Genomic DNA, 57671 nt, shown 5'->3' with positions numbered 1-57671 from the left:
CGCGCTCGCCCGGCTCGTGCTGCAGCGTTACGACGAGGCCCGCACGGCCCTGTATGCGCCGACCGACCCGCGCCGGCTGGTCACCGTCTGAGCCACGCCGTTGCCGCGCCCGCGGAGTCCGAGGCGTCCGTGAGGTGGCCCGGGGAGTCCGGGCGGCCGTGGAGTCCCGGGGCCCGGGAGCCCCTCGGCTTGCGCGGGCCCGCCGACCTGCTTCACCCGGCGCGCACCCGCCGCGTCGTCGGGCTCGGGGTCGGCTCGGCGACGTCCGGGCAGGCCCGGCGAGGCCGGCTCCCCGGGGTGCGGCGGCACACCCGCCCTCCGCGCGTCCCGCCCTCCGCACACCCGCCCTCCGCACACCCGCCCTCCGCGCGTCCCGCCCTCCGGGCGGACGGCACCGCCTGCGGACTCGGGCCGGGCGACTGCCGATACCGTCGTGGGCATGGAAGGCACCACGGGCGACCGCACCGATCACCGCGCACATCCCTGCGACCCCTGCGAGTACGACGACGCGGCCACCGCGCGCTGGGCCCCCGAGCCCGACAAGCGCCCGGGCCGCACGGCCTTCCAGCGTGACCGCGCGCGGGTGCTGCACTCCGCGGCGCTGCGCCGGCTCGCGGGCAAGACCCAGGTGGTCACACCCGGCTCGCGCAGCGCGGCCTGGGACCCCAGCCCCCGCACCCGCCTCACCCACTCCCTGGAGTGCGCCCAGGTCGGCCGGGAGCTGGGCGCGGCCCTCGGCTGCGACCCGGACCTGGTCGAGGCCGCCTGCCTCGCCCACGACCTGGGACACCCGCCCTTCGGGCACAACGGCGAGCAGGCCCTCAACGAGGTCGCCGAGGACTGCGGCGGCTTCGAGGGCAACGCCCAGTCGCTGCGGCTGCTCACCAGAATCGAGCCGAAACGGTTCGTCCGCTCCGGCGCGGTCACCTCCGCCGCCCCCGAGTCGGGCGGCGAGCTGATCAGCGTCGGGCTGAACCTCACCCGGGCCGCGCTCGACGCGGCCACCAAGTACCCCTGGTCCCGGGGCGGTCACCCCACCGACCCCGGCTCGCCGAAGTTCGGCGTGTACGAGGACGACCTGCCGGTCTTCGCCTGGGTGCGCGAGGGCGCCCCGGTGTACCGCACATGCTTCGAGGCCCAGGTCATGGACTGGTCCGACGACGTGGCCTACTCCGTGCACGACTTCGAGGACGGGCTGCACGCCGGCCACATCGACCCGAACGTGCTGCTGTCCGAGACCGAGCGCGCGGAGATCTGGGCGGTCGCCGTCGGCCGCTACGTCCCCGAGGAGACCGATCCGCAAGCCCTCGCGGAAGCACTCGACCGCCTCGTCGACCAGGAGTGGTGGCCGCACGGCTACGACGGCTCGGCCGTCGCCCAGGCCCGGCTCAAGGACGCCACCAGCCAGCTCATCGGCCGGTTCTGCCTGGCCGCCGAGGGCGCCACCCGTCACGCGTACGGCACCGGCAGGCTCACCCGGTACGAGGCCGAGCTGGTCGTCCCGGAGGAGGCCCGCCTGGAGTGCGCGGTCCTCAAGGCGGTCGCCGACCGCTATGTGATGCAGCGCGCGGAACAGGAGGCCCTGCGCGCGGACCAGCGCGTCGTCGTCGCCGAACTGGCCGAGGCTCTGGCCGCCCGGGCCCCCGAGGGCCTGGACCCGCAGTTCCGCGCGATGTTCGACGGCGCTCCGGACGACCGTGCCCGCAAGCGGGTGATCGTCGACCAGATCGCCTCCCTCACCGATGCCACCGCCCGTGCACTGCACCACCGTCTGCGCCCGCACGCCCGGTGACCCGCGGCGTCCGTTCGGCGTGAGCCGTCAAGCCGCGTGCCCGTCCGCATGTCCTGCCGCACACCGGGTGATCCGCGGCGGCCTTCCGGCGTGATCCCGCCGTCGGTCCGCCGCACGCCCGCCCGGTCCCGTGCGGCCGCCCCGCGCCGTCCCGGCCCGCCGCACGCCCGCCCGACCCGGCGGTCACGGGGTCCGCAACCAGCCGTTCCGGTTCGCCCACCGGAGCGCCCCCTCTTCCGCCATCACGCTCTGTGCGGGACGCTCGCAGGAAGGCGGCGTAGCGTGCTGTGTCGTCCCGGAGGACACCTCCGGGAACCCCGGCCGTGAACAGGGAGGCAACAAGTGGTCGACGCACATCGGACTTTCGTCATCGTGGGCGGGGGGCTCGCCGGGGCCAAGGCGGCTGAGACCCTCCGTGCCGAGGGCTTCACCGGCCGAGTGATCATCATCGGTGACGAACGCGACCACCCCTACGAGCGACCGCCCCTCTCCAAGGGCTACCTCACCGGGAAGGAGGAGCGCGAGGCCGTCTTCGTCCACGAGCCCGCCTGGTACGCCCGGCACGACGTCGAGCTGCATCTCGGCCAGTCCGTCACCGCCGTCGACCGGGAGGGCCGCTCCGTGCTCCTCGGCGACGGCACGACGGTCCACTACGACAAGCTGCTCCTGGCCACCGGCTCCGAGCCCCGCCGCCTCGAGGTGCCGGGCACGGATCTGGCCGGCGTCCACCATCTGCGCAGGCTGGCCCACGCCGACCGGCTCCGCCAGGTTCTGGCCGCTCTCGGCCGTGACAACGGCCACCTGGTGATCGCAGGGGCGGGCTGGATCGGCCTGGAGGCCGCGGCCGCCGCCCGCGGCTACGGTGCCGAGGTCACCGTCGTCGAGCCCGAGCCCACGCCGCTGCACCAGGTCATCGGCCCGGAGCTGGGGCAGCTCTTCGCCGATCTGCACCGTGAGCGCGGCGTCCGCTTCCACTTCGGCAGCCGGCTCACCGAGATCGTCGGGCAGGACGGCATGGTGCTCGCCGCCCGTACCGAGGACGGCGACGAGCACCCCGCCCACAGTGTGCTCGCGGCGATCGGAGCCGCCCCGCGCACCGGCCTCGCCGAGGCCGCCGGGCTGGCGCTCGTCGACCGGGCGCACGGCGGCGGCGTCGCCGTGGACGCGTCCCTGCGCACCTCCGACCCGGACATCTACGCCGCGGGCGACATCGCGGCCGTGCACCATCCGCTGCTCGGCCTCCGGCTGCGCGTGGAGCACTGGGCCAACGCGCTGAACGGCGGCCCCGCCGCCGCCCGCGCCATGCTCGGCCGCGAGGTCTCCTACGACCGGATCCCGTACTTCTTCTCCGACCAGTACGACCTCGGCATGGAGTACTCCGGCTGGGCCCCGCCCGGCACGTACGACCAGGTCGTGCTGCGCGGCGACGCCGGGAAGCGCGAGTTCGTCGCCTTCTGGCTGAAGGACCGGAAGGTCCTCGCCGGGATGAACGTGAACGTGTGGGACGTCACCGAGGGCGTCCAGGGCCTGATCCGCTCCGGCCGCGCCGTGGACACGGACGCCCTCGCCGACCCGGGCACTCCGCTCAGCGCTGTCGCACCCGCCCCTTAAGATTTACGCGTGGCGGGAAGGATCAATGACGACGACGTGAAGGCGGTGCGGGACGCGGTCCCCATCGACTCCGTGGTGTCCGAGTACCTCCAGCTGCGCAACGCGGGCGGTGGCAACCTCAAGGGCCTGTGCCCGTTCCACGACGAGAAGTCCCCCTCCTTCCAGGTCAGTCCGAGCAAGGGCCTCTTCCACTGCTTCGGCTGCCAGGAGGGCGGGGACACCATCACCTTCGTGATGAAGGTGGACCATCTGTCGTTCTCCGAGGCGGTCGAGCGCCTCGCCGCCCAGGCCGGCATCACCCTGCGCTACGAGGAGGGCGGGTACAACCCGGCCCACCAGCGCGGTGAGCGCATCCGGCTGGTGGAGGCCCACCGGATCGCGGCCCAGTTCTACGTGGAGCAGCTCGACGGCGCGGAGGCCGAGATCGGCCGCAAGTTCCTCGCGGAGCGCGGCTTCGACCAGGCGGCCGCGCAGCACTTCGGCGTGGGCTACAGCCCGGCCGGCTGGGACCATCTCACCCGCTTCCTGCGCGGCAGGGGATTCTCCGACAAGGAGCTGCTGCTCTCCGGGCTCTCCCAGGAGGGCCGCCGCGGCCCCATCGACCGTTTCCGCGGCCGGCTGATGTGGCCGATCCGGGACATCTCCGGTGATGTCGTAGGTTTCGGTGCACGCAAACTCCGCGACGACGACAACGGCCCGAAGTACCTGAACACCCCGGAGACCGCGATCTACCGGAAGTCCCAGGTGCTCTACGGCATCGACCTGGCGAAGAAGGAGATCGCCAAGTCCAGCCGCGCCGTGGTCGTCGAGGGGTACACGGACGTGATGGCCTGCCATCTCGCGGGCGTCACGACGGCGATCGCGACCTGCGGCACCGCCTTCGGCGGCGACCACATCAAGATCCTCCGCCGGCTGCTGATGGACAACGGCAGCGCCAAGGTGATCTTCACCTTCGACGGTGACGCGGCGGGCCAGAAGGCCGCGCTCCGGGCCTTCGAGGACGACCAGAAGTTCGCCGCCGAGACCTTCATCGCCGTCGCCCCGGACGGCATGGACCCGTGCGACCTGCGCCTCGCCAAGGGTGACGAGGCCGTGCGGGAGCTGGCCGAGCCGCGCAACCAGCTGTTCGAGTTCGCGATCCGGCAGATCGTGAAGACCTACGACCTGGAGACCCCGGTCGGCCGTGCCGCCGCCCTCGACGAGGCGGCACCCATCGTCGCGCGAATCAAGAACAGCGCCTCCCAGCACGAGGTGGCCGTCCAGCTCGCCGGCCTGCTCGGCATCCTCGACACCCAGTTCGTGGTCCGCCGGGTCGCCCAGCTCGCCCGATGGGCGCGGGAGCGGGGGAGCGGCGGGGGCCCGGGCCCGGCCCCGGCGCGCCACACGCAGGCGTACGACACCGCGCGCCCCTCGCCACGGCCCAGCGGCCCCGCGCTCAATCTGCGCAGCCCGGCCCACCGCACCGAGCGCGAGCTGCTGAAGCTCGCGCTCCAGCACCCGGAGCTGGTCTCGCCGGCCTTCGACGCCTACGGTGCCGACGAGTTCACGGCCCCGCCGTACGCCGCCGTGCGCCAGGCGATCGCCGACGCGGGCGGCGCCGAGTTCGGCGTCCCCGATCCGCCCGCCTACCTGGCCCGCGTCCGGGAGGCCGCGCCCGACGACTCCGTCCGCGCGATGGTCACCGAACTCGCGGTCGAGGCCGTCCACTCCAGGACCGTCGACGAGAACTACGCGGGCGTCCAGCTCGTCCAGGTCCGGCTGCGGGCCGTCGACCGCCGCATCCGCGACGTCCAGGGCACCCTGGCGCGCCTCGGCGCCCACGCCGACCCCGGACAGGCCGCCGCCGTGCAGAACGAGCTGTGGGTGCTCCAGCAGTACGGGCAGTCGCTCCGCAACCGCGGCGCGGACGCGCTGTAGCCAGGGCGCCGCAGGCCGGACCGGCCCCCGGGGCGCGGGGACGAAGGCCCGTGCGGGTCCGCGCGGCCTCCGCGGCACCCCTCCGCCGCCGGGCCGCCCGCGCAGCCCCTCCCTCGCACCGTCCCGCTCACCGGTAACCGCGCGGTCACGGACCGGACGCAAAAAGTCACCGCACGCCCCTCGTGGCGGTGATGTGTCGTACCCCACACTGGGGTGCGGTGCCTGAGTCCCCGGAGCGCGGCCGGTCCACGACAGATGGGCCATTCAACCCCGCGGATCCGCTCATCGTGTACGGGACGGACAGCGGCCCGGCCGCCGTCCCCGTCCCGCTGCCGCCTGCCCCCCAACCGGCAGCACCCAGCCTGGAGGTCGCTCCCGTGCAGACCCGGACCCTGACCGAAGCCGATCCGGTCGCGGCGGTCCCGCCGCAGAGCCGGGCAGCGCACCACCCCGAGAACGATCCCCCGCCGGTGCCGGACGTCGTGGCGGTCGAGGACGGCCCGGGGCCGGCGGAACCGCCCGAGCCTCCCGCGTCGCTCGACACCACCGGGACTCATGAGCCGCCCGGGCCGCCCGGGCCCGAGGCCCGCACGGGCACCGCCGCGGCCGGCCCCTCGTCCGACCTGTTCCGGCAGTACCTCCGGGAGATCGGGCGCATCCCCCTGCTCAGCGCCGCCGAGGAGGTGGAACTCGCCCGCCGGGTCGAGGCGGGCCTCTTCGCCGAGGAGAAGCTCAGGCGCACCCCCGACCTGGACTCCCAGCTCGCCCTCGACCTCGACAGGCTCGTCGTCATGGGCCGGATGGCCAAGCGCCGGCTGATCGAGGCCAATCTGCGGCTCGTGGTCTCCGTGGCCAAGCGGTACGTGGGCCGTGGTCTGACGATGCTCGACCTCGTCCAGGAGGGCAACCTCGGACTGATCCGCGCGGTGGAGAAGTTCGACTACGCGCGCGGCTACAAGTTCTCCACGTACGCGACGTGGTGGATCCGCCAGGCCATGTCACGGGCCCTCGCCGACCAGGCACGGACCATCCGCGTGCCCGTGCACGTCGTGGAACTGATCAACCGCGTCGTACGGGTCCAGCGCCGCATGCTCCAGGAACGCGGCTACGAGCCCACCTCCGAGGAGGTCGCCGCCCAGCTCGACCTCACGCCCGAACGCGTCGGCGAGGTGCTGCGGCTCGCCCAGGAACCGGTGTCGCTGCACGCGCCCGTCGGCGAGGAGGACGACGTCTCCCTCGGCGACCTCATCGAGGACGGCGACGCCGCGTCTCCCGTGGAGTCGGCCGCGTTCCTGCTGCTCCGGGAGCACCTCGAAGCCGTTCTCTCCACGCTCGGCGAGCGTGAGCGCAAGGTCGTCCAGCTGCGCTACGGACTGGATGACGGCCGGCCCCGCACCCTGGAGGAGATCGGCCGGATCTTCGGCGTCACCCGGGAACGCATCCGCCAGATCGAGTCCAAGACGCTCGGCAAGCTGCGCGACCACGCCTACGCCGACCAGCTGCGCGGCTATCTGGACTGAGCGTCGCCGTCGGAGGGCCCCTCGGCGGACCGCGCCCTGCGCGCGTCGATGCCCGCGCCGACGGCGACGCCGAGGCCCATGCCCAGCCCGATGCCCAGCCCCAGGTTGTCGAAGGCGAACCCGATCGCGACCCCGATGGCCATGCCCAGCGAGATCCCGAGCGCCACCCCCGTGCCTTACTTCTTCCCCGTCCGGTCTCCCCGTTCCCCGTCGATCCCCGCCATTCGCGTCCTTCCCCGTCGTTCCCGCGTACTCCGCGTACTCCGCGACTCCGCGACTCCGCGTACCCCGTGGGCCCCGCCGGCCGTCGTGCCTCAGTCGACCTCGGCGACGGCCTGCGCGAACTGCGCCGCGTACAGCCGAGCGTAAGCGCCGCCCGCCGTCAGCAGCTCGTCGTGCGTGCCCTGTTCGACGATGGACCCGTTCTCCATCACCAGGATCACGTCCGCGTCCCTGACGGTGGACAGCCGGTGCGCGATCACGAAGGACGTACGCCCGTCGGCGAGCCGGGACATCGCCTTCTGGATCAGCACCTCGGTGCGGGTGTCCACCGAGCTCGTGGCCTCGTCCAGCACCAGGATCACCGGGTCGGACAGGAACGCCCGGGCGATGGTGATCAGCTGCATCTCCCCGGCGCTCACGCCGGAACCCTCGTCGTCGATGACGGTGTCGTAGCCGTCGGGAAGGGTGCGGACGAAGCGGTCGGCGTGGGCCGCCCGCGCCGCCTCCTCGATCTCCTCCCGGGTGACCTCGCGTGCCGTGCCATAGGCGATGTTCTCCGCGATCGTGCCGCCGAACAGCCAGGTGTCCTGCAGCACCATCCCGATCCCGGCCCGCAGGTCGTCCCGGGACATCGTGGCCGCGTCGACGCCGTCCAGGGTGATCCGGCCGCCCGTCACCTCGTAGAAGCGCATCAGCAGATTGACCAGCGTGGTCTTGCCCGCCCCTGTGGGGCCGACGATCGCGACCGTCTGACCGGGCTCCACCGTCAGCGACAGATCCTCGATGAGCGGCTTCTGCGGGTCGTAGCGGAAGGACACCTTCTCCAGCGCGACCGCGCCCCGCCGTTCCCCGGGACGAGCCCCGCGGATCGGGTCGGGAGCCTGCTCCTCGGCGTCCAGCAGCTCGAAGACGCGCTCGGCCGAGGCCACCCCGGACTGCACCAGGTTGGCCATCGACGCCACCTGTGTCAGCGGCATCGAGAACTGGCGCGAGTACTGGATGAACGCCTGGACGTCGCCGATCGACAGGGTGCCGGACGCGACCCGCAGCCCGCCGACTACCGCCACCAGCACGTAGTTCAGGTTGGAGACGAAGAACATCAGCGGCTGCATGATCCCGCTGTTGAACTGTGCCCGGAACCCGGCCTCGTACAGCGCCTCGTTGTGCTCGGCGAAGTCCTCGGCCGATTCCCCCTGGCGCCCGAAGACCTTCACCAGTGTGTGGCCCGTGTACATCTCCTCGACGTGCGCGTTGAGCCGGCCCGTGGACTGCCACTGCCGGACGAACTGCGGCTGCGAACGCTTGCCGACCTTCGCGGCCACTACCACCGAGAGCGGCACGGTCACCAGCGCGACCAGGGCCAGCAGCGGCGAGATCCAGAACATCATCACCAGCACGCCGACGATCGTCAGCAGGGAGTTGATGAGCTGGCCCATCGACTGCTGCATCGTCTGCGAGATGTTGTCGATGTCGTTCGTCGCCCGGCTCAGCACCTCACCGCGCTTGGCCCTGTCGAAGTACGACAGCGGCAGCCGCGCCAGTTTCGCCTGCACGTCCTCGCGCATCCGGTACACGGTCCGGTTGATGACCCGGATCGACGCCCGCGTCGACACCAGCATCAGCAGCCCCGCGACCGCGAACACGGCGAGCGCCACGAGCAGCACCTCGCCGACGGCCGTGAAGTCGATGCCCCGGCCGGGCGTGAAGTCCACCCCCGACAGCATGTCCGCCAAGCCGCCGTCACCGCGCTCGCGCAGCGACTCGACGGCCTGGTCCCGGGACAGTCCGGCCGGCAACTCCCGGCCCACGACGCCGGCGAAGACGAGATCGGTCGCCTTGCCGAGAATCCACGGCCCGACCACCGACAGCCCCACGCTCAGCACACCGGCCGTGATCATCACCCACAGGGCCCGCCGCTCCGGCAGCAGCTGCCGCAGCAACCGCTGCCCCGAGCCCTTGAAGTCCATGGACCGCTCGCCGGACTGGCCCATCGTCATGCGTCCGCCAGGACCGGCCATCAGGAAGCCTCCGCCTCGGTCAGCTGGGAGAGGACGATCTCCCGGTACGTCTCGTTCCCCGCCATCAGCTCGTGGTGGCGGCCCGTGCCGACGACCCGGCCCTCGTCGAGGACCACGATCCGGTCGGCGTCGCGGATGGTCGACACCCGCTGTGCGACGATCAACACCGTCGACTCGGCCGTCTCCAGCGCCAGCGCGGCGCGCAGCGCCGCGTCGGTCGCGTAGTCCAGCGCGGAGAAGGAGTCGTCGAACAGATAGATCTCCGGCCGCTGCACCAGCGTCCGAGCGATCGCGAGGCGCTGCCGCTGACCGCCCGACACGTTCGTGCCGCCCTGGGCGACGGGGGCGTCGAGCCCGCCGTCGAGCCCGCGCACGAAGTCGGCGGCCTGCGCGACCTCCAGCGCCTGCCACAGCTCCTCGTCGGTCGCCCCGGGATTCCCGTAGCGGAGGTTCGTGGCCACCGTCCCGGAGAAGAGGTACGGCTTCTGCGGTACGAGCCCGACGGTCCGAGCCATCAGCGCCGGGTCCAGCTCCCGCACGTCCACCCCGCCGACGAGGACCTCGCCGTCGGTGACGTCGAACAGCCGCGGAACCAGCCCCAGCAGGGTCGACTTGCCGCTGCCCGTCGAGCCGATGATCGCGGTCGTCTCACCGGGCCGGGCCACCAGGTCCACCCCGCGCAGCACGGGTTCCTCCGCGCCCGGGTAGCGGAAGCCGGCGCCGCGGACCTCGAGATGGCCGTGGCGCGCCGTCCGGCGCACGGGCGCGAGCGGCGGCACGACGCTCGACCCGGTCGCCAGGACCTCCTCGATGCGCTCGGCGCAGACCTCGGCGCGGGGCACCATCATGAACATGAAGGTGGCCATCATCACGGCCATGACGATCTGCATCAGATAAGCGAGGAAGGCGGTGAGAGCGCCGATCTGCATCCCGCCGCTGTCGATGCGGTGGGCGCCGAACCAGACGACGGCGACGCTCGACACGTTCACGACGGTCATCACGATCGGGAACATCAGCGCCAACAGGCGGCCGGTCGCCATCGAGACGTCCGTCAGCTCCGTGTTCGACCCGCGGAAACGCTCCTCCTCGTAGCCGTCCTTCACGAACGCCCTGATCACGCGGTTGCCGGAGATCTGTTCCCGCAGCACGCGGTTCACGGTGTCGAGCCGCTCCTGCATGGTCCGGAACAGCGGCCGCATCCTCCTGACGATCAGCGAAACCGAGATGCCGAGGACCGGGACGACCGCGAGCAGCACCGCCGACAGCGGAACGTCGAGGGAGAGGGCCAGCACGATGCCACCGACGCACATGATCGGCGCGGACACCATCAGCGTGAACGCCAGCAGCACCAGCATCTGGACCTGCTGGACGTCGTTGGTCGTACGGGTGATCAGCGACGGGGCGCCGAAGTGACCCACCTCGCGCGCCGAGAACGACTGGACCCGGTCGAACACGGCGGCCCGCACGTCCCGTCCGAGCGCGGCCGCTGTCCGCGCGCCGTAGTACACGGCCCCGACGTTGCACACGACCTGGACGACGCTGACGGCGATCATCAGCGCGCCGAACGTCAGGATGTACCCGGTGTCGCCCCGGACGACACCGTTGTCGATGATGTCCGCGTTCAGTGTGGGCAGATAGAGGGTGGCGCCGGTCTGCAGCAGTTGCAGCGCCACCAGCAGGCCGATCGCCTGTCGGTGGGGACGCAGGAACGTCCGGAGGAGTCGTATGAGCACGCGCGGCTGTCTCTCGGTTCGGCGGCATTCGTGGAGTCGCCCCCATACTCCGGCACCGGACCACCGGGTGCCCAAGGGTTTTGTCCAAGGCCCGGTCAAGAAGGCGCCCGTGGACGACGGCCCGCGCCGGCGTCCGGACGCGCTCCGCCCGATCGGACGCCCCACTCGGACCGGCCCGCCACCTGGCCGCCCGGTGACGGCGAGCCGTCCCGCAGGACCTGCCCGGCCCCGTGCGGCACCGCCGGTGGGGGCGCGGCGGGTCCTGCCACGCGGAGCACGCCGTCAGCCCGGTCCGCCGTGGCGGCGACGAGCTCGGCGTCCGCCGCGGCGGACCGGGCCGACGGGGCCCGCGACCACCGGACCGGCCGCGTACGGGCCGATCAACGCCCCGGGCGATGTCGATCGGCGGCCGCCGGCCCTGGCGCTCCGGCACCGGCGCGGTCCGGGCCTCCGGCGGTCCGAGGGCCGCGCCACCGGTCAGGGGTTGAACGCTCCCGGGTGGATCTGCTCGCGCGTCGCGGCGTACTGCTGGCGCACCGCCTGGCCGACTGCGAGCTCGTCCCCCGCCTCGAAGACCTGTGCGGCCGCGCCCTGCCAGGAGGGAGGGGTGTGCGGGGCGAGCGTCCCCTGTGCCGTACCGAGCGCCCACGCCGCCTGCCGTGCCGCGCCCAGCGCCGCGTAGTCGGCGGGCTGAGGCACGACGACCTGCGCGGCGAAGATCGCGGGGGCGGCCGCCTGGACCGCCGGCAGCTCCGCCGCCTGCCCCAGCAGGAACACCCTGCGCACCACGACTCCGCGTCCGCGCAGTACGTCGAGCGCGTCGGCCAGCGAGCAGAGCATGCCCTCGAACGCGGCACGCGCCAGATGCTCGGGCTTCATCGACTCGCGCCGCAGCCCGGTCAGGGTGCCCGCGGTGTGCGGCAGGTGCGGGGTGCGCTCGCCCTCCAGATACGGGAGCAGTACCAGGCCGGAGGCGCCCGGGGTGGACTTCACGGCCAGCGCCGACAGCTCGCCGAGATCCTCGACGCCGAGCATCTCGGCGGTGCCGCGCAGCGCGCGCACGGCATTGAGCGTATGCACCACCGGAAGATGCATGCCGGTCGCGTCGGCGAACGAAGTGATCATCCCGGACGGGTCGGCGAGCGCCTCGTGGTGGATCGCCATCACGGAACCGGTGGCGCCGAGGGACACCACCGCGTCGCCGGTGCCGAGCCCCAGTCCGAACGCGGCCGCCATGGTCTCGCCGGTGCCGGCCGAGATCAGCAGCCCCTCAGGAGTCGTCCCGGCGGCGTCGGACGGGCCCAGCACCTCGGGCAGCGCCGCCTGATGCCCGAGCGCGAGCTCGACGAGATCGGGGCGGTAGGAGCCGGTGCCCGCGGACCAGTACCCGGTCGCGGACGCCGCACCGCGGTCCGTCGTCCTCCGCGCCGGCCTGCCGAGCAGCTGCCACACCAGCCAGTCGTGGGGCTGGAGCACCAGCGTGGTGCGCCGGGCGGCGTCCGGCTCGGTCCGTGCCAGCCAGCGCAGTTTCGAGACGGGCAGCCCCGACTGGGGTACGCAGCCGACGGCCTCGGCCCACGCCTGCCGTCCGCCGAACCCCTCGACCAGATCGGCCGCCGCGGCCTGGGCCCGCTTGTCGTTCCCCACCATGGCGGGCCGTACCGGCGCCCCGGACGAATCCAGCGCTATCAGCCCGTGCTGCTGCGCGGACACACCGATGGCCTGCACGCCTTCGAGCAGCCCCCCGGCCGCGGCCTCGCCCAGCGAGAGCAGCCACGCCTGCGGATCGACGTCGGTGGCCTTGGCCTCGACGGGATGCGGTGCGTAACCCTGGCGCAGTACGGCGCCCGTGTCCGTGTCGCAGACGACGATGCGAGTGAATGCGGACGAACTGTCCAGCCCGGCGACTATCCCCATGCCCTCAGATTCTGCCGCACTCGCGCCACTCGCACGGCCGAGGGCCACGCAACGGGGACGGGCGGCGCCTGCCGTGACCGTCGGCGGCGCCATCCCTTCCCCGCGGCAGAGCCCCGCGCCGGAGGGCACGGGGCTCTGCCGCGACCGGGGCGGGACCGGCGCGGGAGGCGGGCTACGTATTGCTCGTGCCCCAGTCGTCCTCGCCGCCGTGGCTGCGTTCCCGGAGCGACCGCACCCGCTCGGCCACCGCGTCGGGCATCCGGTCGCCGACCTTGTCGCTCACCGCGTGCAGGGCCTTGCCCGCCACCTCGCGGCTCGTCTGCGCGGCGGACTCCGCCGCGTTCCGCACGGCGGGGTTCCGCGCGAACTCCCGCGCCGACTTCTTCATCTGCTCGTAGCGCTCCTGCCCGGCCCGCGCGCCGAGCACGTATCCCACACCGAGTCCGGCCATGAACGTGAGCCGGTAGCGCATGGCTGCCACCCTTCGCAGGCGTCGTCGCCGACGCCGATTCGATACGGACCGTGAGCTTGTGGTGCTCGCCTACCCGCGGGGCCCCGAGATCACCCCGTGATCACCCCGGCGTCTGCCCGGAGCTCACCGCGTGGTCACCGGGGGGAACCGATTGGCGGAGCACCCCCCTGCTTGCGCTAATGTATGTGTCGCAGCGAGCGAGCGCCGCCCGGGAACGCCCGGGGTGGGTACGTTCGGTGCACACGCGGCAATCCCCTGTAGCTCAATTGGCAGAGCAGCCGGCTGTTAACCGGCAGGTTACTGGTTCGAGTCCAGTCGGGGGAGCGCGATCCCCTGTAGCTCAATTGGCAGAGCATTCGGCTGTTAACCGGAGGGTTGCTGGTTCGAGTCCAGCCGGGGGAGCACGGAAGGAAGAGGGCTCCTCGGGGGGCCCTCTTTCGCTTTGTCGTCCCGGCGCGGAACCGCGCGGGCGGCAGCACGGTCCTCATGATCGTGGTCTTGCCGACCATCCGAAGCAGGAGATCGTATGAGCGGCTATGCTGCGGCAGACGGCGCGCACAAATGTGCGCGACGCGCCGTTGGGGGCGGTAGCTCAGCCGGTTAGAGCAGCGGACTCATAATCCGTCGGCCGTGGGTTCGAGTCCCACCCGCCCCACCGTAAGCCGTAGGTGAAGAAACGTTTTCACCTGCGGCTTTGGTGTTTCCGGGGCTTGTTGTGCCATCAGGGGAGCCGAGCTCAAGCCGTTGGCTGGGAACGATCTGGGAGCCGTCGGGCAGCTCGCCGCCGCTTCGACCAAGCTGTGGCCACCCTCGTCGACGCACTCGACAACGAGAAGGGCCAGGCCCGCGTGCAGGCCGCCCGTGTGCTGCTCGACGCCGTACTCGCCCTGCGCGAGTCCCTCGACCTCGAACAGTGCCTCGCTGCCCTCGAAGCAGCCGGGGGTGACGCGCGCTGATGGCCCGCAGGAAGAACAAGCTCGCTGACCGCCTCGCCCGCCTCGAAGACGCGTCTCGCGAGGGCATGTGGCAGCTCACCCTCGAAGACGGCACCACCGCCGCTCTGCCTGTGCTCACCGTCATGGACGCGCTCGCCGAGCTCTTCGGCTTCCCCGCCGACGGTGATCAGGGCAATGCCGAGCGGTCGCCAGGACCGCCCCGACTGACGTTGACCCACGAGATACGGCTGCTCGCTCGCGTGGTCGAGGGCTCAGAGACGTCGATGCTCGGCCGTACTGTCGTGGCGCTTGCCAAGGAGGCAGTTCGGGAGGGCGGCGCATGAACGTCCACGACCGTTCCCAGAGCGTTCCCCTCGCGACCTGCGTCGATGATGCCGGTAGCGGATACCGAATCCGTCGGTCCGATGGCTCGGATCGGGCGCGACCGGGCAGTTCCCGGCCCGATGGATCGGTGATCGTGCCACCCGCGCTCGCGAGTGAGGTCGTCCGCATCCTCTCGGGTCACCTTGACTCACGGGTGCGTACAGATGGCGGCGAGCTCTCCGTAGAAGCGCGGCGCCTCCTTGTCGCACTCCAAGCCGGCGCCGAGCACGCGACCACGGAGCCTGCACGGCCCGCCGCTACCGGAAGCCCCACGGCGGACTCTGGCACGGTCGAGGTGACCGTGACCGAGGCGGTGGCGCTCATGGAGTGTTCGCCGCGCTGGATTCGGTCCCTGATCGAAGACGGGCGCCTGACTGCCCGGCGGGTCGGTGAGCGTCTGTGGCTCGTCGACCGAGGAGCTCTCGACCACTACCGCCAAGGAGGATCCGCCCTATGACCACCGCCGACGTCGACCGCTCCCAGTGGGAGGACGCCACGCCTGACGACCGCAAGATCCCTTGGAAGAGGATCACGGCCGCGGAAGCCCGCTCGGGCCCCGTCAGTGCGCGCCCCGTCATGGCAGACCGGGGCTTCGTCCACACCGCGCCGCGGTGGGTCGACGGCACCCTCTACACGGACAACGCCCGCTGGTTCGGGCACGTCCGCGAGCAGGCGCAGCAGAGCGGGCAGCAGATCGTCGTCGAGGAAGCCCCGGACGGTGTACCGGCCGAGCACCGCACCCAGGTCGAGGCCGTGCGCCGATACGCAGAGCTGCACACACTGCGGCCGGCCCGCACCCTGCCCCGCGACGAGCAGGGGCAGCCCCTGCTCGTCCGCTTCTACTGACCAGCCCCCGCCGTCGAAGGACCCCACACCATGACCAGCCTCACCGGCCCCAGCATCATCGACGCACAGCTCTCCCTCGCCACCGTTCGCCGTGCCCGCGAAGCGGACCTTGCCGGACTGCGTCGGCGTCTCGACGACGGGCTCAGTCAGGCGTGACCGTACGACGCGGCCAGGGCTACACCCTGCGCGTCTGCGCCATCCCCGCGGTCCACCGCCAACTCCTCATCCGCTGCCGGCCCCTCGACGGTGCCCAGGGTGCCCCGGCCATCCCGGCCCAGCGCAAGGCTCGCCGCGAGTACGAGAACCGCGTTAATGCCATCCCGGCTCCGACCGTACTCGCACCGGCGTCGGCCCCTTCGGCCCGTACGACGCGGGCACCGCCGACGACGCCCACGAGGACGGGGAACCGGACGACCCCGGCCAGGGCGAGGAACATCCGGCCGGAAACCGGCGCTTAAGTTGCGACACGGGTTGGCAGTACGTACAGACGCCGCGGCGCGAGGGCGCCGCGGGGACGGTCGAAGGGCTGTACGAGGGGTCGGCGACCCACGTCGGAACCGTTGGGAGTCCGCCACGGCATGCTGGAGCATGGACTCCTCGATGCGTTCCCTGTTCGCCCTTCCGCTGTTTCGTCAGCCGGGCGACATGCCCCGTTCGACGTCGACGTAGGTGGCCCTGCGGGATTCGGTCTTGGACACGATCATGTCCGGGCAGGCGTGGCGCAGCGCCGTGATGAGTGGTTGCATCGCGGCTGTCGTGTAGGGGGTGTTGTACGTGGTGTACTCGACGCCGTCGACGTTCAGCCGCAGCACCAGTTCGTCCTTCTCCGTGTAATCGTCGTGCTGTCCAGGTGCGACGAGGGCATAGGAGATGCTGCCGATCTGGAGCGGGCGCAGGCTGGTGACGGCGCTCAGCGGGTAGGTTCGGGTACGCCCGTACCGCTGCCGCAACAGCAGCCGCCCGTGGTCTCCTGAACCCACCCGTATCTCGACCACCGACCGCCACACGGGGATCCAGTACCGCGCCGAGTAGGCGATCCACCAGAGGCTCAATGCGCCGATCGTGACCGCCCAGGGCACCGAGAAGAAGGCGAGTACGACGGCCAGCGGCGCGAGCACCAGGACGGGAAATCCCCCGCATTCGAGGAACCAGTGCTCCGGCCAGGCTCTCCAGCGGAACGCCGACGGGTCCTGTGCGTCCCTGTCCTGAGCGTCTTCAGTCATGAACCCATCATCAGTGTCGGACAAGGAACCGACCAGACCTTCGCGGCCGGAGGGTGCGGTTCGATTGCGCATCGGACCCATTTCGGTGAACCGGGCACCTGCGCCGACCGGTTCACCAGTTACGGAACGTCACAGCTCAGCGGTTCCGTTGAGCTTCTTGGGGCGGGATCGCAGTGGTCAACGCTCCCCAAGCGGCATCGTGTTGGGCCCCTGGCACGGTGAGCCGTCGTCGACAAGCCGGAACCACCGCCGGAGTCGGCATGGATCCGCCGGATGTGCTCGGTCGGCTCCGCGTCCCGGCGGCGCCGTTCGCACGGCTCCTTCTCCGGCCGGCACCACCGGGAGTACGTCGAGGGGGAGACAGGTTGGTGTCCTGCACGTTGTGGGGTGTCGAGCGGCGGTCGTCCTCGTCAGGAGGAGTACGTCATTCGTTACGCATTCTTCGGGATAGTCGACCAAGATGATCGTCGTTGCTGCCGAGATCTCAGGCATGCGTATCCGATCACTGACCGCCGCCCTGGCCGGCTCCCTTGCCTTCGCCGCCCTCGCCGTCCCGTCCGCCTACGCCGCCGCAGACGGCGACATCGTGATCACGGATGTCGCCGTCAGCGGCGGCGGTGACTTCGCCATCGGCGGGTCCACGACCTTCAATGTATCCGTCACCGCCCAGGACGACTCCGGTATTCAGACGATGGGGCTGCACATAAGGGTTCCGGGCACTGTCTACAAGGCCCCCGACCAAGGGCTGACCTGCACCGGCACCACCACCAGGACGTGCACCGGCACCAGCACCTACAGCACCGTCAAGACCGTCAAGTCGACCTCCACGGGTGCCCTCAGGACCACCGCCAAGGCCACCGCCGACGGCTATTGGCGCTGGACCTACGCGGGTGACGCCGTCACTTCGGGAGCCAAGGCCACAGGCGACTACGTCGACGTGAATTAGACGCGCCCTCCCATGCCGGCACCCTTGAGAAGTCGCGCCGACAGGTGCGGTCGGGACACGGCAACACAACGGGCACACGTCTCAGTGATCACGGAGCCGCGAAGCTCTGTGATCACTGGGGAGACCTGTGCCTGCGCTGCCATCACGACCTCAACGCCGCCCGGTGGAAGGTGAGTTGGCCTGGTTGATCAGCTCCCAGGGCGGCGCCACCCCAGTGACGGCAGAGCCAGACGGAGAAATCGATAGCTCAGGGACTGCGAGTCGCGTCCTTGCCCCTGGCCGAGAGCTGCGCTGATGCGGCGTGGTCGCTATCCCGACAGCGCACGGCTGGCTGCTGCCAGGTGCATCGGGGACAGTGCGAAATGGTTGGCCGGGTTGCGGTAGCTGTGTGAGCCATCGCAGATCCAGATGCCTTCGGACTCGTGCCAGTTCGCGAGTGACCACTGGCCTTGCTTGAGTAGGAGTAGGCGGGCCAGCTCGGCAGGGTCCTCGACGATGGTGAGGGCGCGCAGTGCGGCCGTGAGGCGGGGCAGTGCGGTTTCGGACACGTCGCTGTCCCCGAGCATGGGGAAGAGCAGGACTAGCCGGGCATTCGAGTCTGTGACGCCTGCGCTGGTCTGCTGGTCAGCCGCGGATTCGAGTTCGCGCCATGACAGGCCGGGGCCCATGAAGTGGCCGTCGTCGACCGCGAGGGTGATGGCTTCTTGCCACTCGGGATGGAACAGCAGGTAGTCGATGCCGTGCTCGCCCTCCAGGTTGCGATGAACGACGTAAAGGATGTGCCCGGCATGCAGGTGCACGGTGAAGACCGGCCACTCGTCCGAGGCCGACACCCTCCTGTAGAGGTCTTGAGCGTCGTCCCAGTCCGGGCCGAAGGCCACCGCTTGGGCTTCCTGGCCAAGGAGGCTTGAGCCGAGGTGGCAAGGCCAGAAGAGCGGTAGGTCAAGGAACCTCGAACCGTCGCCCAGCGGGCCGTCTTCGTAACCTGCGATCTCCAGCATGGGCAGATGATCGCATGATCGGTCGCCGACCCTTGAAGGGCGGCTACGTGCCTGCGAGTTGCGCCGCCGCGGAGCTGAGCCGGCGCCACTCCGTGCCTGCTCAGCGGCGCATCCGCCTCGCAGGGAGTTGTGAACCCGGTGGGAACGGACGCGCCGGAATGAGGCGGCATGGGGTGCCACGGCGCCGGGGAGGGACGCCGCCGGCGGCAGGCCGGTCGGTAGGGCCCAGCCTTCGACGGTCGGGGACTCGGAGCGGGCGACCGTGAAGCGCGTGAGCGAGAAGTCGGCCCGCTGCTCCTCGGGTGGCGGTCGTTGAGGTTCTCCACACACACCAGCTCCAGGCCGCTCGCGGAGCAGTGATCACGCACCCACCTCACCGCTGCATCGGCCTCGCCGTCCTGACCCCGGACTGCTTCGCGCGGAAGGCGGCGAGGTTGTCCCCGCACTCCAAGCTCAGGGACAGGGTGCGAACGCCGTTTGCCTTCGGAGCTTCTCCGTACAGCTCGTACGCCACCTCGACCCAGAGGGAAAGGCACGTCCCTCGCCGCCTGGCACGCGCACCGCTCGAGCGGGGGGCGTGCGACGGCTGTCGCGAGGCGTGGCAATCAGTCACGCACAGGCCGAATGCACGAGGTACGGGTACGGGATACAGAGGTACGGCGGGTGTGAGGTCAGCCCGGGCTGTGTGCGCCGCGTCGCGGACATGGGCGCGGAGTACCGGATCAGGCATGCCGGGAAAAGAATCCCGTCCCGGGTACGGCATGATTCCTCCGCAACCACCGCGTTCCCGGGGAGAACATGCGCCACCGCCACACCGTCACTGCCATAGCGATCACCGCGCTCGCACTTACCGCCTGCTCCAGCAACGACGAGCCCGACCGCCTCACCGCCGAAGAAGTCGCGGCCGAACTTGCCGACGCAATCGGCGTCGTCGACCTCGGCGACCAGACCGACAACACCAAGTTGTGCTCCAACGAGGCTGCCGGCAAAGAGCCGCACAAGAACGACTGCGTCCAGCTCATTGCCACCTACACCGTCTCGATCTACGAGTACGAGACGCCGGCAGTCGCCGCGAACTGGGTCAAGGAAATGAAGAAGGCCGGCAGCGACTGGCGGCAGGTCGACCGGTTCGCGCTCGCCTGGACGGCGCAGGAGCAGAAGAACACGTCCGACCAGCGGCGCACCGAGCTGGTCGCCGCGCTGGAGAAGCTGACAGCGGGCGAGGACTGACCGACTGCCGCTGTCTGGCCCGGCCGCAACGCCACCACGACGGCCGGGCTTGGTACTCGTGCAGGGCGGTGGCCCATGGCCAACCAGAACATGGACCCGGCCAGCGACGAACGGACCCGGTCACCGACGAGGAGAGGGAAGAGATCCGCCGTCTCCGCGCTGCGGCCCACGGCCGCAACCCCATCGGCGACCAGTGATCAAAAACCCGGTTCAGCCTGCGGACTCGGCCGCATGGGCGGCGGGGGTTGCGCGGCCGTCCGGGCCGCAGCTCGCGCCGTCTGCGTCGAGTGTCGGCACGGACGGGCGGGTCTCGTCCCAGACCTTGCGCAGGACGTCGAGCAGAGCAGAGTGTCGCTGTCCTGTGCCCCCGGGACGGCGTAGCGGCGGTCGAAGACGATGACGGTGCGCCGGTGGCCCCGAGTCGCCGGCCCTCCTGTTGCCCCCTCCCGGACGATTCTCGCCCAGGGCGGTGGCGTGGGCGCGGTGCCGTTCGGCGAAGAACTGCCGGGCGCGGCCTGCAGCATCATCTCGGCGACGTCCGAGGGCTGCAGGAGCAGGTCGAGCCCCGGCGCCGGCCGCTCCGCCGTGGCCCTGACGAAGTCGCCGGGCGGGCGGCGGGGTGTGCACGCGGCGTGCGCGACGACGTCGGCGTCGGAGAGCCACCTTCTACCGGAAGGGCCAGGACAAGCAGTGGGACGGCGCCACCCGGATCGACTGGGGCCTGGAGGTCGGCCCGTACGACCCGCTCGGCACCCCCGACGAGGCGATGAGCCTGTACGGCACGAAGCACTGGGCCAAGCTCACCGACAAGGCGCGGAGGCGCTGGACCGGGAGCGGTTCGCCGTCGAGGAGCAGGAGCGCGTGGCGGAGGTGGCGGAGGCGATCGCGGAGGGCGGGGCCGTCTCGTAGCCGGAGCGCGGTCTCGTGGCCGTACGTGAAATGGGGTGAGCCCCCGGCGCCGAGTGGCGCCGGGGGCTCGGTGTCGTCAGCGGGCGGCCGGGATCAGCCGAACGCCTTGACAGTGCTCCAGTCGGTGGACAGGACCGTCTTGACCGGGGCGTTGGTGTCGGTGGTGGACGGGTTGTACAGCTTCATGGCGCCGGTGGCGCCTTCGCGGGCCCACATGTCCGGGACGCCGTCCTTGTTGACGTCCGGGATACCGATCACGGCCGTGATGTTGGTCGCGGTCCAGTTCGTGCCGAACCGGACGTCGCCGTTGACCGAGTTGGCCGCCAGCTTGATCGACTCGAGGTCCACGCTGCCGGCGACCGCGCCGGGCTTGCCGTGGCGGACGTACATGTTGCCGTTGGACACGTTCCGCCACAGCAGGTCGGGCGTGTTGTCCTTGTTCATGTCCGCGATGTTGACGATGTCGCGATCGGTGGTGGCCCAGGCGGTGCCCTCCATGAGCGTGGCGGACTGGAAGGTGCCGCCGGTGTAGCCGGAGAGGATCCAGAACGCGGTGCCCGCGCGCAGGGCGATGTCCGGGTGCTTGTCACCCGTGATGTCGCCGATCGCCTTCATCTGCGTCCACGTGGACGGGGCCGGGGCGTTGGACGGCAGCCGGATCTTCATGCGCTGGTCGACGTTGAAGGTGCCGTAGCCGTCGCCCGGGTAGAGCCAGAACTGCTTGTCCGGGGTGACGGCGAACAGGTCGGTCGCCCCGTCGCCCGGGTAGACGTCGTTGTAGTGCGCGATCAGCGACGGCGTGCCCGCGGTGTTGATCCAGTGGTTCACCGGGTCGACCTTCTTGCCGGCGGTGACATACGAGCCGGACAGGCAGGTGTAGAGCTCACCGCCGGTGCCTGGGACGGTCGGGTCGGCGGGGGCGCCGGCGCAGTTCCGCAGCCTGCCGTCCGCGTAGAGGACGAGCAGGTCGGGGATGTTGTCGCCACCCGTGTCCATCGGTCCGTCGGCGGTGTCACGCGGGGGCAGGTAGAACGTGTAGTCGCCGCGAAGGCTCTGGTTGCCGTTGACGTCGTAGGCGTAGACGTTGATCGTCACCGGTCCCGCGTGTGGCGGGGTGACGTTCGTGAGGGTGACCTTGCCGTTGACCGGGGTCGGCGCGTCGACGTAGCCGTTGCCCTCGAAGGCGTACCGGAACTTGGAGGCGCCGGCGGCGGTGAAGGTGAAGTCACCGGGCTTGCCGAAGTTCACCGTCGCCCACGTCTTGCCGTCGTCGGTGGCCTCGGTGAACACCGTGCTGGTGATGTCCGGTTGCGGCGGGGCGATCGGGTCGACGGTGATCTGGCACGGCTCGCTGCCGTTCGGGAAGTAGGACGAGGTGGAGCCCGCGTTCGGGTACGTCGAGTCCTCGGACCGTACGTCCCACTTGAACAGCGTGTTCGCCGTGAGGCCCGTCAGCAGCGGATCGGTGGCCTCGATGACCATCTGGCCGTAGCCCGTGGAGGTCGGGGTGGCGACATACTCCTTCTTGGTGGTGCTGCCGTCCTTCCAGAATCGGAAGCGCAGCTTCGGCGGAGCGCCGTCCGGGTCGGAGCCCTTGGCCTTCAGCGTGATGGTCGTACGGCCGATCAGCGTGCTGGCGGTCGGGCCCGGCACGCACGCACCGCCCGGCGAGGACGTGCCGGAGGTCGGCTGGTTCGGCGGGCGGTTGAACTCGCCTTCGATCCGGGCACCGGTCGCGGCGAACTTGCGCCAGGTCTGGGTGTCGGTCTCGGACGTGGCCCGCATGCCGAGGGTGATGTTCGACCAGCCCTTGTCCGCGGCCTCCTGGGCCGCCGAGGTCACGGTGAACGACTCCCACGCGTCCGGGCAGGACGAGGACCAGCCGTGCGCGAAGGACTTCTTGTGCAGCACCCTCGACCAGCTCGGCTGCGCGTTCCACGTCGTACCCGAGGAGATGCCGCCCGTCAGCCAGAACTCCATCTGACGGGCGGTGCAGGACCAGGAGTGGTTGTTCACGATCTTGAACGTGGCCCAGTCGAACTTGGCGCCCTCGTAGCTGGTGGAGAACCTCATCCGCCAGAAGGAGCGGGCCAGACCGCCGGTGTCGCTCTCGTAGCCCACGCGGGCGTCGGAGGTGCCGGAGGAGAAGTTCGTACCGTTCCAGAAGCTGGAGTTCGGGTACTTCTTGTACGCCACGGTCCAGGCGAGCCAGTCGCTGTTGAGCGGCGGGTCGATGAAGACCGGGAACTTCGTGTCCTTGTCGGTGAGCAGGCCCGTGGCCGCGACGTCCAGGTTCAGCGTCGCGGAGCCGGTGCCGTCACCCTCGAGGACGATGGGGAGCTGGGCGGACTTCGCGCCCGGCTCGATGCCCGTCAGGCCCGACAGCTTCAGCACGTCGGCTGTGGTGGCCACGGAGGTGCGCTGCGGCGTGCCCGGGGGCAGCTCGGGGTCGCGGCCGGCCGAGTCCCAGGCGAACGGGGTCGGGATGCTGCCGGCCTCCTTGCCGTCCTTGCCGAGGACCTGGATCCGGTTGGCCTTCGTGTCCTGCCGGAACACGGCCGTCTTCGAGCGCAGCCCGTACGAGACGGTCGCGAGGTCCTTGTTCTGCGCGGCCTGCTCGTCCTTGACGATGAGGAGCTGGCCGAAGCCGCCCTCGGCGCGCACGACCAGCAGCAGGTCGACACCCGGGAACACCTCGGGGTAGAGGGCGCGCGGGCCGTCGAGCACCGGCTCGTGCAGGGTGCCCGGCCAGGTGTACGCGACGGTGTGGCCGTTCAGGTCGACCTCGGCGAGGACGGTCTCGCCGGCCAGCGGGGCGCGGACGTACGAACGGTCGGCGCGGTCCGCGGACCGGGTACCGCCGGCGAAGCGCACCGGCACGACCGCGTTCACCGGACGGATGCTCAGCGAACCGGCACCCTTCGTCCGGCGCAGCGTGGTGTCGATCGGCGCCCACTTGCCCTGGGCGTTCTTCGCACGCTGCGGCTGGGCGTCGATCTGGGTGCGCATCTTGCCGTTCGGCAGTGCCCAGATGAGCTGGTTCGCGGTGGTCGCCGTGTCGACGAGCACCTTCTTACGGGTACGCCGGGCTTCCGCTGCTGCGGCGGCCTCGTCGCGCGGGCCGACCTTCGCCGGTCTCGCGTCGGCCGTCCCGCTCCCTTGCGCGGTTGGCGGGACATCGGGCTGCCACCAGGGCAGCAGGGCTGTGGTGAGTGCGGCCAGGACGAGGCCGAGAGTGAGACTCAGCCTGGTGCGTGTGCGCACGAATGGGCTGAGGAAACGAGGCGGCGCGGGCACGGCGGTCTACTCCCGTGTGGACCAGGCGGACAGGACAGCACAGGCAGCCCCGGACGGCAGGCCGCGGGACACAAGGCGCGCACACGATCACACGATCAACATGATCCGTCTACATGTAAGAGTGTTGTAAACATGTTATGCGGAGTGGGCGAGTGTCTGATGCTCAGTCACCAGCGTTGTATCTGCGGCTTTTGATCACCTGTTATGGCATGGATGAAGGGAATGCCGCCGCTTGATCTGAGAGATCATCTGATCCGCTGATCTGTGCGGTTATATCGCGTGAGGCAACTCATGAGAACGACGGTCCGCGCCCCTGTCCCGATCTTGAAGCATGTGGCGCTCATGACAGAGAGTGCGCACGCACGCGCCTGATGCAGACGCGTGCTCTTTGGTGTTTCCGCACCTCCGTTGTCTTGTTCGTCTGGGTGGGAGTCGACGCGCATGCGTGCTTCAGGTCCACTGTCATGGCTGGGGCGGGGACGCCTGGCCATGACGGAGTCACAACGACGGCGCCGTCGGCGAAGCCGCACGGCGACCGTCCTTCTGTTGTCATCGATATTGACGGTGACGAGTCTGGGCTCGCAGGCCCTGGCGGTGCCCGGCGACGGGATGTCCCGTGAGGAGACGACCTCTGAGGTCGACCTCCCCGACATTCCGCCGAGCACCACGCTCGCCGACAACGCGCAGGCTCCGAAGACGCTGAGCACGGCGCCGGAGAACCCGATCACGGCCTACGCACCGGTCGCCACGGACCCCTGGGCGGCGGATGCCGGCCAGGCGAACCCGTCGACAGCCACGCCGGGCACCACGGTCCAGGTCAAGAACACGACCACCCAGGCGCTCCTGCCGGTCGGCGTCGGTGTGCCAGTGGGTCAGGACCCGGCGACCATCGCCGGTGACTGGCAGGTCGCCGTCAAGGCGACGACCACGTCCGAGGACACCGGCGTGCCCGGCGTGATCATGGAGATCGTGCCGCCGGTGACGGCGGACCCGACGGCGCAGGTGCTCGTCGACGTCGACACGACCGCCTTCGAGGACCGCTACGGTCAGCTTGCCGCCGAGCGCTTCGGTCTCGTCCTGCTGCCCAGCTGCGTCATCGACTCCCCGGAGACCGGCGACTGTGCGCCGGACACGGGTGTCCAGACCATGTCGGCCGGGGACGAGCCGGACGTCGAGGTCGAGCGGCTGCGCAGCACCGTCAAGGAGGTGCCGGCGGCCAAGACCAAGCTGAAGGCGACGTCCGGCAAGACCAAGAACGCCGCGACCCGCCAGATCCTCTCCGGCACGGTTCCGGTCGCGAACCTGCTGCCGGACGAGGACGCCCCGTCGACGGCCTCGGGCGCCTCCGCGCGCAAGGCCGCCTTCTCGTCGAACGTGGGCGCCTCGGGCCGCCAGGTCGTCGGCGCGATGGACACCGGCTCCTCGGCGTCCGGTGACTTCACCGCCTCGCCGCTGCTGTCCTCCGGCTCCTGGGCGGCGGGTTCGTCGAACGGTGCCTTCACCTACTCGTACCAGGTGCAGGTCCCGGAGACCGCCGGCGGTCTGATGCCGAAGGTCGCCCTGTCGTACAACTCGCAGACGGTCGACGGCCGCACCTCGGCGTCGAACAACCAGGCCTCCTGGATCGGCGACGGCTGGGACTACAACGCGGGCTCGATCACCCGGTCGTACAACAACTGCCGCCAGGACTCCAAGCGGGCCGGGGCGAACAACACCGACCACAAGACCGCCGACCTGTGCTGGGGCTCGGAGAACGCCACCCTCTCACTGGGCGGCATGACCACCGAGCTGGTCTGGGACAAGGACAAGGGCCCGCTCGGCACCGACGGGAAGCCCGTCGGCCAGTGGTTCACCGCCAACGGTGACGGCTCGAAGATCGAGCGGCTCAAGGACACGTCCAAGGACCCGCGTTCGGGCGTGCTGAAGGACGCGGACGGCGAGTACTGGGTCGTCACGACCAGGGACGGCACCCGCTACCACTTCGGTCTGAACAAGCTCCCGGGCTGGTCGGACAACGGCACCGCCACCGACGACCCGTACACCGACTCCGTCCTCTCGGTGCCGGTGTACGGCAACCACTCGGGGGAGCCCTGCTACGCGGGCGCGGGGACCACCAACTGGAAGAGCTCCTCCTGCCTCCAGGCCTGGCGGTGGAACCTCGACTACGTCGAGGACATCCACGGCAACGCCATGTCCCTCTTCTGGGAGCGCGAGGAGAACTACTACGCGAAGAACTTCTACTTCAAGGGCCCGGTCAAGTACCACCGCGGCGGCTACCTGTCGCACATCTACTACGGCCAGCGCAAGGAATCGATCTTCTCCGCGACGGCCCCGGCCCGCGTCGGCTTCACCGTCGCCGAGCGCTGCTACCCCGAGGCCGGTCTGACCTGCTCGGAAGCGGAGTTCACGGACAAGGACCCGGGCAAGTACCGCATCTGGTACGACACCCCGGCCGACCTGAACTGCAAGGCCGTCACCTCGACGTACACCCGCAAGTGCTGGAACGCCGGCCCGACGTTCTGGACCCGCAAGCGCCTGGACAAGATCACCACCTCGGCGCAGCGTCGTACCGACACCACCGCGCGCCAGGTCGTCGACGAGTACCAGCTCAAGCAGAGCTTCCCGGTCCTGAAGACCGGCGCCAACACCGCGCTCTGGCTGGAGTCGATCCAGCGCACCGGCTACGCCCGCAAAGGTTCCACCGACGCCTCGGTGAAGCTGAACGCGGTGCGGTTCGAGTCGAACTCCGACGACATGCCCAACCGCGTCTACCGCGGCAGCGCCGCGACGGATCCGCGACCCGGCTTCTCGCGTCTGCGCATCGCGCGTGTCGTCAACGAGTACGGCGGCGAGACGATCGTCACCTACAAGCCCCGCGAGACCGCGTGCCAGGACAGCACGAACCTGCCGGGCAAGACCGAGACCGCCGCGCTGAAGTCCAACACCCGTCTCTGCTACCCGGTGTTCTGGCACCCGGACGCCGAGATCGAGGACATCGACTGGTTCAACAAGTACGTCGTCGACACGATCGAGGAGCTGCCGAACGTCGACGGCTCGTACTCGACGCTGACCGGGTACGACTACAAGAACGCCGGCTGGAAGCTAGCCGAGGCCGAGTTCACGAAGAAGTCCACCCGGACCTACTCGCAGTTCGCCGGCTTCGAGCAGACCACGGTCACCACGGGCGAGCGCAAGGCCACGGCCGACAGCGGTGAGGGCACCAGCCCCGCCGAGGAGATCCCCGGCGTCGACGGCCCGAAGACCAAGGCCGTCACCCGCTTCTACCGCGGCATGGGCGACACCGTCCCCATGAAGGACGTCCACGGCAACACGATCACGTACAACGGCCAGCCCGTGTACGACCGTGACGCCTTCGCCGGCCGCATCGCCGAGGAGCTCTCCTACTCCAACGCGACGGACGCGGACACCAACTGGCTGACCCGCAGCATCACCATCCCCGAGGCGACCGAGCTCGCCAGCCGCGACCTCGGCGACGGGCTCAAGCCGCTGAAGGCCTGGCGGGTCACGGAGCCCGAGGAGATCGCGTACACGAAGTCCTCGGGAACGGGTGACGACACGCGCACGCTGCGGACGGTCAAGAGCCACACGACGTACGAGTCGACGTATGGTCTGCCGACCCTGGTGGAGTCCCTCGGTGACGCCGATCCCACCAAGACCGGCGACGAGTCCTGCACCAAGCTCGAGTACCTGCACCGCACGGACAAGAACCTGATTGGTCTGTCGAAGCAGGTCCTGGTGTCACCGACGACGTGTGCGAACGCCGTCTGGGCGAACGTCGGTTCGCTGAGCAGCGCCACCCGCACCGCCTACGACGGCACCAATTACGGCGACGCGCTCGGCGCGTCGACCCGGGGTCTGGCCACCCAGTCGTGGACGCTCAACAACGCCGGTACCGACTTCCAGACCACCGGCGTCAAGGAGTTCGACGCCGTCGGCCGCATGGTCAAGGAGACCCCGACGGAGCAGCTGACCAAGCTGACTCCGAAGTTCTCCACGATCAGCTACCAACCCATCGGACCGGCCACGGGCCAGGTCTTCAAGGTCACGACGACCAACCTGCTCGGTCACAGCCAGGTACAGGAGCTGGAGCCGGGCCGCTCGGTCACCGTGAAGACGACCGACGTCAACGACCTCGTCAGCGAGGCCGTGTACGACCCGCTGGGCCGTCTGGCCGAGGCCTGGGCCCCGGGGCGCACCCCGGCCGCGGGCGCCGTGCCGGACTTCAGGGCCGAGTACACGATCCCGCAGGAGGAGCCCGACCCGAACGACCCCAACGGCGGCAAGGTCCGCAAGCCTCCGTACGTCACCACCTACACGCGTGGTTACGAGGACCGGGTCGAGAAGTCCGTCACGATCTACGACGGTCTGGGCCGGGAGCGCCAGTCCCAGGAGCAGGCGGACGGCGGCGGCCGTCTGATCACCGACACGCTGTACAACCGCGCCGGTGAGATCTACCAGACCAACAACGCCTACCTGAACCAGGACGCCCCGAGCGGCGACCTGTTCACCCCGCAGGCGGACACCACCGTCCCGAACATCACCCGTTACAAGTACGACGGTCTCGGCCGCGTGCTCGAGGAGATGCCGGTCCTCAAGGTCAAGCTCACGGGCACGACCGAGGCCATCTCGCAGGAGGTCCCGGAGAAGGCCGTCCGCTACGAGTACGGCCCGGACTGGTCGAAGGTCATCCAGCCGCAGGGCGACTCGGCCTACCGCGTCTGGACCGACGCGACCGGCCGCACCGTCCGTACGGACACCTTCAATCCGGCGGCGCCCGAGTACACCACGCCGACGGGCGCCAAGGAGCGCTACACGTCGACGCGCTACGAGTACGACGCGCACGGCTCCCTCGCGAAGGCGATCGCCTCGGCCGACCCGACGCACCCGTGGTCGTGGACGTACAACCACAACGGCCAGGTGGAGACGGCGACCGACCCCGACGCGGGCACGTCCACCACGACCTACGACGCCTTCGGCCGGGTCGAGACGATCCTGAACGCCCGCGGCAAGGTCTGGAACGGCTACGACGAGTTGTCGCGGCCGACGGAGGTACGTGAGAACAGCGCCGCTGGCAAGCCGCTGTCCTCGTTCACGTACGACACGGTCCCGGGCGGCAAGGGCATGCCCGCCACCGCCACCCGCTACACCGACGACGAGGCGTACACGCAGACGGTCAATGGCTACACGAAGGACTACCAGCCGACCTCGACCACGCTGTCCCTGCCGCCGTCCATCGTGAGCACCTGGGGTCTGAACAAGGACTACAGGTACGACTACACGTACAACGACCACGGCATGCTGGACGAGACCACCCTTCCGGCGGTGGGCAGGTTCGCCTCCGAGAAGCTGGTCGTCCGCTACAACAAGGACGGCAAGCCGGTCACGATCTCCGGCAAGGACTGGTACGGCTCGGAGACGGTCTACTCCCCGTACGGCCAGGTCATGCGCTCCACCCTCGGTTCCCTTCCGTACCGGGTGTGGACGCAGAACTCCTTCGACGAGTCCACCGGTGAGCTCACGGAGAACTCGGTCTACCGCGAGAAGGGCGGCCCCAACGACACCACCGCCGACCGGACCGTCGTCCCCGGCAACCTCGTCTCGAACCGGGCGTACGGCTACGACCCGGCCGGCAACGTCACCTCCATCCAGGAGAAGTCCACCGGGATCGCGGAGCGCCAGTGCTTCGTCTACGACCCGCTGGGCCAGCTGAAGTCGGCCTGGACCTCCAAGGACCAGGACACCTGCGTCAACCCGAGGAACCCGGACGGCACGCTCAACAAGAACGCCGACGGTACCCTCCGGGTCGCCGCGGGCGCGGACAACTCCGGCTACTGGCAGGAGTACGAGTACGACCTGCTCGGCAACCGCACGCAGCTGATCGAGAACGACCTCAGCGGCGACACCAACAAGAACGCGGTCACCACGTACGCGTACGGCAAGAACGCCGCCAAGGACCAGCCGCACACGCTGACCAAGGTGTCGAAGACCTACAAGACCCCCGCAGGGGCCCAGATCTCGGCCGAGGCCACGCGTCTGTACGAGCTGACCGGTGAGACCAGGACGATCACGTCGGTCGGGAGCGGCGACAAGCAGGAGCTGACCTGGACCTACGACGGCCAGGTCGACCGGATCACCGGTGCGGGCACCAGCGGCAAGACCCCCTACGTGGGTCTCGGCCAGAAGTGCCTGGACCTGAAGTCGGGTGACGCCGCGGCGTCCCAGCCGATCCAGCTGTACGCCTGCAACGCCTCGGTGGCGCAGAACTTCAAGTTCACCCCCACTCCGGGCGCGACGCCGACGGTGCAGACCAACCCGGACGAGGGCACGCTGTCGATCCACGGGATTTGGTGCCTTCAGCCCACGGCCGACACGGCGGGGTCGGCGGTGCAGATTCAGAAGTGCGGTGCCACCGCGGCGCAGGAGACCGCCCAGAAGCTGAGGCGCAACGCCTCCGGGCAGCTCACCCACCTCGCCTCCGGCCTGTGCCTTGCGGTCAAGGGCGCGGCGAACGTCAACTCGACGCCGATCGTGCTCGCCACGTGTGACGCGACGCAGGCCGCCCAGCAGTGGCTGCCGCAGAACGACACTCGTCACATTTACGGCCCCAGCAACACCCGCCTGCTCACCATCAAGGGCAATCAGGCGACACTCCACCTGGGTGAGGCCGAGGTGACCGTCCAGCGGGGCGGCGTCCTGGTCAACACCCAGCGCACCTACGGGACCCCGGGCGGCGCGGTCATGCGCTACGCCAACGGCACCGGTTCGGAGACCCTGGTCGCCCAGACCACGGACCACCAGGGCAGCGCGTACACGGAGGTCGCTCTCTCCGGCGGTCAGACGGTGCGCATCCGCAAGCAGGACCCCTTCGGCAACGAGCGCGGCACGCTCGCTACCACCATGCAGAACCACAAGGGGTTCCTTGGCAAGACGCGGGACGACGCCTCCGGCTTCCAGCCGCTGGGCGCCCGTCTGTACGACCCGACGGTCGGACGCTTCCTGTCCGCCGACCCGGTGCTCGACCTGAACGACCCGCTGCAGTCCAACGGGTACGCGTACGCGCAGAACAACCCGGTCTCGTACTCCGACCCGACCGGACTCGCGATCACCCTGACCGCCTCGGAGAAGGCCGCGGCCCTCGCCGGCGCGGGTCTGTCCGCGGCGCAGGTCGCCCAGGCACAGGCCACCATGGGCAAGTCGCTGACCTCGGTGATCCTGTCGATCGCCTGGGAGACGCTGAAGGACTTCATCGGCATCAACGACGCCATGGCCTGCTTCGGCGGTGACATGTGGTCGTGCGGCAGCATCATCCTGGACGCCATTCCGTGGACGAAGCTGGGCAAGATTCCGTCGGTTCTGAAGGCGATCAACCGCACCATCGAGGCCATCCAGGCCTTCAAGGCAGCCAAGAAGGCGGCCGAGGCGGTGCTGAAGGCCGCCAAGGCCGCCGAGGCAGCCGCGCTCAGGGCCAAGAAACTCGCCATCGAGAAGGCGAAGAAGGAGGCCGCGCAACGGGCCAAGAAGAAGGCGGCCGAGGCCGCCAAGAGAAAGGCCGACGAAGCGGCCGCCGCGAAGCGGAAGACGGGTAACGCCGTCCAGAAGCAGTCCCAGGCCAAGGCCGCACCGAAGGCCTCCTCGCACTCGAGCGCGAGCAAGGGCGGCGGCGGCAAGAGTTCCGGCGGTGGCAAGAGCTCCGGCGGCGGTGGCGGCAAGTCCGGTGGCTCCGCCCGCAGCAGCGGCGGTAGCAGCGGCGGCGGCGGCTCCGGCAAGGCCGACGGCGGCGGCGGTGGCGGCGGCGGTGCCTGCCCGGTCAACAGCTTCGCGCCCGGCACGAAGGTGCTGATGGCCGACGGTTCCACCAAGCCGATCGAGAAGGTGAAGGCCGGCGACAAGGTCATCGCGACCGATCCCGAGACCGGTGAGAGCGTCGTCCAGACGGTCACCGCCGAGATCAAGGGCGAGGGCCTTAAGCACCTGGTCAAGGTCACGATCGACCTCGACGGCAAGAGCGGCTCCAAGACGGCCCAGATCACGGCGACGGCCGGGCACCCCTTCTGGGTCCCCGAACTCGGCGAGTGGGTCGACGCCACCGACCTCGAGTCCGGCGAGTGGCTCCAGACCAGCGCGGGCACCTACGTCCAGATCGCCGCGATCCGGCGCTGGACCGCGCAGGACGCCACGGTCCACAACCTCACGGTCTCCGAACTGCACACGTACTACGTGCTGGCGGGTGCCACTCCGGTCCTGGTCCACAACGCCAACCTTCCGCAGGTCTGTGGTCCGGTCACCGCGAACACGCACTACGCCGACGTGGAGGTCTTCGACGCCGAGGGCACGATGATCGACTCGTACTCCCTCCGGAGCGGCGCCACCACGGCGGAAGAGGCCTCCATCGGTGTGGGACGCGCACGTCAGGCGGTCCACACGGAGAACCGGGCGGCACGCGCCGCCGGCGGTGCGCCCATGATCGGCGACACGGTCATTCAGGACGACCCGTTCTTCATGGCCAGTCCCGTTCCTGAGGGCGGTCGGGTGAGGATCACCGGCACCAAGCCGCCGTGTGGGCCCTGCCAGGCACAGATGAGGTTGTCCGGGGAGGATAGGGGTGCGACGTTCGAGTACCTGTGGCCGGACGGAAATGGTGGAATGAACATCTTCTCCACCTCCGGGTAGGTCGCACCGAATCCAGCGGTCTATTGCCGAATTCACCTGGATGTGATCAATGAGTAAAGCTCCTGTCGGAACAGTCATCTCTCGGACTGCGCCGGCAGGAGCTTTGCCATGTGGAGGTACCATTCCCCCATGGACATCTTGCGAGAAGATGAGCGCTGTGGGATCTGCGGTCAGCCGATGGATGCCCACGAGGCCCATCAGCAGCACGAGGACGGCAAGCCCGCCCGAAAGGGAGGGCGCATCTCGTACGTCGTCGTGGAGGTGCGCGGAGCCACTGTCCATTACCAGGAGACCGAGAACCCCGGTCGGAGGTTCCAGTCCGGTGCCTCCGATGTCGCCGGAAACCTTCGAATCGATATTTCCGAACTGCCCGGATGCCACTTCACGTGCTGGGTGGAGCCCACCCAATACGGCGTCATTCGAAGCGACTTCCAGCTCGCCTGACACCACGGGCTCGAAACGCCCGGCCGGGTTTCCTCGGCCGGGCGTTCCGCCTTTTCATGGCTCGTTCCCGGGAAGAGGCCTCAGCAGGCGCCCCAGCTCACCGCCCCCGTGCCTCCGCCTCCAGGCGCAGTGCCTCCTCCATCACCGCCCGGGCGATCGGTGCCGCGTCCCCACCGCCGCTGATGTCCGTGCGGTCGGCCCCCGCGTCCTCGACACGACGGCCACCGCGACCGCCGGCTGGGCCGAGTCCGGGGCCTGGGCCCAGGCGATGAACCAGGCGTAGGGGTGCCCGTGTTGCCGAGGCCGTGCTGGGCGGTGCCCGTCTTGCCGGCGATGCGGGAGCCGGGGATGGCCGCGTTGGTGCCGGTGCTGTCTTCGACCGCCGGGCCGCGGCCGCCGAGGCGTAGCCGGTCACCGGTGCGTACAACGGCCCCTTCGTGTATGTGCGTTCTCAGCGCGGCTGCTGTCCACTGTCTAGGGAGCCGGTGACCGGACGGCCGTCCACCACGATCTCGCCGCGAGGCTGGCCCCAGCGCGTGATGGCGATCCGGCGGTTGGCCGGACTGTCGTCCAGCTCGTCCGCCTCCAGGACCATCACCCGCGCCGCGTCGACGAGCAGCGCGATGAGCAGGACGAGGCAGAGCGCGGCGGCCCGCCGGATGTACTGGATCATGTCGGGCCTCTCATCTCGCGTCCTCCACGATCGGGGCGATGACCCCGGTGTCGGCCATGTCCGGGCGCGGGGCGCGGGCCGAGTCGGAGACCCGGACGAGCAGCGCCACGATGACCCGCCGCGATCGGCCCGAGCACGCGGCCGGTGGGGAACTGCAGCCGCCAGATCTTGCGATCGGTGCAGGCGAGCGCGTTGCGGTTGGCGGCGAGATAGGCGGCGAAGAAGACGGCGAGCAGGGTCTTGGCGAACTCGCCCGGCTGGTAAGGAAAGCCCGCCGATCCGGATCCAGATCCTGGGAGCGCGTCGCCGCCGCCTGCGCACGGATCCTGGACCTCGACCCCGAGTGGATCGTCCTCGGCCACGGACCGCTCAAGATCGTCGCTGACTTCGGTGACGAAACCTACGTCCTCGGCTGACCGCACCCACCAGTCGGGTCGTGCCGCTTGGTGCCGACCGTGGCTGGCAACGCGTCGTCTCGCCTAGTGGTCGGCCTCGTGATCTGGCTGGCCGCTGCCCAGTGCTGTTCACCGCGCTGCGTTCGCTTCCACGATGGCCGCCACGCTGGTGCTGGGAAGATGCCAGGGCGGGACGCTGGCCAGCGATCAGGCCCGAGAGTCGTGCGGCTGCGACGGCGGCGCCTAGGTCGTGCAGGGGCCTCTGAGGGATGCCGAGGTAGGGGGCGGGCGGATTGTGACAGCCCGTCCTGCATCCGTGGATGCACGCAGCCGCAGTTGCTCATCGAAAGATCCTATTTCACTCGATGCGGCGGGGCTGGAAACGGGGCGGTACTCCGCAACCGCGCCAGCCCTCGACCCTACGCTTGGGATGGCTGAGCTGGCCTGATCGCGGTGGCCAGGTGAATTCGGTTGCTGGTCGCCGAGTGGGTATGGCTGGGGCCCGGCGCTCGGGTCGGGGTGCGCCGTCGCGCGCGGTCCGTGGGCCGCCGTGGCGATGGCGGCGAACGGGCAACGGGCCGCCGGCGTTGAATCCGGCGAAGCCCAGCAGCCGGCCGGCGACGACTCTGACGCCTCGCCGGTCATGGCCGCTGTCGTTTCCGGCGCACCTCGGCGGCGAGCCGGTCGCGCCAGTCCTCCAGGCGGTGGAGTGGGTGCTGACCAAGGTTCTCGTCGATGCCATAGATGGTCGACCGTTCGGCGGCGATCTCCCCCTCCACGAGGGCCAGGGCGCCCGTAAGGTCGCCGTTGCGCTCCAGCTCTCTGGCCAGGGAGGTCCGCACGATCCGCAGGTCGCTCTGCCGCGTCGGACCCAGGGCCTCCACGTCAGCGAACAGGGCGGTCAGCCGCCGGACCGCCTCGGCCGTCTCGCCGTTCGCGCTCAGGGAGTAGGCGAGAAGCCGCCGCTGCTCGTGGGTATCGCGATGGTCGGGTCCGAGCGCCCGGGTCATGTCCTCGACGAGGACTTGCGCGTCGGCGATCGCCCCTGGCAGGTCCCCGGCGGCCCGGCGTTGCCGGACCACAGAACCGCGTGCGGACAGGGTGTCGGGGTGGTCCGGCCCGAACTCCGTCGTACGGTCGGCCACTCCCACCTCGGTGAGCCGCAGCGCGCCGGCCGGGTCGCCTTCCCTGGACAGCCAGAACGCCAGCTGCTCCCGAGCCCGCAAGGTGTCCGGGTGCCCGGCACCCAGCGTTCGGACCAGGAGGTCGAGGTACTGCTCCGCCTTCGGCCCCGCCAGCGACTTCGGCCGCTGCCAGTGCCGGAACCGCCGCTTGACCAGCCAGGTACGCGGTGTGTGCCGTGGGCGCTTCATCCGGTCTGTCGTTGTCATCCCCGCTCCTCTCCGCCTGCCTGACGCGACATCAGGAGGCGCCGCCGCTGTCCACCCACGTCTCCCTGGCCTCCCGGTCCCATCTCGGGTTCCTGTCGCTCAGCCCCAGCCGCTCCTGCAGCTCGGGGCCGAGGGCCTGCTCGGCCGGGTGCGCCGACAGCCGGCGGCAGTGTTCCATTCATGTCCGCCTCCCGCTTGTTCCGGGAGGGTTCACGCGAGCGGGGGCCCGCCGAAGCCAGCCCAAGGGCCGAGGCGCTCACGTACCGGTCTCCTTGGCCACGTCCCACACCCGCGCCCCGTCGTCGTACCCCACGGTGACGATCAGCGGCGGGCCCTCGGGCGGCCGGACCTGGCACACGGCGCGCACCCAGCCGTGGCCGCTGATCAGGCCGGCGAGGTCCATGCCCAGGTCGCCGACGCGCTCGCCCGTGAAGGGGTCCCAGACCGCGGTGCCCGGGCCGTCCCCGCCGGCGACGAGGACCGTGCGGTCCCCGGCGTCCGCCTGGCACAGGGCGTACACGGGCCCGGCGCCGGCCGTGAGCGCCCGTGCCTCCTGGGGCGCCTCCAGGTCCCACAGCCGCACCACCCCGTCCCGGCCGGCGGTGGCGAGCAGTGTGCGGTCGCCGTCGGAGACCTCGCACAGGGTCCACACGAACCCCTTGTGCCCGGTCAACTCCAGGTCCGCCTGCGTGGACTCGGGGTTCCACACGAGCACCGTGCCGTTGCCGTGTCCGGCCGCGATGAGCGTCCGGCCGCCCGTCCGTACCTGGCACAGGGCGAAGATCCACCCCTTGCCGCGACCGGTGTCGAACGCGCGCACCAGCCGGCCGTCACGCGGGTCCCACAGGCGTACGGTGTGGTCACGGCCTGCCGAGGCCAGCAGTTCACGTCCGGAGACCCGCACGGTGCACAGCGCGAACACCCAGCCGCGGTGACCGGTGAAGGAGGCCACCAGCTCGCCACGGTCCTCCAGGTTCCAGAGTCGTACGACCCCGTCCCGGCCACCGGTTGCCAGCAGGGGCGTACCGTCCACGCGGACCTCGCACAGTGCACGGACCCAGGTGCGAGAGCTCACAAGGACCGCCACGTCCTCGCGGGCGGCCGGATCCCCGAGCCGGATCACCTTGCGGTGCCCGGAGTACGCCACGAGTCTCCGGCCGCCGACCGTGACCTCGCAGGCCGCCTCGAACATCGGCCGGTACCGGAACCTGCCCCCCGTCCGTCGCCGGACCACCCACACGCCGATCAGCAGGACGATCCCCGCCATCACACCGACGATCAGCATCTGCCCTCCAATTGGAGTGCCCGGCGCCTTCCGGGCACCGCAACGGCCCGCAACGGCCGTATTCGCCTGGGACTTGATCCTCTCGGGCGCAACGGACCGTGAGGACCGTGGTGTTACGTAGTTCGGTTACGTAATCTCCGCACTCGTCACTTCCGCCGGACGAGCGTTGTCCTGCCCTCGGCAACCGGGGCCGTCCGCGCGGGTACGGCGGCTCGTCGTCGGCGGGGCGTGATCGTGGACACGAACTTCGCAGGTTGCCGATGGCGTACTACAGGATGTGCGGGGGCACCACCTGTTGCGGGGGGACATGAGGGCATGACGACGGAACAGATACCGCTGATCGGCAGAGAGGCGGAACTCGGGCGGCTCGACCGGCTGTTGGCGGACCTGGTGGGGGACAAGGGCGGCCGCACGGCGGTGCTGGACGTCAGCGGTGAGGCGGGCATCGGCAAGAGCCGGCTGGTCCACGAGCTGTGCCTGCGTGCGGCGCGGCGCGGGGCGGCGGTGCTGCGCGGCCGGGCGACGGAGTACGAACGCCACATCCCGTTCCAGCCGTTCACCGACGCCTTCGCCGACCTCGACCCCGGGGTGGTGGAGTCCTTTCCGGCCGCCGCCGAGGTCGCCCCGGTGATCAGCGGCACCCCGCGCCGCGCGGACCGCTTCGGCCTGCACCGGGCCACCGCCGCCCTGCTGACCCACGCCGCCGCGTCCCCGCTGGTCGTGGTGGTCGACGACATGCACTGGGCGGACGCCGCGTCCCTGGAACTCCTCGACCATCTCGTACGGCATCCCGTGCGCGCCCGCGTCCTGCTGGTCGTCGCTCGCCGCGACCGGCAGAGCCCCGCCCCGCTCGCCGTGACCCTCACCCGCGGCGCCGGCACCGGTGCGGTACGGCGGATGGTCCTCGGGCCGCTCGGCGAGCGGGAGTGCGCCGAGTTGGTCACCCCCGGCCTGGCCCGCGACGCGGTCGTACGGCTCTTCGCGGCCAGCCAGGGCAACCCGCTGTATCTCCTGGCCCTGCTCCAGGCGCACCGCGAGGGTGCGTCGGTCAGCCGGCTGTCCACGACCGGGCTCGGCGCGGTGCTGCTCGACGAGCTGACGCCGCTGACGCCCGCGCAGCGTCGGCTCGTCGACGTGGCGGCCGTGCTGGGCGACCACGCCACGCCCGCCCTGCTCGGTCCGGTGACCGGCCGCGAGCAGGCCGACCTGGCCGCCGACCTGGCGGAGCTGACCCGCCGCGACCTGCTGCGCACCGGCCAGCACGGGCGGCTCGCGCTGCGGCACCCCGTGCTGCGCAGCCTCGTCCACGACGGCACCGACCCCTGGCTGCGCACGGAGACCCACCGGCTTGCCGCCGCCGAACTCGCCCGGGTCGGCGCCCCGCTGGCCGAGCGGGCGCACCACGCCGAGCGGTCGCTGTCCGGCTGGGACCCGCAGACGGCGGCCGTGCTGACCGAGGCGGCCGAGCAGGCCGCCCACACGGCGCCCGCGAGCTGCGCGCACTGGCTGGAGGTGGTGCTCCGGCGTCTTCCGCACACACCGGAACACGCCGCCCGACGCCGCGAGTTGATGTTGCGGCGGGCCCGGGCGCTGGGTGCCTGCGGGCAACTCAGTGGAAGTCGCGACCTGTTGCACCAGGTGATCACCATGCCCGACCCGGGCGACGGGACGGGGTCGCGGGCGTCCGCCGTCGTGCTGTGCGCGGTCATGGAGCGTCACCTGGGGCGTTACTCGGAGGCGGTGGCCCTGCTCCGCCGCGAACTGCACAGCGATCCGCCCCCCTCGCCCGCCGACCATGTCGCCCTGGGCATCGAACTGGGCTCCTCCGCCCCGCACGACACGTCGTACCCGACCGTGCGCTCCGAGGTTGCGCGCACCCTGGAGGTGGCCCGCTCCCTCGGGGACGAGACGGGCGTGGCGGGCGCGCTGGCCGTCGCCGCGCTGGGGGAGGCGTACGAGGGGGAGACGGCCGCGGCCGACAGCCTCGCCCGGCAGGCGGCGGCATTGGTGGACTCGCTGCCGGACGGCGACCTGAACGGCCTGTGCGAACCGCTGGCCCGACTGGGCTGGGCCGAGGCGTTCCTGGACCGCTTCGCCGACGCCGAGCGGCACGCCGACCGCGGTCTGGCCATCGCACGCCGTACCGGCCAGCTCTATCTCCTGCCCCACTTGCTGCTGTGCAAGGCGCACGTACGGATCCAGACCTGCCGGCTCGCCTCCGCGGTGGAACTGGCGGACGAGGCCGAGGACATCGCCCGGGGCATAGGCAGCGACGAACTGCTCGCCTTCGTCCTCGCCACCAAGGCCAATGCCCTCATAGACGCTTGCCCGCCCGGCGATCCGCTGCCCCTAGCCACGGCCGAGGAGGCGGTGGCCGCGGCGGGCGTGGGCGTCAACTGGTGGGCCTCCATAGCCTGGTGCATGCTCGGCCATGCGGCGCTCATCGCCGGCGACCCGGCCCGGGCACGGGACGCGGTCCTGCGGGCCGGCGGTCCCGGCCTGCGGAGGCTGCAGCCCTCCATGCGCCCGCTGTTCCTGGAGATCCTGGTGACCGCCGCCGTCGCCGGCGGCGACACGGAGGCGGTCGGGGAGTGGGCCCGGCGGGCCCGGGACGAGGCCGAGCGGCTCGACCTGCCCGTGCAACGCGCCTCCGCCATGCGCAGTATGGCGCACGTGCACCTCAGCCTCGGTGACAGCCGAGCGGCGGCGGACCTGTTCGCCCAGGCGGCCGAGGAGAGCGCCCGCAGCGGGGCAGCCTTCTGGGAGGCGTACTCCCTGCTCCTCGGCGCCCCCCTGCCGGCGGCGGACCCGGACGGTCCGCGGCGCGGGCAGGACGCCTGGCAACGGGCCCAGCGGATCGCCGCAGCCGGGGACTGCCGGATGCTGACCGGCCTGGCCGAGCTGGTCCGCCCCGCGGTGGCCGAAGCCACCGACGCCCCCGAGCGGCGGCTCGCCGAACTCACCGCCCGCGAAAGGGAGATCGCCGACCTCGTCGCCGAGGGCCTCACCAGCCCGGCGATAGCCGACCGGCTCTGCCTGAGCCGCCGCACGGTCGAGACCCACATCTCCCGGATCTACCGCAAGACGGGAGTCTCGTCGCGGGCCGCACTGGTCGGTCTGATGGCGGGACGGGCGCCCGGGCGCCCGTTCAGCGGGTGAGCCACGCCCCCTTTCGGGCCGGGGGGGTGCGGTCGGCAGTGGCTACTGGACGTCGACGCAGTCACCGGTCGCGCTGACGGCGGCGGTGGCGTCGTTGCCCGCGAACACCAAGCGGTAGTAGCCGTCGGAGGTCGCGGTGGTCGTGGCCGTCACGGCTTCGCCGGCGCCGCTCTTCACCGTCTTGAGCGTGGTGTAGGTGGTGTAGGTGGTGCTGCTGCCCTTCTTGCGGAACTGCAGCGCATGCGAACCCCCGGCGGTGTGCGGCGGACGGGGCACGGACGTATCCGTGCCAGGGCGGAGTTGCGAGACTGCCGGGCGGTCAGTCTTCGAGGGGCAGGCCCTCCATCAGGGCTCGCGCACGGGCTCCGTTGCCGTGCAGCATGGTGCCGTCGCAGGCGGGCAGGTCGGCCGAGACCTTGGCCAGATCCTTCTCGGCGATGTAGCCGATGGGCTTGTCACCCTTGTCGGTGAAGTCACCGGCGAGGCCGGTGTCATGGCTCGTTCCCTCGGCCACCACCCTCTTGCTGTCGAGTAGCACGCCGTACCAGCGGATCGGATTTCCCGCCCTGTCCTTGCCGGAGCACACCACGGACACCTTGTCGCCGCGCAGCGGGTGACAGTTCGGCTTGAGGGGCGTGCCTCCGCAGGTGTCGTTCGCGCCGACCCTGATCTCCTTGCAACTGGCGTCGTCATCGCCGTCGCAGACGACCGGCATGATGTTCATGATCGGGGTGGCCTCGGTCGGTCCTTCGTGGACGGGTGTCCAGTCGGCCTCCACAGCCGTCTTGTGGATCTCGGGAAGCGCACAGAGTTCGATCTCCGCCGTACCGCCGAACTCGGTGTCCTCGACCGTTGCCGAGTGCTTGTCGGGGCAGTTCTTTGAGTCCTGTGACGCGGAGTCGCCCGTGGCTCCCGCCGCGGCCGACGAGCCCCTGGCGCTGTCCTCCGTGTCCGCCCCCGAACCGCATGCGCCGAGGGTCAGCGCGAGGGCGGCTGCCCCGAGACCAGCAAGAAGGCGATCGCGCGTTGACATGAAGTGATCCTCTTTCCAGGCCGGTGGCCACGTCTGATACATCCGAGGCCGCTGACGCCAACGCTGTCAGGAACCGGCTCGTGGGACGTCCGTAGGATCACGTACCTTCGATACGCAAGATCCGCAGGGGGGACCGTCCCGGCTCCATCACCGAGCCGGTAGCGGCGCAGGACATCCTGGACATCTGGACCATCGGTGGCGCCCCGTCGTATCTCCGGGTGGCTCCGCGTGGCCGCGCCCGGATGAACGGGGCAGAACTGTGCCGATCAGTAGGGAGTCGGAGGTCGCAGCCGGCCCGGCATCGCACTGCGTCAGATCTTGATGACGCGGAGGCCGGGGCCGCACAGCATGATCAGGTCTTCGGGGTCTGACGTCAGAACGGTCGCAGGGGCATGCCTCAAGGCACCCAGAGGCCCGGCAAAGGAACTCCCGGGGACCCTTACGGTGCCCAGGGACCCGCGAGGGACCGGAAGGGCACGGAACGACCGGGAGGGACATGGGGCTCAGGCGTATGGCAACACGGCTTTGACCTGCGGAAACGAGAGACGCAGGGTGGGATCAAGAAGATCGCGGATGATCCTCAAAGGACTCATGATCCGTCGGCCGTGGGTTCGAGTCCCACCCGCCCGCCCCACTGCGCACTACGTCTGAAGAAACCATCTGACCTGCGAAAGCGTAACGGCGAAGGTCGCCGCGCAAGCTGGCGATTTCGTGCGTGAGTCGATCTTGCTCGAAGGGTCGCGTGGCGAATGTTGGTGATGTATCTTGAGTATGTACATCATGGACTCGTGGATGGGGTGTCGGTGTGTCCATCACCCAGATTGACCTCGATGACGAGGCGCTGACCGAGGCGATGCGCCTGATGGGCGCGTCCACGAAGAAGGAGACCGTCAACGCTGCCCTGCGGGACTACGTTGCCCGTATCAAGAGGCTTGAGGCTGCCGAGAAGCTGGCCGCACGAGGCGAGCGGGGCGAGTTCGAGGCTGCGGCGGCCGCGCATGACGCTGCAAAGCGCGCGCGGCGGGCGGCCTTCGAGTGATCACGTATCTCCTCGACACATCCGCCCTATGGCACCTGTTCCGTACGCCGGGAGCCTTGCGGTCATGGGAAGGGCACATCGCCGCCGGCGTGTTCCATGTCTGTGAGCCCACGAGGGCGGAGTTCCTCTACTCGGCCACCAGTCCGGCTCACCGGGATGAGCTCGCCGAGGAGTTGGACGCCCTGTGTAAGCTCTCGCCAGTCCCGAAGAACGCGTGGCGCTGGGTCGACACCGCCCAGTACAAACTCACTCAACGCGGGCAGCATCGCGCCGCCGGCGCAATCGATCTCCTGGTGTGCGCGACAGCTATGCACCACGGTCACATCGTGCTCCACGTGGACAATGACTTCGTTGCCGTGGCGGCGGTACTCAAGGAAGTGCAGCAGCGGGACGTACGCGCCTGACCGCGGCACGCTTCAACAGCCCGCGGCCTGATGTGCCGACCCCTGTCGCACCACGGCCACCCGCCGGCATCCGCCACAGGGCGCCTCCCGCACCACCGCACCCGTGTCCAGGAAGTCGCCGGGAGCGGCCAGTTGGACCTTGTTGCGCCGAGCGACGTCGGGGTGACGTACTAGGAGATCGTCCAGAGCGTCAGCTCGGCGACGTAGTCGGGCCTGACCTCGTGGGGCACCACGTCGGTGATCTTCAGCATGGCCAGCTTGCCGTCCGAGGTGACGGTGCACAGGACGGTACCCTTGGTGAGCTCCGTCGTGAGCGCCTCGCCCTGGATCTCGGTCGCAAGGGCGTTGGTCTCGGTCGCGGACTTGCAGTCCTCCGGGGTGGCGCCGGTGCTCTTGCCCGTCGTGGTCACGAACTTCAGCTCGGAGACGCCGCTCCAGTGCGAGTACTTCAGCTCGCTTCCCGGTGAGATCTCGGAGGAACCCTGCCAGTCGGTCTTCGGGTCGGCCTTCGGGGCGTCCAGGTCGACGTGGGTGTAGGCGAAGTCTTGCGGTGCCCGGAGCGTGAACGGCTTCTTCTCGAAGACCGCCGTGTACGTGGCCTTGCCGCCCGTTTTTCCGCCGGCGGACTTCGACGTGCCCGGTGCCGGGCTGCTCGCCGTGGCTCCTCCCTTGGCCCCGTCGGTGCCCTTCCCGTCGGGGCGGGTGAGTGACCAGGTGACCCCCGCCGTCACGGCCACGGCCATGAGGACGGCAACAGCGGTCAGTCCGGTCCGCCGCCGCACCGCGGCGGGAGCCGGGGCCGGGGGCGCGGCAGCAGCCGGGGTCGGGGCTGGGGGAGGGGCGGTCGTGGGTCGCGGTGGCCGGGTCGGTGGTGCCGTCGGGGCTCCGAGCCCCGTGGCCGTAGACGCGTATGCGGGTGCCGGTGGGTGTTCGGCGGCCTGCTCACGGCGGGCGATCTCGGCCGCGATCGGCTCCGGCAGCCAGCCGGTGAAGTCCTGCGACCTCCGGCCCCCGACCCGCTCGCACATCTCGGTCAGCTCGCCCGGGGTGGGACGGGCTGCGGGGTCGGCGGAGAGGCATTGCTCCAGAATGCCCCGCAGCTGCTCCGGGTAGCCGGACAGGCTCGGCGGGCGAAGCTCGGTGTTGGCGATCTTGGTTGCCAGGGTGATGGCCCCTCCGTCGCCGTACGGGTGGCGGCCGGTCGCCGCGACCGCCGCGACCAGGCCCAGCGAGAAGATGTCGGTGGACGGGCCGAGGGTCTGCCCGCCGGCGTGCTCGGGCGACATGAACTGCGGGGTTCCGATCAGCCCGCCACTGCGGGTGAGCTGAGTGGCGTCCGCCGCCCGTGCGATCCCGAAGTCGATCACCGACGGCCCCTGCGGTCCGAGCAGGATGTTGCTCGGCTTCAGGTCGCGATGGATCACTCCGGCCGCGTGCACCGCGCGCAGCGCCTCCGCGGCGCACCCCATCAGCTGAAGGGCCGTCGGCAACGGCAGCGGCCCGTACGTCGCGAGCGCGACGTCGAGCGGTACGGCCGGCATGAAGGTGGTGGCGAGCCACGGCTCGGCACCGGTCGTGTCGTGGTCGACCACCGGCACCAGGTGGTACCCCTGCACCTGCCGTGCGGCCCGGGCCTCCTGCTCGAAGCGGCGGCGGAACTCGTCGTCCTGTGCGTACTCCCGGCGGATCACCTTCAGGGCGACGGGCTGATTGCCCCGTGTGCGCGAGAGGTAGACCGTCCCCATGCCGCCCTCGCCGATCCTGGCGAGCAACCGGTATCCGGCGACCTCGCGCGGATCGTCGGAGCGCATCGGCTGCAAGTAGCCCATGTCGTCGGTGGTGTTGATGAGATCACTCTCCCCCAGTCGCGCCATCGGGTGAATGCTAGTGGTGATCGCGTGAAGGCCGGATGGATTCCCTGGGGAACCGCTACAGGCGTATTGTCACGCTGACTTGACGGCAACTCAGTCACGTCGGCACCCTGACTACGGAGGGTTAGTGGAGCGCAATCTGGCGGCTTCGGCGGACCGGGCCGATTACCTCGTCGACCTCTCCAACATCGCGCGCCAGACGTCGATCGGCGGCCCCGGTGACCGCTCGCTGCACCGTCTCCGCCTGGTGCTCCAGGGCCTGGTCCGCCTCACCGGAGACCCAAGCGTCTCCGTCTACCTGATCGCCGACAGCAGCCTGCTGGGCGGGCAGAAGCACTTCACCGACCCGGCCGAGGCCCGCCTGCTGCGCCGCTGGGTCACGGCCGGGCTGGTCGAGGAGGTCGCCGACGCCGACGACCGGGTGCTCGAGATCGCCGGCATGACCGGCATCCAGGTCATCACCGGCGACTACTACGTCGACCATCGCCCCGATCACCCCTGGATCCAGGGCAACACCTGGCAGTTCCTCAAGCCTGAGCCCGGCCGCAGGGGGTCGGTCCGGCTGGTTCCGCTCGACATGGGAGTCCGTACCCAGGCCGAGATCTCCCGCAGGATGGAGCTCTCGGCCCTCAAGAAGCAGGGCCTGTTGACCTCGGCCCGGAAGCCGCTGATCGACGTGGTCACCCGGGCCTGGCGTTGCCCGGAAGCCCGCTGCTCGCTCTACAGCGTCCGCAGTGGCGGGCGGGTCCTCCTGCCCCGGATGCGACGAGGCGTGCCCACCTGCGAGCTGCACGGCACGCCCCTGCTGGACGACGGCCCGAGGCCCGGCGCGGCACAGCTGAAGGCCGTCATCGACGGTACCTGCGCGGCCCGCTACACACTCGACGAGGGTTCACAGACCGGCATCGGGCGCAATCCCGGAGAGGGCGGCATCGCGCTGCACGGCCTGCTGACCGCGGAGACCGCGGCGCGGGTCAGCCGTCGGCATGTGGTGGTCCAGATCAAGGGTGGATCGGTCGTGGTCCGCGACACCAGCACCTACGGCTCGCGGATGCGCAGCGCGGGCAAGCGGGGTGAGCTGGGGGCGTGGGAGCAGCTGCCCCCGGAGACCAACCGGCCCTTCCGCCCGGGCGACGAGCTCGAACTCGCCCCGGGCGTCGTGCTCACCCGCAGCGGCCGGCGCTTCCCCGCCGAACTCGCGGACGCATGGCGCGCGGAGGCCGTCCGGACGCCACTCCCGACGGCTGCCGTGGCGGAGACCCGGCTCCACTGATCCGGACCGACCGACTGATCAACCAACCGGCCGAGCCGTCAGAACGTGAAGACCGGGTTTCTGGCCATGCCGACGCTCATCTTGCACGCGTTGCCGTAAGTGGCCGACCAGCTGACCCCGTAGTGCAGGGCGGGTGCGGGTGCGGGGCCGGGGATCCGGGCGCGTGTCGATGGCGGGCCGTCCAAGTCCAGAACGACCCAATCGAGCGGTAAGGAACTCCGCTGCGCCGGAGTTCGACTCCCGTTCCGTCCAGGACCACGACCTGCGAGGACGGCCTCCTGTGCCGTTCTCGGCCGACGTGCGCGGTGAGCGCGGGGAGGCTCCCAGTGGACACGCGTTGGACGGAAGGACCCGGAAGGATAAGGAAGGGCGACGCAGAGCCAGAACAGTGAAGTACCCCTGACCTGCGGTTATAGGAAGATCGAGGCGAGAGCGGTGGTGGATCGGAAGATCCGAAAAGGACTCGTAATCCGTCGGCCATGGGTTCGAGTCCCACCCGCACCACCAGTAACGCACCATGACCAGCGGAAACGGATCGTCGGTGGCTCTGAGTCACAAACTCTTGGCCCATTGGAGAGAAGCCAGCCGCTGGCTGCCCAGCGAGTGACGAGTGGCACGCGGGTTTCTTTGTCATCGCCCTTACCCAGTGGTGCGCGTTGAGGCCGGCAGCCTCACCAATGCCCTGCATATCCACCCCGTGAGATAGGGGCCGGACCAGCGCGTCCCGTTGCTACCCTGAAGACGAGGTGTGCGGCTCGCCCCGGGCGAGAAGGGTAACGCTGTGTCCCGACCGACCACCGGCAGTGATCAGGTCAAGCCGCGGGATCCGCCTGCCGCGATCGAGCAGGCGAGAGACGCGGTGGCCCGTCGTGCCTGGGCCGATGCGAACGCCACTCTGGACGGACTCGACCGTCACCGGCTGACGCCCGACGACCTGGCCGCGCTCGCCGATGCTTCGTGGTGGACCAGCCGGATCCCGGAGTCGATCGAGGCGCGGACTGCGGCGTACTCGGGCTACGCCGCTCGAGGAGACGAACGGCGGGCCGGGTACTGCGCCTGGATGCTCTTCTACGAGCATCAGCTCGCCGGGCACGTCGCGGCGGGGGCAGGCTGGTTGCGTCGGGCGCGTCGGCATCTGAGTGATGAGCCCGAGTGTGCTGAGCAGTGCTATCTGGTCTGGGTCGAGGCGGAGGAAGCACAGCGGTGCGGTGCGTTCGACAAGGCCATGGAGCTCGCGAGTCGGATGGGCGAGATCGCGGAGCGGTGCGGCAGCACTGATCTGGTGGCTATGAGCATCCAGGTCAGGGCCGGCGTGCTGCTCGCCCAGGGGCGGGTCGCCGACGGGCTGACCCTGCTCGACGACGCGATGTGCTCCGCCGCCGCGGGTGAGCTCGGCCCGTTCTTCACCGGATGGATCTACTGCCTGGGCCTTCAGCAGTGCATGAGCTGTGCCGATCTGCGGCGGGCCGGCGAGTGGACGGACGCCGCGATGGCCTGGTGCGCGTCCATGCCGGGCGAGAACAACTTCCGCGGCCTGTGCCGCGTCCACCGCGTGCAGGTGCTGGAACTGCGCGGTGAATGGCCGGTGGCGGTCGGCGAGGCGGCCGTGGCCTGCGAGGAACTGCTGCCGTGGGAGACGCGGATGGCCGGCGAGATGGTCTGCCTGGTGGGCGACATCCAGCGGCGGAGCGGCGATATGGCCGCGGCGGAGGCGTCGTACGAGCGCGCCCACGAGCTGGGCCGCGATCCGCAGCCCGGACTGGCCCTGCTGCGGCTCGCCCAGGGCAGGGCGGCCTCCGCGGCAGCGTCCCTGCGGCCCGCACTCGCCTCTGAGGAAACCAGCGATCCCGGTCACCTCGGCCGCAGCCGGCTGCTCGCGGCCCAGGTGGAGATCTCGCTCGCGGCGGGGCGGCCGGCCGAGGCGCGAACGGCCGCGAGGGCGCTGGAGTCGGCCGCCCGTGAGTGGGAACGCCGGTGCGGATCCGGGACGACCGTCCTGCATGCGACCGCCACTCAGGCGGGCGGCGCGTTGGCCTTGGCCGAGCAGGACGCCGGTCGTGCGCGGCACCTGCTGCGGCGGGCCCTGTCGCTGTGGCAGGGGCTCGGCGTCCCGTACGAGGCGGCCCAGGTCCGGATGGTCCTGGCCGCCGCCGACCGCGCGGCAGGTGACAGCGAGGGCGCGCGACTGGAGCTGCGGGCCGCGCACGCCACCTTCGAGCGCCTGGGGGCCGAGCCTGACGCACGGCGGGCGGGGGCCCTGCTCAGCGCCGCGCGCGGCCGGCTCCCGGGGCGGCTGACCGCGCGTGAAGCCGAGGTGCTGCGTTTGGTAGCCGCCGGCCGGACCAACCGAGCCGTCGCCGCCGAGCTGGTGATCAGCGAACACACCGTCGCCCGGCACCTGAACAACATCTACGCCAAGCTCGACGTCTCCTCCCGGGCAGCCGCCACGGCGTACGCGTACACCCACGGTCTCGCGTAGCTCCGGGGCTGGCTCGCATGGGCCGTTCTTGCCATGACCGCGGCTGGGATGGGCAGTGCGCTCGATGACCAGGGGATCGGCCCGGACGTACAACGGTGATGTAGCCATTCCCGACCGCTCGAGAGCAGGTGGCAGCCATGACCACCGACAGCACCGTCCTCGACGACCGGCTCACGCGACGGCTACGCGAGGCCGTCCGGGGCGAGATCGTCCAACCCGGGGATCCGGGGTACGACGAGGCGCGCAGGGTCTACAACGCGGTGCACGAGAAGCGGCCCGCGATCATCGTCCGGGCGGCTGACACCGGCGACATCAAGGCCACCGTGGATTTCTCCCGTAACCTGGGGCTGGCACTCGCGGTCCGCGGCGGCAGCCACAGCGTCCCCGGATACGGCACCTGTGACGACGGCGTCGTGCTCGACCTCGGCGCCATGCGGGGCGTACGGGTCGATCCCCAGCGGCGTACCGCCCGGGCGGAGGGCGGCTGTACCTGGGCCGACGTCAACCACGCCACGCACACGTTCGGCCTGGCCACCACCGGCGGCATCGTCTCCAGCACGGGCATCGGCGGGCTGACCACCGGAGGCGGCATGGGCCATCTGTCCCGGCGGTGCGGCCTGGCCTGCGACAACCTGGTCTCGGCCGACCTGGTCACAGCCGACGGCTCCCTGGTGATGTGCGACGAAAACCACCACGCCGACCTGCTATGGGCGGTGCGCGGCGGGGGCGGCAACTTCGGCGTCGTCGCATCCTTCGAGTACCGGCTGCACCCGGTGGCCCGCATCCTCGGCGGACCGACGTTCTACCCGCTCGACGGAGACGTGCTGCGCGCCTACCGCCGGCTGATCGCCGACTCCCCGGAGGAGTTCAACGCCGTCCTGGTCATCGGCCTCGGCCCGCCGCTCCCCTTCCTGCCGGAACGCTGGCACGGCCGACCGCTGTGCGGGGTGCTCACCTGCTTCAGCGGCCCCGAGGACGAGGACGACCGGGTCGTGGCCAGGCTCGGCCGGCTGGGCCCGATTCTCGGAGAGCACGTCGCGCGCATGCCGTACCCGGTGATCAACACGCTGTTCGACGACCTGCTGCCCGCGGGACTGTTCCACTACTGGAAGGGTTGCTTCAGTACCGGGCTGCCCGACGGGGCCATCGACGCCTACGTCGAGTACGGCGCGGACACGCCCAGTATCGAGAGCGCGACGGTCGTGTTTCCCATCGACGGTGCCTGCCACCGGGTGGGGCAGGGGGAAACCGCGTTCGCCTACCGCGACGCCGACTTCTCCACCGCCCTGAGCCCCACGCTGCCGACGCGCGCGAGGCTCGAGGAGCGGATCGGCTGGGTGCGCGCCTTCGCCGCGGCGCTCGAGCCCTACTCGGCGGGCGGCGGGTACGTGAACTTCATGGACGCCGACGACCAGCACCGGGTACGGGCCAACTACCGGCAGAACTACGACCGTCTGGTAGCCCTCAAGCGCCACTACGATCCCGGCAACCTGTTCCGGCTGAACCACAACATCGCGCCCTGAGCTGCCGATCGGAGGGGGAACGGCCTTCTCAAGCGGTGCCGAACGAGTCCTCAGGGGCCTGGAGCCGGACGCGCAGGGAAGAATCGCGGATGGGGCCGCACCTCGCAGGTCGGGGTCGGACGGCAGGGCCGGGCGGCTGCCTGCCGTGGATGGACGGTACGGGCCCCGGCGCTCGCTCACCGCGTGCCGGACGGCGCTTCTTGATCCCTGACGTCGATCATGCGCACGGGCTGTCCGGTCGCACGGGCGGTCGTCTCGAAGCCGCGGTCATGGTGCAGCAGGGTCAGCCCCGTCTCTTCCGCGGTGGCGGCGACCGGCAGGTCGACGGGGCGGCCCGGTCCGCCGAGGCCGAGCGGGAGCTGGCCGAGCTGGAGTCGGGCGGCCGGCGCGGCCCCACGGCACCGCACACCCGGACGCCCGGTGGCCGAGACCGGGCGCCGGGCTCGCTGCTGTGGCGGCTGGTCGACTTCCGCGAGCAGGTGCCGGGCGCCGAACGGGCAGGTCTGGAAGCCGCGTTGGAGGCATCGGGTCTGCTGGATGCCTGGGTGTACCCGGACGGCACCGCCGTGCACGCGGACGGCCACGGCGTTCTGCTGTCTCCGGGTGCTTCCTTGAGCGAGCCGACGCTCGCCGACGTGCTCCGCCCCGCCGTCGACCACGGCGACGCCCGGGCCCTGTCGGCGGGTGAGGAGACCGTCTCCCGGCTGCTGGCGGCTGTGGGCCTCGGCTCCGGCGGCTTCGGCGACACCTGGGTGGCGGCCGACGGCCAACGGGGAGAATCCGCTGCTCACGAGTACGGGTCAAGGTGTCGCAACAGGTGCGGACACCTCTGCCGGTCGTCGAGCCGGCGCCCTCAAGGGCCGACGCCTGCTGCGGAAACTCTGCCGAAGCGCCGGCCGCGCCACCGCGATCGTCGAGGCCGTCCCGTCCTTCACCACGCCTCGACGCGAGGTCGGAAAAGGATCACTGTCCGAGGTCGATCGTGCGTACTGGCTGTCCCGTGGTCCGGGCGATGGTTTCGAAGTCGCGGTCGTGGTGGAGCAGGGTGAGGCCTGCCTCTTCGGCGGCGGCTGCGACGAGGAGGTCGATCGGGCCCGCGCTGCGGTGTTCGCCCTTCGCCGTGAGCTGCTCCTGGACCACGCGGGAGCGGCGGTAGACGCCGTCCGGCATCGGACACCATACGTAGTGGGCGTCGAGTGCCGCCTTCAGTTGTGCGCGATCCGCGGCTGAGCGGGCGGAGTTGAGGACCTCGAGTTCCGTGATGTCGCAGATCGCGACCAGGCCGGCGGCGATCCTGTCGTCCCATTCGGCCGTGTTCTGGCCGAGTAGGACGCGGGCGAGGGCGGAGGTGTCGATGAGATAGTCGGCGACGGTCACGGCCGGTACCGGCTCTTGTCCAGGAGGATATCGATTTCCAGGGCTCCGTCCGTCACCAGCTGCCGGGCGTCGTCGAGCGCGCGCAGGCGCCGGTAGCGGGCGGTGACCTCGCGCAGGGCGGTGTTGATCGTGTCGCGCTTGGTGGTGGTGCCGAGTTCTCGGGCGGCTGCTTCCAGTGCCTCGTCGTCGAGGTCGATGACAGTTCGGCTCACGGCGACTCCCTGTGTATACAGCAGTTTATATCAGTATACCTGATCCACTGTATATTGAGCCGGCGGGGCGCTGCGCTCGAGTTCGAGTGCGTCGGTGACGGCATCGGGCCAGAGGCGCCGGCCCTGGCCGACACCGAGCCACACATGACGCTCCGGGCTCCGACGCAGCCGCAGCTCGGCGGTGGTGGAGGATCGGGTGACCGTTCGTCGTAACGCCGCCGCCTTCAGTACTGAAGTGCCGTGGCCACGTCCCCGCCGATGCGCTCGACCGCGGCGAGGTCGAGACCGTAGTGGACGTAGCGGCCGTTGCGTTCCACGCGGACGAGTCCCAAGTCGCGCAGGGCGCGAAGGTGGCGGGAGACCTGAGGGCGGGTCATCGACAGCCGGTCCGCGAGGTCGGCGGTGGTCATCGCCTGGCGGGCGATGAGCCGGCACAGCCGGACGCGGCGCGGATCGGTGAGCGCCAGCATGCGGCTGCGGGCCAGGGTGACCCCGATCTCCGGGGCGTCCACCGGGAAGTGGACGACCGGTGGGAGACCCGGTTCGTCCTTCACGAGCAGGTGCGGGGCGCCGTACCGGGTGGGGATGAGCAGGAGCGGCGTACGGGCCGGGCTGACCACGGCGTGGTGCACCTTGTCGAACACGACCCGCGAGGGACCGGCCGGCCGGGCGCTGGACGGGCTGAGCGAGAGCAGTGCCGCCTCGGGTCCCTCGTCCGCGAGCCGCTGTCGCACCAGGTGCGCGGCACGGGTGAGTGCGGGCTCCGTCGTCGCCCACAGGTCGGCGAAGAAGACACTGCGGCACAGGCCGAGGAAGGCGAGGATGTCTGCGCGCAGGCGCTCCGGGTCGCGCAGCAGGTCCTCGGCGAGGGCCGGATGCGGTTCCGGCAGACCGGATGCGGCCCGGCGCAGCTCGGCCGCCTGCGCCGGGTCGTGGAGGAGTCGGCTGAAGTCGAAGCCGCGGTAGCCGCTGACGCAGGACTGGGCGGTGAGTTCGGCGAAGCGGCCCGTCGCCAGTGCCGCCAGGGGCACGTTCAGCCCCGGGTAGAACCCGCGCCAGCGCAGCGCCGTCCACAGCGGGGCGAAGCGATGCAGACCGGCGCGGAACGCGGGCGGGGCGTCGCGGATCACCTGCTCGGCCCAGAGCGCGTGTTCGGTGTGATGGGTGTGCTCGGTCAGAACGTGCAGGCTCGCCGCCAGTTCCGCGAGCGGCGCCACCTTGACGGTGAAGCGGTCGGGGGTGGCCCCTTCAAGGACGATCACGACCGGCATGACGCGGAGTGTACGGTCGCGGGCTGCTCACGTCAGCACCTCGGCTCCTGCGGCGACCTGTGCGAACTCCGCTCGCGCGGCCGCCAACAGCTGCTCGTCCGTGAGTAGTTCGGCGACGACACGGGCCAGACCGGTCGCCGCGATCTCGGTGCGGTCGTGGGCGAGCGAGGCCGCCGCCGCCTCGCGCATCGCCTCGGAGTGGGCGGGTGTGCCCGGCTCGGCGATCTGGACGTACGGATGGATCACCGGCAGCAGCCGGGAGAGGTTGCCGATGTCGGAAGAACCGGCGGGGCTGTCCGGACCGGCGGGCGCGATGTCCAGACCCAGGGCGCGCACCGCATGCCCGAACCGCTCCGCGAGCCCGGTGCTGTCCCGGCGCTCCGCGTAGAGCGGTCCGGTCTCGGACACCTCGGCCGTGGTCCCGGTGGCCAGCGCCGCGCCCTCGGCGGCCGCGCGAACCCGCTCGACGAGCGCCTCGGCCGCGACGGCCGTTCGGTCCCGTACGTACAACTCCACGGCGGCACGGGCCGGTACGACGTTCGGGGCCTGCCCGCCGTCCGTGACGATGCCGTGCAGGCGTGCGGTGGGCGGCACGAACTGCCGCAGCGCGTCGAGGGCGGTGAGGAACAGCTGGGCGGCGGCCAGTGCGCTGCGGCCCTCCCACGGGGATTTCGCGGCGTGCGCGCTCACGCCGGTGAACGCGACGCGCAGGTGCGCCGCGGCCAGCGCGTGCTGGGTGGTGAAGGAGCGGTCGGCCGGGTGGAACATCAACGCCGCGTCCACGCCTTCGAACACCCCGGCCTCGGCCAGCCGGATCTTGCCGCCACCGCCCATCTCCTCGCCGGGCGTGCCGATGACGGCGACCGTGCCCGGGTGCGCGGGCAGGGCCCGTACGACGGCGATCGCGGCCGCGGCACCGCCGGCCGCGATGAGGTTGTGCCCGCAGCCGTGCCCGATGCCGGGCAGCGCGTCGTACTCCGCCAGTACGGCGACGTACGGGCCGGGCCTGCTGCCCTGGTGCACGGCCAGGAACGCGGTGTCGAACCCGCTCGCCGCCGCCGTCACCGTGAAGCCGGCTTCCGTGAGCCAGCGGGTCAGCTCCTGGTGGGCGTGGAACTCGGCGAACTTCAGCTCCGGCCGAGCATGGATCGCCAGGCTCACCGTCTCCATGCGGGGGCGCAGCGCGGCGAGTTCGGCGGCGAGAGCCCCCAGCGGGGGCGGCGCGGTGGTGGGCACGGGTCTCCTTCGTCATCGGTCGATGGGTCGGTGCGTACGACGAGACTGCGCCCGCCCCTCGCGCCGCAGCTCCGCGATTACCGCGCCCCAGGTAACTCCGGCGGGGGGCCGGTCCGTGGCGGACAGCATGTCGGCGTGTGGAACGCCGTTGCGTTCCCGGACGGTTGGAGGGATTCATGGGCTCAGGACAGAGGCGGAGATCGTCCGTCCGCAACCGCGCGCAGACCCTCGGTCTCGGCGGGGAGCGAGGGGACTATGCCGTCGCGGGCGTACCGGGCGCCCTCGGGCAGCTGCTGCGGCGGTCCCTCGTGCTGCTGTGCGTCGTGCTGGTCGGCTACGCGATCGTGGCGCGGCCCGAGTGGGGTTTCCTCAAGGGCGTCGGCACAGCGATCGCCGTGGCCCTGGCGCTGTGCGGCCTGAACCTGACCTGGCGGCTGCTGTCCGCCAGGTTCGGCCTGCGCAGGTGCTACGTCCACGAGCAGGGCCTGGTGGTCACCAACACCCTCGGCGGTGTACGGCACGCGGTGGCGTGGAGCGAGGTGACCGGTCTGGCGTGGATGTCCAATCTGACGCTCCTGTTCGCCTTCCACCGGTTCGAGATCGAACGACGCGGTGCTAGGCGGATGGCGTTCGTGGCCCTGGGCGCGAACCCCGCCCTGGCCGCTGCCCTGTTGCAGCAGGCGGAGGAGAACGGGGTGGTGCCATGCTGATCGCCGGGGTGATCGTGGCGGTCGTCCTGCTGGTGGCCGTGGTGCCGGTCCGACGCACCCGTTGCCGGTTCCGGCCCCTGTTCGAGGCGGCCTGCGAGGTCGCCGTGGGTGAGCGAAGGCTCGTGGCGTACTCCGGGCACCGCAAGGTGATAGGGCGCGCGGACCCGCTCAAGCGCGAGGACATGGCGGTCATCACGGCGTCGCGCACATGGATCCGCGCGCTGTGCGAGGTCCGCGTGGACGGCAGGCCGCTGCTGGCATCCGGCGGCCGGGACCGGATCGTCCGGCTGTGGGACCCGCGGACCTGGGAGCAGGTGCGAGCGCCGGAGCGCGGCACCGGACCGGTGTACGCCCTGTGCCGGGCGGACACGGAGGACCGCCCTCTGCCCGTCGCGGGCGGCGACGGTCCCGGCACGGCCGTCTGGGACCCCTTCACCGGCGAACCCACCGACATCCTCGGCATGGACCTCGCGGGCATCCTCGACGCCCACGGCTGGGTACGTGCGGCCTGCCAGGTCCGCCCGTCGGATGGTCCGCCGCTGATCGTCACCGCGGGATACGACGACGGGGCACGCATATGGGACGTGGCGAAGGGGATCGGAGCGTGAACCCGAGGGAACGCCGGACGGAGCGGGACCAGGTTCATGACTGAACCGGCGTCGGGGGACCTGGCGTCGGCGGACCTGGCGTCGGCGGTCGCGGCGGGGACGTACGCCGCGGCCCTCGACGCGGATCAGCGTGAACGCGCTGGGAGGCGTCTCCGGGCCCGACGGGCCCTGCGCCGATCCTGTCGTCCCGCTCGGCCGTGGTCCGGCCGGGGAGGAGACGGGCGAGGGCGCCGCGGGCGTCGTGCGGGTGGCGCCCTGCTCGGCCCGGGCGGTCCCCACTGAGCTGCCGTCGCCGGGCGCGCTCCCGCGTCTCCCGTGGCACCCCGCATCGGATCCGCTCGGTCCGTGCGGAGGCCGCCGGCTCGACCTGGGAGGAGGTTCGCCCCGGGTTCGCCCCGGGCCCTGACCGCCTCGCGCCGGCAACTCGCGTCGCCGCCGGAGCCCGGGCCTCCCGGGTGTCTCCTTTGGGGCACCGAGAGCCGATTGGGCGGGGTTCGGCCGCCATTTTCCCCCCTTACGCGTAGGCGGGCTTGGCTCTAGTCTCGACCAACCGCCTGCGAGTTACCTGCCGGTTAACAAGACACTGAGCGCGCCCCCCGGGCCCGGAGGTCGATGTGAGTTCCGCCCAGTCACTACTCGAAAGCCGCCCGGTCTCCGTGGCGCATCTGTTCCTCTCCAGAGTCGGGGCGACACCCGGCCGGGAGGCCTACCGCTATCCCGTGCCGATCGACGGCCGGACCGGCGACGGCGCTTCCGGCGCCGAGCAGTGGCGCTCCCTGACCTGGGCGGAGACCGGAGAGCGCGTCAGAGCGATCGCGGCCGGCCTGATCGCCCTCGGGCTGCAGCCCGAGGAGCGGGTGGCGATCTCCTCCTCCACCCGGGTGGAGTGGATCCTGGCCGACCTGGGCGTCATGTGCGCGGGCGCGGCGGCAACCGCCGTCTACCCCAGCACCAACGCGGACGAGACGGTGTACATCCTCTCCGACTCCGGCAGCCGGGCCGTCTTCGTGGAGAACGCCGCCCAGTTGGCCAAGGTGGCCGGCCAACTCGACCGGCTGCCGGGGCTGGGCCACGCCATCCTCTTCGACGCGGAGGAGGCCGTACCTGAACTGGAGAAGCTGGAGGGGCTGGAAGGTCTGGAGGTGCTGTCCCTCGCCGAGTTGGAGAAGCGCGGCACCGGGTACCTGGAGGAGCACCCGGACGCGGTCGACAACACGGTACGGGCGATCGAGCCGGAGCAACTCGCCACCCTGATCTACACCTCCGGAACCACCGGCCGGCCGAAGGGCGTCCGCCTGGTGCACGACTGCTGGTCGTACCAGGCCGTGGCGCAGGAGGCCCGCGGGCTGCTGCGCTCCGACGACGTGCAGTACCTGTGGCTGCCGCTGTCGCACGTCTTCGGCAAGGCGCTGATCTCCGGTCAGATACAGACCGGCCATGTGCTGGCGGTGGACGGCCGGATCGACCGCATCGTCACCAACCTGCCCGCCGTGCGACCGACCCTGATGGCGTCCGCCCCGCGGATCTTCGAGAAGGTCTACAACGGCATCGCGGGAAGGGCGAGAGCCGAGGGCGGCGCGAAGTACAAGGTCTTCCTGTGGGCCGCGAAGGTCGCCCGCGACTACGCCAGGGCAGGGCAGGAGAGCATGGCGGCGACCGGAAGACGCCGGGTGCCCGCGTCGCTCGCCGTGCGGCACGCCATCGCCGACCGGCTGGTGTACGGCAAGATCCGCGCGGCCTTCGGCGGCAATCTGCGCGCCAGCGTTTCGGGCAGTGCCGCACTCGCCCCCGACATCGGCTACTTCTTCGCCGGAGCCGGCGTGCGCATCCTCGAGGGCTACGGTCTCACCGAGACCAGCGCGGGCTGCGTCGTCAACCCCGCCGGCGACAACCGGATCGGCACGGTCGGCACCCCGCTGCCCGGCACCGAGGTCCGCGTCGCCCAGGACGGCGAGATCCTGCTGCGGGGCCCCGGCATCATGCGCGGCTACCACAACCTCCCCGAGAAGACCGCGGAGGTGCTGGAGAGCGACGGCTGGCTGCACACCGGCGACATCGGCGAGGTGGACGAGGACGGGTTCCTCCGGATCACCGACCGCAAGAAGGACGTGTTCAAGACCTCGGGCGGCAAGTACGTGGCACCCACCGAGATCGAGGGCCGCTTCAAGGCGGTCTGCCCCTTCGTCGGCAACATCCTGGTCATCGGCGACGGCCGCAACTTCTGCTCCGCCCTGATCACCCTGGACGAGACCGTGATCATGCCCTGGGCGGAGTCGCACGGCCTCGGCGGCCTCGGCTACGCCGAGGTCGTCTCCTCGCCGCAGGTCCACGAGCTGATCGACGGCTTCGTCCAGCGGGTCAACGGCGACCTCCAACGGTGGCAGACCATCAAGAAGTTCTCGGTCCTTCCGCGCGATCTCGATGTCGAGCACGGTGAACTCACCCCGAGCCTCAAGGTGAAGCGGCCGGTCGTGGAGCGCGAGTACGCCCAGGTCATCGAGGCGATGTACGAGGGCTCCCGCGAGGCCTGCCCCGTTATCTTCTTCGCGGTCCTGCAAGAGGGCCGCTGGCCTCCGGGCCCGGCATGACTGTTGCCCCCTGTCGAACGGATGACCTGGGGGGTG

41 protein-coding genes, 4 tRNA genes and 4 pseudogenes (1 of these 49 running past the window's edge) are annotated in these 57671 nt (G+C 70.7%); 28 read left to right on the top strand and 21 right to left on the bottom strand.

Annotated elements, in window-relative coordinates:
* From AB0J10_RS28570 to AB0J10_RS28550, 5 genes are all read left to right on the top strand, one after another.
* Positions 1-91 carry the 3' portion of a sirohydrochlorin chelatase gene (locus AB0J10_RS28570; RefSeq protein WP_363065412.1) on the top strand. It extends 869 nt beyond the left edge of the window, so 91 of the gene's 960 nt are visible here — the last part of the coding sequence; its start codon lies beyond the left edge, outside the window; its stop codon occupies positions 89-91.
* Between the two features lie 348 nt (positions 92-439).
* Entirely contained in the window at positions 440-1792 is a 1353-nt protein-coding gene (locus AB0J10_RS28565) for a deoxyguanosinetriphosphate triphosphohydrolase (RefSeq protein ID WP_363065410.1), read from the top strand.
* A gap of 342 nt (positions 1793-2134) precedes the next feature.
* On the top strand, positions 2135-3403 hold the full coding sequence (locus AB0J10_RS28560; RefSeq protein ID WP_363065408.1) for an FAD-dependent oxidoreductase: 1269 nt from the start codon (positions 2135-2137) through the stop codon (positions 3401-3403).
* Positions 3404-3412: 9 nt separating this feature from the next.
* On the top strand, positions 3413-5320 hold the full coding sequence (gene dnaG, locus AB0J10_RS28555; protein ID WP_363065406.1) for a DNA primase: 1908 nt from the start codon (positions 3413-3415) through the stop codon (positions 5318-5320).
* Between the two features lie 218 nt (positions 5321-5538).
* Positions 5539-6840, top strand: a complete 1302-nt coding sequence (locus AB0J10_RS28550; RefSeq protein WP_363065404.1) for an RNA polymerase sigma factor — start codon at positions 5539-5541, stop codon at positions 6838-6840.
* On the opposite strand, the gene AB0J10_RS28545 is transcribed toward AB0J10_RS28550, so the two are convergent.
* The 5 genes from AB0J10_RS28545 to AB0J10_RS28525 form a co-directional block, all read right to left on the bottom strand.
* Entirely contained in the window at positions 6828-7007 is a 180-nt protein-coding gene (locus AB0J10_RS28545) for a hypothetical protein (protein ID WP_363065402.1), read from the bottom strand. The genes AB0J10_RS28550 and AB0J10_RS28545 overlap by 13 nt on opposite strands.
* 147 nt (positions 7008-7154) lie before the next feature.
* Positions 7155-9080 (bottom strand): ABC transporter ATP-binding protein, encoded by a 1926-nt coding sequence (locus tag AB0J10_RS28540; RefSeq protein WP_363065400.1) that lies wholly within the window; start codon positions 9078-9080, stop codon positions 7155-7157.
* Complete coding sequence (locus tag AB0J10_RS28535) at positions 9080-10813, bottom strand: ABC transporter ATP-binding protein (protein ID WP_363065398.1); 1734 nt, start codon at positions 10811-10813, stop codon at positions 9080-9082. The genes AB0J10_RS28540 and AB0J10_RS28535 overlap by 1 nt, the downstream gene beginning before the upstream one ends.
* A gap of 477 nt (positions 10814-11290) precedes the next feature.
* Positions 11291-12730 (bottom strand): FGGY family carbohydrate kinase, encoded by a 1440-nt coding sequence (locus AB0J10_RS28530; protein WP_363065396.1) that lies wholly within the window; start codon positions 12728-12730, stop codon positions 11291-11293.
* 172 nt (positions 12731-12902) lie between these two features.
* A complete protein-coding gene (locus AB0J10_RS28525; RefSeq protein ID WP_363065394.1) occupies positions 12903-13202 on the bottom strand; it encodes a YtxH domain-containing protein in 300 nt (99 codons plus the stop codon).
* A 251-nt stretch (positions 13203-13453) separates the two neighbouring features.
* Between AB0J10_RS28525 and AB0J10_RS28520 the strand changes: the two genes are divergently transcribed.
* From AB0J10_RS28520 to AB0J10_RS28485, 8 genes are all read left to right on the top strand, one after another.
* Positions 13454-13526, top strand: a tRNA-Asn gene (locus tag AB0J10_RS28520).
* A gap of 5 nt (positions 13527-13531) precedes the next feature.
* Positions 13532-13604, top strand: a tRNA-Asn gene (locus AB0J10_RS28515).
* 179 nt (positions 13605-13783) lie between these two features.
* A tRNA-Ile gene (locus AB0J10_RS28510) sits at positions 13784-13857 on the top strand.
* Positions 13858-14002: 145 nt separating this feature from the next.
* Positions 14003-14158: a hypothetical protein gene (locus tag AB0J10_RS28505; RefSeq protein ID WP_363065392.1), complete on the top strand. Its 156-nt coding sequence runs from the start codon at positions 14003-14005 to the stop codon at positions 14156-14158.
* On the top strand, positions 14158-14481 hold the full coding sequence (locus AB0J10_RS28500) for a hypothetical protein (protein ID WP_363065390.1): 324 nt from the start codon (positions 14158-14160) through the stop codon (positions 14479-14481). The genes AB0J10_RS28505 and AB0J10_RS28500 overlap by 1 nt, the downstream gene beginning before the upstream one ends.
* The gene (locus AB0J10_RS28495) at positions 14478-14978 is read left to right on the top strand and encodes an excisionase family DNA-binding protein (protein ID WP_363065388.1); all 501 of its coding nucleotides are present in this window, start codon (positions 14478-14480) and stop codon (positions 14976-14978) included. Before AB0J10_RS28500 ends, AB0J10_RS28495 begins: the two co-directional genes overlap by 4 nt.
* Positions 14975-15367, top strand: a complete 393-nt coding sequence (locus AB0J10_RS28490) for a hypothetical protein (protein ID WP_363065386.1) — start codon at positions 14975-14977, stop codon at positions 15365-15367. The genes AB0J10_RS28495 and AB0J10_RS28490 overlap by 4 nt, the downstream gene beginning before the upstream one ends.
* A gap of 30 nt (positions 15368-15397) precedes the next feature.
* A complete protein-coding gene (locus tag AB0J10_RS28485; RefSeq protein WP_363065384.1) occupies positions 15398-15523 on the top strand; it encodes a hypothetical protein in 126 nt (41 codons plus the stop codon).
* 476 nt (positions 15524-15999) lie between these two features.
* Here AB0J10_RS28485 and AB0J10_RS28480 read toward each other — a convergent pair whose 3' ends face one another.
* Positions 16000-16590, bottom strand: a complete 591-nt coding sequence (locus AB0J10_RS28480; protein WP_363065382.1) for a hypothetical protein — start codon at positions 16588-16590, stop codon at positions 16000-16002.
* Positions 16591-17050: 460 nt separating this feature from the next.
* On the opposite strand from AB0J10_RS28480, the gene AB0J10_RS28475 reads away from it, so the two are divergent.
* On the top strand, positions 17051-17536 hold the full coding sequence (locus AB0J10_RS28475) for a hypothetical protein (protein WP_363065380.1): 486 nt from the start codon (positions 17051-17053) through the stop codon (positions 17534-17536).
* A gap of 308 nt (positions 17537-17844) precedes the next feature.
* On the opposite strand, the gene AB0J10_RS28470 is transcribed toward AB0J10_RS28475, so the two are convergent.
* Entirely contained in the window at positions 17845-18537 is a 693-nt protein-coding gene (locus AB0J10_RS28470; protein WP_363065378.1) for a hypothetical protein, read from the bottom strand.
* A gap of 798 nt (positions 18538-19335) precedes the next feature.
* Here AB0J10_RS28470 and AB0J10_RS28465 point away from each other — a divergent pair.
* Positions 19336-19767, top strand: a complete 432-nt coding sequence (locus AB0J10_RS28465) for a hypothetical protein (protein ID WP_363065376.1) — start codon at positions 19336-19338, stop codon at positions 19765-19767.
* Between the two features lie 667 nt (positions 19768-20434).
* A pseudogene (locus tag AB0J10_RS28460) lies at positions 20435-20584 on the top strand (aminobenzoate oxygenase); the annotation flags it as partial.
* Positions 20585-20769: 185 nt separating this feature from the next.
* On the opposite strand, the gene AB0J10_RS28455 reads toward AB0J10_RS28460, so the two are convergent.
* The gene (locus AB0J10_RS28455) at positions 20770-23685 is read right to left on the bottom strand and encodes a DNRLRE domain-containing protein (RefSeq protein WP_363065464.1); all 2916 of its coding nucleotides are present in this window, start codon (positions 23683-23685) and stop codon (positions 20770-20772) included.
* A gap of 897 nt (positions 23686-24582) precedes the next feature.
* Between AB0J10_RS28455 and AB0J10_RS28450 the strand changes: the two genes are divergently transcribed.
* Together AB0J10_RS28450 and AB0J10_RS28445 are read left to right on the top strand one after the other, a co-directional pair.
* Entirely contained in the window at positions 24583-32664 is an 8082-nt protein-coding gene (locus AB0J10_RS28450) for a ricin-type beta-trefoil lectin domain protein (protein ID WP_363065462.1), read from the top strand.
* 129 nt (positions 32665-32793) lie between these two features.
* Positions 32794-33108 (top strand): hypothetical protein, encoded by a 315-nt coding sequence (locus tag AB0J10_RS28445; RefSeq protein WP_134403998.1) that lies wholly within the window; start codon positions 32794-32796, stop codon positions 33106-33108.
* 454 nt (positions 33109-33562) lie between these two features.
* Here AB0J10_RS28445 and AB0J10_RS28440 read toward each other — a convergent pair.
* From AB0J10_RS28440 to AB0J10_RS28420, 5 genes and pseudogenes are all read right to left on the bottom strand, one after another.
* Positions 33563-33781: pseudogene (locus AB0J10_RS28440) on the bottom strand (penicillin-binding protein 2); the annotation flags it as partial.
* 122 nt (positions 33782-33903) lie between these two features.
* A pseudogene (locus AB0J10_RS28435) lies at positions 33904-34075 on the bottom strand (FtsW/RodA/SpoVE family cell cycle protein); the annotation flags it as partial.
* A 742-nt stretch (positions 34076-34817) separates the two neighbouring features.
* Positions 34818-35567, bottom strand: coding sequence for a tetratricopeptide repeat protein (locus AB0J10_RS28430; protein ID WP_363065374.1), 750 nt, complete (start codon positions 35565-35567; stop codon positions 34818-34820).
* 31 nt (positions 35568-35598) lie between these two features.
* Positions 35599-35745 carry a hypothetical protein gene (locus tag AB0J10_RS28425; protein WP_363065372.1) on the bottom strand — a complete coding sequence of 49 codons (147 nt, stop codon included), beginning with the start codon at positions 35743-35745 and terminating at the stop codon, positions 35599-35601.
* Positions 35746-35823: 78 nt separating this feature from the next.
* The gene (locus AB0J10_RS28420; RefSeq protein ID WP_363065370.1) at positions 35824-36852 is read right to left on the bottom strand and encodes a WD40 repeat domain-containing protein; all 1029 of its coding nucleotides are present in this window, start codon (positions 36850-36852) and stop codon (positions 35824-35826) included.
* A 315-nt stretch (positions 36853-37167) separates the two neighbouring features.
* Between AB0J10_RS28420 and AB0J10_RS28415 the strand changes: the two genes are divergently transcribed.
* Positions 37168-40011: an AAA family ATPase gene (locus tag AB0J10_RS28415; protein ID WP_363065368.1), complete on the top strand. Its 2844-nt coding sequence runs from the start codon at positions 37168-37170 to the stop codon at positions 40009-40011.
* 42 nt (positions 40012-40053) lie between these two features.
* Here AB0J10_RS28415 and AB0J10_RS28410 read toward each other — a convergent pair.
* Both AB0J10_RS28410 and AB0J10_RS28405 read right to left on the bottom strand, forming a co-directional pair.
* A pseudogene (locus AB0J10_RS28410) lies at positions 40054-40248 on the bottom strand (hypothetical protein); the annotation flags it as partial.
* 82 nt (positions 40249-40330) lie between these two features.
* Positions 40331-41044, bottom strand: coding sequence for a hypothetical protein (locus tag AB0J10_RS28405; protein WP_363065366.1), 714 nt, complete (start codon positions 41042-41044; stop codon positions 40331-40333).
* Between the two features lie 547 nt (positions 41045-41591).
* Here AB0J10_RS28405 and AB0J10_RS28400 point away from each other — a divergent pair.
* From AB0J10_RS28400 to AB0J10_RS28390, 3 genes are all read left to right on the top strand, one after another.
* A tRNA-Met gene (locus AB0J10_RS28400) sits at positions 41592-41678 on the top strand.
* 171 nt (positions 41679-41849) lie between these two features.
* Complete coding sequence (locus AB0J10_RS28395; protein WP_363065364.1) at positions 41850-42083, top strand: type II toxin-antitoxin system VapB family antitoxin; 234 nt, start codon at positions 41850-41852, stop codon at positions 42081-42083.
* Entirely contained in the window at positions 42080-42487 is a 408-nt protein-coding gene (locus AB0J10_RS28390; protein ID WP_363065362.1) for a PIN domain nuclease, read from the top strand. The genes AB0J10_RS28395 and AB0J10_RS28390 overlap by 4 nt, the downstream gene beginning before the upstream one ends.
* Positions 42488-42657: 170 nt before the next feature.
* Here the strand turns inward: AB0J10_RS28390 and AB0J10_RS28385 are convergent, their stop codons facing one another.
* Entirely contained in the window at positions 42658-44361 is a 1704-nt protein-coding gene (locus tag AB0J10_RS28385) for a serine/threonine-protein kinase (RefSeq protein ID WP_363065360.1), read from the bottom strand.
* 124 nt (positions 44362-44485) lie between these two features.
* Here AB0J10_RS28385 and AB0J10_RS28380 point away from each other — a divergent pair, with 124 nt between their 5' ends.
* The 3 genes from AB0J10_RS28380 to AB0J10_RS28370 all read left to right on the top strand — a co-directional run bounded on the left by AB0J10_RS28380 (position 44486) and on the right by AB0J10_RS28370 (position 49633).
* The gene (locus tag AB0J10_RS28380) at positions 44486-45631 is read left to right on the top strand and encodes an FHA domain-containing protein (protein ID WP_363065358.1); all 1146 of its coding nucleotides are present in this window, start codon (positions 44486-44488) and stop codon (positions 45629-45631) included.
* A 781-nt stretch (positions 45632-46412) separates the two neighbouring features.
* The gene (locus tag AB0J10_RS28375) at positions 46413-48110 is read left to right on the top strand and encodes a LuxR C-terminal-related transcriptional regulator (RefSeq protein WP_363065356.1); all 1698 of its coding nucleotides are present in this window, start codon (positions 46413-46415) and stop codon (positions 48108-48110) included.
* A gap of 137 nt (positions 48111-48247) precedes the next feature.
* A complete protein-coding gene (locus AB0J10_RS28370; RefSeq protein ID WP_363065354.1) occupies positions 48248-49633 on the top strand; it encodes an FAD-binding oxidoreductase in 1386 nt (461 codons plus the stop codon).
* 176 nt (positions 49634-49809) lie between these two features.
* Here AB0J10_RS28370 and AB0J10_RS28365 read toward each other — a convergent pair whose 3' ends face one another.
* The 5 genes from AB0J10_RS28365 to AB0J10_RS28345 form a co-directional block, all read right to left on the bottom strand.
* Positions 49810-50424 carry a hypothetical protein gene (locus tag AB0J10_RS28365; protein WP_363065469.1) on the bottom strand — a complete coding sequence of 205 codons (615 nt, stop codon included), beginning with the start codon at positions 50422-50424 and terminating at the stop codon, positions 49810-49812.
* A 172-nt stretch (positions 50425-50596) separates the two neighbouring features.
* On the bottom strand, positions 50597-51010 hold the full coding sequence (locus tag AB0J10_RS28360) for a PIN domain nuclease (protein WP_363065352.1): 414 nt from the start codon (positions 51008-51010) through the stop codon (positions 50597-50599).
* Positions 51007-51222 carry a type II toxin-antitoxin system VapB family antitoxin gene (locus tag AB0J10_RS28355; RefSeq protein WP_363065350.1) on the bottom strand — a complete coding sequence of 72 codons (216 nt, stop codon included), beginning with the start codon at positions 51220-51222 and terminating at the stop codon, positions 51007-51009. Before AB0J10_RS28355 ends, AB0J10_RS28360 begins: the two co-directional genes overlap by 4 nt.
* Positions 51223-51446: 224 nt before the next feature.
* Complete coding sequence (locus AB0J10_RS28350) at positions 51447-52493, bottom strand: DUF5937 family protein (RefSeq protein WP_363065348.1); 1047 nt, start codon at positions 52491-52493, stop codon at positions 51447-51449.
* Positions 52494-52520: 27 nt separating this feature from the next.
* Positions 52521-53729, bottom strand: coding sequence for an amidohydrolase (locus AB0J10_RS28345; RefSeq protein WP_363065346.1), 1209 nt, complete (start codon positions 53727-53729; stop codon positions 52521-52523).
* Between the two features lie 176 nt (positions 53730-53905).
* Between AB0J10_RS28345 and AB0J10_RS28340 the strand changes: the two genes are divergently transcribed.
* The 3 genes from AB0J10_RS28340 (at position 53906) to AB0J10_RS28330 (ending at position 57635) form a co-directional block, all read left to right on the top strand.
* Positions 53906-54439: a hypothetical protein gene (locus tag AB0J10_RS28340; protein WP_363065344.1), complete on the top strand. Its 534-nt coding sequence runs from the start codon at positions 53906-53908 to the stop codon at positions 54437-54439.
* Positions 54433-55047, top strand: a complete 615-nt coding sequence (locus AB0J10_RS28335; protein WP_363065342.1) for a hypothetical protein — start codon at positions 54433-54435, stop codon at positions 55045-55047. Before AB0J10_RS28340 ends, AB0J10_RS28335 begins: the two co-directional genes overlap by 7 nt.
* Before the next feature lie 614 nt (positions 55048-55661).
* Positions 55662-57635 (top strand): AMP-binding protein, encoded by a 1974-nt coding sequence (locus AB0J10_RS28330; protein ID WP_363065340.1) that lies wholly within the window; start codon positions 55662-55664, stop codon positions 57633-57635.
* Positions 57636-57671: the final 36 nt, after the last annotated feature.

The organism is Streptomyces sp. NPDC049887 (genome assembly GCF_040656535.1).
Classification (GTDB): domain Bacteria; phylum Actinomycetota; class Actinomycetes; order Streptomycetales; family Streptomycetaceae; genus Streptomyces.
Note: the sequence above shows the minus strand (reverse complement) of the source record. Positions and strands in the feature narration are given on the sequence as shown.

Excerpts from the sequence above, each read along its gene's own strand:
- AB0J10_RS28470 (WP_363065378.1), bottom strand. The coding sequence starts at position 18,537 with ATGCTGGAGATCGCAGGTTACGAAGACGGCCCGCTGGGCGACGGTTCG.
- AB0J10_RS28405 (WP_363065366.1), bottom strand. The coding sequence starts at position 41,044 with ATGTCAACGCGCGATCGCCTTCTTGCTGGTCTCGGGGCAGCCGCCCTC.
- AB0J10_RS28340 (WP_363065344.1), top strand. The coding sequence starts at position 53,906 with ATGGGCTCAGGACAGAGGCGGAGATCGTCCGTCCGCAACCGCGCGCAG.
- AB0J10_RS28370 (WP_363065354.1), top strand. The coding sequence starts at position 48,248 with ATGACCACCGACAGCACCGTCCTCGACGACCGGCTCACGCGACGGCTA.
- AB0J10_RS28415 (WP_363065368.1), top strand. The coding sequence starts at position 37,168 with ATGACGACGGAACAGATACCGCTGATCGGCAGAGAGGCGGAACTCGGG.
- AB0J10_RS28335 (WP_363065342.1), top strand. The coding sequence starts at position 54,433 with ATGCTGATCGCCGGGGTGATCGTGGCGGTCGTCCTGCTGGTGGCCGTG.
- AB0J10_RS28480 (WP_363065382.1), bottom strand. The coding sequence starts at position 16,590 with ATGACTGAAGACGCTCAGGACAGGGACGCACAGGACCCGTCGGCGTTC.
- AB0J10_RS28350 (WP_363065348.1), bottom strand. The coding sequence starts at position 52,493 with ATGCCGGTCGTGATCGTCCTTGAAGGGGCCACCCCCGACCGCTTCACC.
- AB0J10_RS28455 (WP_363065464.1), bottom strand. The coding sequence starts at position 23,685 with ATGCGCACCCAGATCGACGCCCAGCCGCAGCGTGCGAAGAACGCCCAG.
- AB0J10_RS28485 (WP_363065384.1), top strand. The coding sequence starts at position 15,398 with ATGACCAGCCTCACCGGCCCCAGCATCATCGACGCACAGCTCTCCCTC.
- AB0J10_RS28445 (WP_134403998.1), top strand. The coding sequence starts at position 32,794 with ATGGACATCTTGCGAGAAGATGAGCGCTGTGGGATCTGCGGTCAGCCG.
- AB0J10_RS28500 (WP_363065390.1), top strand. The coding sequence starts at position 14,158 with ATGGCCCGCAGGAAGAACAAGCTCGCTGACCGCCTCGCCCGCCTCGAA.
- AB0J10_RS28490 (WP_363065386.1), top strand. The coding sequence starts at position 14,975 with ATGACCACCGCCGACGTCGACCGCTCCCAGTGGGAGGACGCCACGCCT.
- AB0J10_RS28475 (WP_363065380.1), top strand. The coding sequence starts at position 17,051 with ATGATCGTCGTTGCTGCCGAGATCTCAGGCATGCGTATCCGATCACTG.
- AB0J10_RS28450 (WP_363065462.1), top strand. The coding sequence starts at position 24,583 with ATGTCCCGTGAGGAGACGACCTCTGAGGTCGACCTCCCCGACATTCCG.
- AB0J10_RS28495 (WP_363065388.1), top strand. The coding sequence starts at position 14,478 with ATGAACGTCCACGACCGTTCCCAGAGCGTTCCCCTCGCGACCTGCGTC.
- AB0J10_RS28425 (WP_363065372.1), bottom strand. The coding sequence starts at position 35,745 with ATGGAACACTGCCGCCGGCTGTCGGCGCACCCGGCCGAGCAGGCCCTC.
- AB0J10_RS28565 (WP_363065410.1), top strand. The coding sequence starts at position 440 with ATGGAAGGCACCACGGGCGACCGCACCGATCACCGCGCACATCCCTGC.
- AB0J10_RS28430 (WP_363065374.1), bottom strand. The coding sequence starts at position 35,567 with ATGACAACGACAGACCGGATGAAGCGCCCACGGCACACACCGCGTACC.
- AB0J10_RS28385 (WP_363065360.1), bottom strand. The coding sequence starts at position 44,361 with ATGGCGCGACTGGGGGAGAGTGATCTCATCAACACCACCGACGACATG.
- AB0J10_RS28465 (WP_363065376.1), top strand. The coding sequence starts at position 19,336 with ATGCGCCACCGCCACACCGTCACTGCCATAGCGATCACCGCGCTCGCA.
- AB0J10_RS28540 (WP_363065400.1), bottom strand. The coding sequence starts at position 9,080 with ATGGCCGGTCCTGGCGGACGCATGACGATGGGCCAGTCCGGCGAGCGG.
- AB0J10_RS28530 (WP_363065396.1), bottom strand. The coding sequence starts at position 12,730 with ATGGGGATAGTCGCCGGGCTGGACAGTTCGTCCGCATTCACTCGCATC.
- AB0J10_RS28420 (WP_363065370.1), bottom strand. The coding sequence starts at position 36,852 with ATGCTGATCGTCGGTGTGATGGCGGGGATCGTCCTGCTGATCGGCGTG.
- AB0J10_RS28525 (WP_363065394.1), bottom strand. The coding sequence starts at position 13,202 with ATGCGCTACCGGCTCACGTTCATGGCCGGACTCGGTGTGGGATACGTG.